The organism is Paraburkholderia sp. NMBU_R16 (genome assembly GCF_013282575.1).
Taxonomy (GTDB): Bacteria; Pseudomonadota; Gammaproteobacteria; order Burkholderiales; family Burkholderiaceae; genus Trinickia.
Genome location: NZ_JAAAYE010000048.1, coordinates 1 through 45,273, shown reverse-complemented (window position 1 = coordinate 45,273; position 45,273 = coordinate 1). Strand labels below are relative to the sequence as shown.

Annotated in this window: 42 protein-coding genes and 2 tRNA genes; 25 read left to right on the top strand and 19 right to left on the bottom strand. The window is 62.7% G+C overall.

Annotation, left to right across the window (positions count from 1 at the left end):
• Positions 1–111 precede the first annotated feature (111 nt).
• The 3 genes from GWC77_RS21410 to GWC77_RS21400 form a co-directional block, all read right to left on the bottom strand.
• Positions 112–603 carry a hypothetical protein gene (locus tag GWC77_RS21410; protein WP_173260164.1) on the bottom strand — a complete coding sequence of 164 codons (492 nt, stop codon included), beginning with the start codon at positions 601–603 and terminating at the stop codon, positions 112–114.
• Between the two features lie 428 nt (positions 604–1,031).
• Entirely contained in the window at positions 1,032–1,412 is a 381-nt protein-coding gene (locus GWC77_RS21405; protein ID WP_173260163.1) for a hypothetical protein, read from the bottom strand.
• Between the two features lie 144 nt (positions 1,413–1,556).
• The gene (locus tag GWC77_RS21400; RefSeq protein WP_173260162.1) at positions 1,557–1,871 is read right to left on the bottom strand and encodes a fucose-binding lectin II; all 315 of its coding nucleotides are present in this window, start codon (positions 1,869–1,871) and stop codon (positions 1,557–1,559) included.
• 25 nt (positions 1,872–1,896) lie between these two features.
• Between GWC77_RS21400 and GWC77_RS21395 the strand changes: the two genes are divergently transcribed.
• Together GWC77_RS21395 and GWC77_RS21390 are read left to right on the top strand one after the other, a co-directional pair.
• A complete protein-coding gene (locus tag GWC77_RS21395) occupies positions 1,897–2,778 on the top strand; it encodes a hypothetical protein (RefSeq protein WP_173260161.1) in 882 nt (293 codons plus the stop codon).
• Positions 2,769–3,227, top strand: a complete 459-nt coding sequence (locus GWC77_RS21390) for a hypothetical protein (RefSeq protein WP_173260160.1) — start codon at positions 2,769–2,771, stop codon at positions 3,225–3,227. The genes GWC77_RS21395 and GWC77_RS21390 overlap by 10 nt, the downstream gene beginning before the upstream one ends.
• A gap of 413 nt (positions 3,228–3,640) precedes the next feature.
• Here the strand turns inward: GWC77_RS21390 and GWC77_RS21385 are convergent, their stop codons facing one another.
• Complete coding sequence (locus GWC77_RS21385) at positions 3,641–4,132, bottom strand: AidA/PixA family protein (protein ID WP_173260159.1); 492 nt, start codon at positions 4,130–4,132, stop codon at positions 3,641–3,643.
• Between the two features lie 286 nt (positions 4,133–4,418).
• On the opposite strand from GWC77_RS21385, the gene GWC77_RS21380 reads away from it, so the two are divergent.
• The gene (locus tag GWC77_RS21380; protein ID WP_173260158.1) at positions 4,419–5,468 is read left to right on the top strand and encodes a glycosyltransferase family 4 protein; all 1,050 of its coding nucleotides are present in this window, start codon (positions 4,419–4,421) and stop codon (positions 5,466–5,468) included.
• Positions 5,469–5,591: 123 nt separating this feature from the next.
• On the opposite strand, the gene GWC77_RS21375 is transcribed toward GWC77_RS21380, so the two are convergent.
• The 4 genes from GWC77_RS21375 to GWC77_RS21360 form a co-directional block, all read right to left on the bottom strand.
• A tRNA-Val gene (locus GWC77_RS21375) sits at positions 5,592–5,666 on the bottom strand.
• A gap of 48 nt (positions 5,667–5,714) precedes the next feature.
• On the bottom strand, positions 5,715–6,467 hold the full coding sequence (gene dnaQ / locus GWC77_RS21370; protein WP_173260157.1) for a DNA polymerase III subunit epsilon: 753 nt from the start codon (positions 6,465–6,467) through the stop codon (positions 5,715–5,717).
• A gap of 61 nt (positions 6,468–6,528) precedes the next feature.
• The gene (gene rnhA, locus GWC77_RS21365) at positions 6,529–6,975 is read right to left on the bottom strand and encodes a ribonuclease HI (RefSeq protein WP_173260156.1); all 447 of its coding nucleotides are present in this window, start codon (positions 6,973–6,975) and stop codon (positions 6,529–6,531) included.
• 1 nt (position 6,976) lies between these two features.
• Positions 6,977–7,846 (bottom strand): class I SAM-dependent methyltransferase, encoded by an 870-nt coding sequence (locus tag GWC77_RS21360; RefSeq protein ID WP_173260155.1) that lies wholly within the window; start codon positions 7,844–7,846, stop codon positions 6,977–6,979.
• Positions 7,847–7,863: 17 nt separating this feature from the next.
• On the opposite strand from GWC77_RS21360, the gene gloB reads away from it, so the two are divergent.
• The 6 genes from gloB (at position 7,864) to GWC77_RS21330 (ending at position 16,511) form a co-directional block, all read left to right on the top strand.
• The gene (gene gloB / locus GWC77_RS21355; RefSeq protein WP_173260154.1) at positions 7,864–8,655 is read left to right on the top strand and encodes a hydroxyacylglutathione hydrolase; all 792 of its coding nucleotides are present in this window, start codon (positions 7,864–7,866) and stop codon (positions 8,653–8,655) included.
• A 182-nt stretch (positions 8,656–8,837) separates the two neighbouring features.
• Complete coding sequence (locus GWC77_RS21350; RefSeq protein WP_173260153.1) at positions 8,838–10,547, top strand: transglycosylase SLT domain-containing protein; 1,710 nt, start codon at positions 8,838–8,840, stop codon at positions 10,545–10,547.
• A gap of 371 nt (positions 10,548–10,918) precedes the next feature.
• Positions 10,919–12,067 carry a glutamine-hydrolyzing carbamoyl-phosphate synthase small subunit gene (carA, locus tag GWC77_RS21345; protein WP_173260152.1) on the top strand — a complete coding sequence of 383 codons (1,149 nt, stop codon included), beginning with the start codon at positions 10,919–10,921 and terminating at the stop codon, positions 12,065–12,067.
• Between the two features lie 70 nt (positions 12,068–12,137).
• A complete protein-coding gene (gene carB / locus GWC77_RS21340; protein WP_173260151.1) occupies positions 12,138–15,392 on the top strand; it encodes a carbamoyl-phosphate synthase large subunit in 3,255 nt (1,084 codons plus the stop codon).
• A 142-nt stretch (positions 15,393–15,534) separates the two neighbouring features.
• The gene (gene greA, locus GWC77_RS21335) at positions 15,535–16,011 is read left to right on the top strand and encodes a transcription elongation factor GreA (RefSeq protein WP_173260150.1); all 477 of its coding nucleotides are present in this window, start codon (positions 15,535–15,537) and stop codon (positions 16,009–16,011) included.
• Between the two features lie 11 nt (positions 16,012–16,022).
• A complete protein-coding gene (locus tag GWC77_RS21330; protein WP_173260149.1) occupies positions 16,023–16,511 on the top strand; it encodes a DUF4149 domain-containing protein in 489 nt (162 codons plus the stop codon).
• Positions 16,512–16,561: 50 nt separating this feature from the next.
• On the opposite strand, the gene GWC77_RS21325 is transcribed toward GWC77_RS21330, so the two are convergent.
• Entirely contained in the window at positions 16,562–17,167 is a 606-nt protein-coding gene (locus GWC77_RS21325; protein ID WP_173260148.1) for a YhbY family RNA-binding protein, read from the bottom strand.
• A 177-nt stretch (positions 17,168–17,344) separates the two neighbouring features.
• Between GWC77_RS21325 and GWC77_RS21320 the strand changes: the two genes are divergently transcribed.
• From GWC77_RS21320 to phoR, 11 genes are all read left to right on the top strand, one after another.
• A complete protein-coding gene (locus GWC77_RS21320; RefSeq protein ID WP_173260147.1) occupies positions 17,345–18,007 on the top strand; it encodes an RlmE family RNA methyltransferase in 663 nt (220 codons plus the stop codon).
• A gap of 219 nt (positions 18,008–18,226) precedes the next feature.
• Entirely contained in the window at positions 18,227–20,119 is a 1,893-nt protein-coding gene (ftsH, locus tag GWC77_RS21315) for an ATP-dependent zinc metalloprotease FtsH (protein WP_173260146.1), read from the top strand.
• 102 nt (positions 20,120–20,221) lie between these two features.
• Positions 20,222–21,133: a dihydropteroate synthase gene (gene folP / locus GWC77_RS21310; protein ID WP_173260145.1), complete on the top strand. Its 912-nt coding sequence runs from the start codon at positions 20,222–20,224 to the stop codon at positions 21,131–21,133.
• A gap of 25 nt (positions 21,134–21,158) precedes the next feature.
• Entirely contained in the window at positions 21,159–22,520 is a 1,362-nt protein-coding gene (gene glmM / locus GWC77_RS21305) for a phosphoglucosamine mutase (protein WP_173260144.1), read from the top strand.
• A 261-nt stretch (positions 22,521–22,781) separates the two neighbouring features.
• Entirely contained in the window at positions 22,782–23,813 is a 1,032-nt protein-coding gene (gene pstS, locus GWC77_RS21300; RefSeq protein ID WP_173260143.1) for a phosphate ABC transporter substrate-binding protein PstS, read from the top strand.
• A gap of 98 nt (positions 23,814–23,911) precedes the next feature.
• The gene (pstC, locus tag GWC77_RS21295; protein WP_173260142.1) at positions 23,912–24,892 is read left to right on the top strand and encodes a phosphate ABC transporter permease PstC; all 981 of its coding nucleotides are present in this window, start codon (positions 23,912–23,914) and stop codon (positions 24,890–24,892) included.
• The gene (gene pstA, locus GWC77_RS21290) at positions 24,889–25,785 is read left to right on the top strand and encodes a phosphate ABC transporter permease PstA (protein ID WP_173260141.1); all 897 of its coding nucleotides are present in this window, start codon (positions 24,889–24,891) and stop codon (positions 25,783–25,785) included. The genes pstC and pstA overlap by 4 nt, the downstream gene beginning before the upstream one ends.
• 15 nt (positions 25,786–25,800) lie before the next feature.
• Complete coding sequence (gene pstB, locus GWC77_RS21285; protein WP_173260140.1) at positions 25,801–26,649, top strand: phosphate ABC transporter ATP-binding protein PstB; 849 nt, start codon at positions 25,801–25,803, stop codon at positions 26,647–26,649.
• A gap of 21 nt (positions 26,650–26,670) precedes the next feature.
• Positions 26,671–27,375, top strand: a complete 705-nt coding sequence (phoU, locus tag GWC77_RS21280) for a phosphate signaling complex protein PhoU (protein WP_173260139.1) — start codon at positions 26,671–26,673, stop codon at positions 27,373–27,375.
• Between the two features lie 17 nt (positions 27,376–27,392).
• On the top strand, positions 27,393–28,094 hold the full coding sequence (phoB, locus tag GWC77_RS21275; protein WP_173260138.1) for a phosphate regulon transcriptional regulator PhoB: 702 nt from the start codon (positions 27,393–27,395) through the stop codon (positions 28,092–28,094).
• A gap of 46 nt (positions 28,095–28,140) precedes the next feature.
• A complete protein-coding gene (gene phoR, locus GWC77_RS21270; RefSeq protein WP_173260137.1) occupies positions 28,141–29,454 on the top strand; it encodes a phosphate regulon sensor histidine kinase PhoR in 1,314 nt (437 codons plus the stop codon).
• Positions 29,455–29,481: 27 nt separating this feature from the next.
• Here the strand turns inward: phoR and ppk1 are convergent, their stop codons facing one another.
• A complete protein-coding gene (gene ppk1, locus GWC77_RS21265) occupies positions 29,482–31,545 on the bottom strand; it encodes a polyphosphate kinase 1 (RefSeq protein WP_173260136.1) in 2,064 nt (687 codons plus the stop codon).
• Between the two features lie 288 nt (positions 31,546–31,833).
• On the opposite strand from ppk1, the gene ppx reads away from it, so the two are divergent.
• Positions 31,834–33,354, top strand: coding sequence for an exopolyphosphatase (gene ppx / locus GWC77_RS21260; protein WP_254367076.1), 1,521 nt, complete (start codon positions 31,834–31,836; stop codon positions 33,352–33,354).
• A gap of 87 nt (positions 33,355–33,441) precedes the next feature.
• Here the strand turns inward: ppx and GWC77_RS21255 are convergent, their stop codons facing one another.
• Together GWC77_RS21255 and GWC77_RS21250 are read right to left on the bottom strand one after the other, a co-directional pair.
• On the bottom strand, positions 33,442–34,263 hold the full coding sequence (locus GWC77_RS21255; protein ID WP_173260134.1) for a GNAT family N-acetyltransferase: 822 nt from the start codon (positions 34,261–34,263) through the stop codon (positions 33,442–33,444).
• Positions 34,264–34,407: 144 nt separating this feature from the next.
• Entirely contained in the window at positions 34,408–34,866 is a 459-nt protein-coding gene (locus GWC77_RS21250; protein ID WP_173260133.1) for a histidine phosphatase family protein, read from the bottom strand.
• 132 nt (positions 34,867–34,998) lie between these two features.
• On the opposite strand from GWC77_RS21250, the gene GWC77_RS21245 reads away from it, so the two are divergent.
• Positions 34,999–35,075: transfer RNA gene (locus GWC77_RS21245), tRNA-Pro, on the top strand.
• A 203-nt stretch (positions 35,076–35,278) separates the two neighbouring features.
• On the top strand, positions 35,279–37,000 hold the full coding sequence (locus GWC77_RS21240) for a sensor histidine kinase (RefSeq protein ID WP_173260132.1): 1,722 nt from the start codon (positions 35,279–35,281) through the stop codon (positions 36,998–37,000).
• Between the two features lie 28 nt (positions 37,001–37,028).
• On the opposite strand, the gene GWC77_RS21235 is transcribed toward GWC77_RS21240, so the two are convergent.
• From GWC77_RS21235 to wrbA, 4 genes are read right to left on the bottom strand one after another with little or no spacing between them, the layout of a single operon-like run.
• Positions 37,029–37,856, bottom strand: coding sequence for a metallophosphoesterase (locus tag GWC77_RS21235; RefSeq protein ID WP_173260131.1), 828 nt, complete (start codon positions 37,854–37,856; stop codon positions 37,029–37,031).
• Positions 37,857–37,878: 22 nt separating this feature from the next.
• Entirely contained in the window at positions 37,879–39,309 is a 1,431-nt protein-coding gene (locus GWC77_RS21230) for an FAD-binding oxidoreductase (RefSeq protein WP_173260130.1), read from the bottom strand.
• Positions 39,306–39,731 carry a DUF2069 domain-containing protein gene (locus GWC77_RS21225; protein WP_173260129.1) on the bottom strand — a complete coding sequence of 142 codons (426 nt, stop codon included), beginning with the start codon at positions 39,729–39,731 and terminating at the stop codon, positions 39,306–39,308. The genes GWC77_RS21230 and GWC77_RS21225 overlap by 4 nt, the downstream gene beginning before the upstream one ends.
• Positions 39,728–40,330, bottom strand: a complete 603-nt coding sequence (gene wrbA / locus GWC77_RS21220) for an NAD(P)H:quinone oxidoreductase (RefSeq protein WP_173260128.1) — start codon at positions 40,328–40,330, stop codon at positions 39,728–39,730. The genes GWC77_RS21225 and wrbA overlap by 4 nt, the downstream gene beginning before the upstream one ends.
• A 114-nt stretch (positions 40,331–40,444) precedes the next feature.
• Here wrbA and GWC77_RS21215 point away from each other — a divergent pair, with 114 nt between their 5' ends.
• A complete protein-coding gene (locus GWC77_RS21215; RefSeq protein ID WP_254367075.1) occupies positions 40,445–41,758 on the top strand; it encodes a YihY family inner membrane protein in 1,314 nt (437 codons plus the stop codon).
• A gap of 14 nt (positions 41,759–41,772) precedes the next feature.
• Here GWC77_RS21215 and GWC77_RS21210 read toward each other — a convergent pair whose 3' ends face one another.
• The 3 genes from GWC77_RS21210 to GWC77_RS21200 are packed head-to-tail and all read right to left on the bottom strand — an operon-like array spanning position 41,773 to position 44,281.
• Positions 41,773–42,093 carry an Mpo1-like protein gene (locus GWC77_RS21210; protein ID WP_173260126.1) on the bottom strand — a complete coding sequence of 107 codons (321 nt, stop codon included), beginning with the start codon at positions 42,091–42,093 and terminating at the stop codon, positions 41,773–41,775.
• Positions 42,094–42,113: 20 nt separating this feature from the next.
• Complete coding sequence (locus tag GWC77_RS21205; RefSeq protein ID WP_173260125.1) at positions 42,114–42,950, bottom strand: alpha/beta fold hydrolase; 837 nt, start codon at positions 42,948–42,950, stop codon at positions 42,114–42,116.
• Positions 42,947–44,281, bottom strand: a complete 1,335-nt coding sequence (locus tag GWC77_RS21200) for an O-acetylhomoserine aminocarboxypropyltransferase (protein WP_173260124.1) — start codon at positions 44,279–44,281, stop codon at positions 42,947–42,949. Before GWC77_RS21200 ends, GWC77_RS21205 begins: the two co-directional genes overlap by 4 nt.
• A 196-nt stretch (positions 44,282–44,477) precedes the next feature.
• Between GWC77_RS21200 and GWC77_RS21195 the strand changes: the two genes are divergently transcribed.
• Entirely contained in the window at positions 44,478–44,936 is a 459-nt protein-coding gene (locus GWC77_RS21195; RefSeq protein WP_173260123.1) for a CBS domain-containing protein, read from the top strand.
• The last annotated feature ends 337 nt before the right edge of the window (positions 44,937–45,273 follow it).

Sequence of the window (45,273 nt, the reverse complement as noted above, 5' to 3'; positions counted from 1 at the left end):
TGAACAACTTCTCGGTGAATGTGTCGCTACCGCGCATGATCTTCAGGAGGCAGACAGGGCTTTCTTATCAACGCTTCGGCCACCTCGTCCGATGACCAGGCGAGTGGTATTTCAGCAAGCTGCTAGGGCGCCCGCATCTGGGTTGTGGGTGCCTAACACGACGCTGCCCCATATCACGTTGCCGTAGTGAAGCTCAGTCCACATCTCATATTCGAGCGCGTTCGGCGCCGGGGAGACGTTGGGCACCATGATCGTCAATGCGCACGGTACGCCGTCCAAGGCGACCAATACTTCTTGACCCGAGGATTGTCCGAGGGTGACCACCTGTCCCACGCACAGGGAAGCAACCGATGTCGAATTTTCACCGAGCGACAAATAGATGGTGTCCCGATTAGCGACCACATTCCCTTCTTTAGGGTCAACGCCGCTCTCTGTGGACCTTATCCGCCACGTCGTATGAGCAGGCGTGTTTGTGGCTTTCAGTGCAACGGCGGATCTAGCTGTCGGCGGTTGACTGCAGTACAAATAAAATTGGCTGCCGGCGCTGTCGTACCTTCTGACGTACACGTACTGTCCGTACCTTACGTAATTATCGGTGTTCATTTATCGACTCATTTGGTTGTCCGGCCGGGTACTCGCTCAGTGCTCTGCTATCACGGAGTTTCTTCCGATACAGGACGACATTTGCACCTGAAACAGGTCGCCTTCGCTGCCGCACGCTGTGACTACCGCGATGTAATTGGTATTGGTTTTTCCAAAGGCAAACTGCTCGGAGATCGTTGAGCAGTTCGCGTCGTGGTTACCCCGAAGGATGTCCCGGCCCGAATCCTGAATGGTATGGAAGCAGGGCTGCGACTGTGATGACTCCGCTGTGGACGTGGACCAAAGGCAGAGACCGTCGATGTACCAGCCGACATGCATGCCCGCAAATCGCGGTCGATGGCGAAACGTGTGACGCGATTCAGCGCGTTCTGTCGGCGGCCACGATGCTGCCGCCATCCCCGCGCAATCAGGCCCGCGTCGCGGCGTAGTCACAACGGGCCGGTGATGATGACAAGAACGTCGTCGAAAAGCACGTTGCTCTCTTGCTGTGACACCACCACTAGCTGGGTGTTGAGGTTTTCCTGCACAGATAACGTTTGAATTGCGGCGAGCGGATTCGCCGCCGAGATACTGACGGTCACCGACTCTGATTCAGTGGAAAACGTTTGAGTTCCGAGGTTTGTTTCGACGGTATTTGGACCGGAAGAGAACGCCGCACCGACGAAGGGACCCAGCGGCATCAATGGATCGTTGGAGTCACCGAGCAACGTGATGGTCCTCGTTTCCTTCGAGTTCACGAGGACGGTTGCAGTATACATTTGCCCTGGTTTCAGCTTGAGCGTGGTGGTCAAAGCGGGCGTATCGGACATTGCAATGCTCCTTCAATGCTTTAAAAGAATCGAATAGTCGACATCGATCGAAATGCTGTTGTCGGATTGCTTCCTCGACCGGTTGGATGCATCGCAGAGCGTTGGAACTCCGCGATGCGCGCAGTGCTTCGGGGCGGATGCGATCTAGCTGGATTGGCCCCAGTTCAGGATGACGTATGCGTCGTTATAGACGCCATCGTTATCAGTGCCGTTGTAGGCGGCAACGACACCGACATACTGCGATTGCTGAGCTGCGATTGCTTGCGTATTCAACTGGCATGCGTTACCTCTTGCAGATACCTTGACGGTGACCTGCCCTGTGTTGTCGCTGGTCAACACCGCGGTTCCGCGATTACTGTTCTCGTTTCCTTGAGCGGTCAGCCTATAGCTTGGCGCCGTATCGCTGCCGAGCCATACCTCGACCGTCTGCTCAGCGGTCGAATTCAGCAGGACCGTCACTCCAAATCGTGTCCCGGATGGGATCGTGAATGGTGTCGGCGACGGCGACGGGCTCGGCGAGGGCGACGGGCTCGGCGAAGGCGACGGGCTCGGCGACGGCGATGGACTCGGCGAAGGCGACGGGCTCGGCGAAGGCGACGGACTCGGCGACGGCGATGGACTCGGCGAAGGCGACGGACTCGGCGACGGCGATGGACTCGGCGAAGGCGACGGGCTCGGCGAAGGCGATGGGCTCGGCGAAGGCGATGGGCTCGGCGACGGCGACGGACTCGGCGACGGCGATGGACTCGGCGAAGGCGACGGGCTCGGCGAAGGCGATGGGCTCGGCGAAGGCGATGGGCTCGGCGACGGCGACGGACTCGGCGAAGGCGATGGGCTCGGCGAAGGCGATGGGCTCGGCGACGGCGACGGACTCGGCGACGGCGATGGGCTCGGCGACGGCGACGGACTCGGCGAAGGCGATGGGCTCGGCGACGGCGACGGACTCGGCGACGGCGACGGACTCGGCGAAGGCGACGGGCTCGGCGACGGCGATGGGCTCGGCGAAGGCGACGGACTCGGCGAAGGCGATGGGCTCGGCGACGGCGACGGACTCGGCGAAGGCGACGGACTCGGGGAAGGCGACGGGCTCGGCGAAGGCGATGGGCTTGGCGAAGGCGACGGGCTTGGCGACGGCGATGGGCTCGGCGACGGCGATGGGCTCGGCGAGGGCGACGGGCTGGGCGAAGGCGACGGGCTCGGCGAAGGCGACGGGCTCGGCGAGGGCGACGGACTCGGCGAAGGCGACGGACTTGGCGAAGGCGAGGGACTCGGCGAAGGCGACGGGCTCGGCGAAGGCGTCGACAATGTGAGCATCCAATCGATGACGCCAGGCGCCTGTCCCGATACTGCGAGCACATGCACGTGAAAGGGCGGGACATCGGGATTGGGCGGGTCGACGACGTACATCGTGCCTTCGACGGTACTGGTAAAGGTTATCTCGTCCCCGCCGGTAACGGGACTCCCGACTGTGCCTCCATCGATGGCGATGGCCCAGTCGATGTTGCCGCCGGTATCGCTGGTGACGATCACATCCGTTTTCGCGGCTGCGAGATAACCGTATCGATCGCTTTTCAGATTGACGATGTCGTCAGAGCAAACAGGGTTTCCGCGGGTCTGCTTGGGAGTCGGATTGTTCAGCGGAGGCTGGATCGTCCATGGCGTGCCAGCATCGACCGCCGCGTAGATGGGCTGCCCGCTTGCGTCGACATCCAGAAAATTCTTCGTCGTGCCGTAACCCCCTGCGGTGGTCTTGACATAAACGATATCGCCATATTTTATGTTGGCCATTTTGATTACCCGAAATTTGAGGCTTGAACGACGTTCTGAGTTTCTGTGACCGAATTGGCGGCAGCGTTCGGTACGACCGCTGCCGAACGGATTGGGCGCACGCGGTCGTTGTTTTCGCTTACCGATCCGTTCGATAACACCACGCGGGACTGCGCTCGTACGAGCAGGCTTTCGCCACTCCAGGCTGGCGGCGATGCACGTTATTTACGCGCGGGGCGGGCTGGGCACCGCCACAGTGGCGATGCTGTAGCGCGTGGTGTCGATGCCCGCTCCCGGAGGCAGAATCAAAAAGGGAAACGCGTGAACGCAGCCGAAAAGCTGCAACAGATCGTCTGTGTGCTACGGATAAGACGCTGCGGCCACCTCGAACGCTCTTGAATATTTTCATCGCATCGCTACCCCACGCATTTCTGATCGAATTCCGACTGCGGGCGTTGCGATTACGACACTGAACCCGCACCGACGAATTGGTAATAGCCGAGGACAGTGGCGTTGTGATCGTAAATCGCGAATTGGACGCCGTATGTCAAGGTGCCCGTGCTCTGCGCATCGGCACCCCAGAAATACAGCCAAGCGGACTGAAATGTTGGGCTGTTGGGGTTGTCATCATTGGTGAGCAACTGTCCTTTCAACTGTTTCAACTGGGGCTTGCTGATGATGCCTTGGGATCCAATCGCTTGGCCGGTCTTGGCGTCGACGATGTTGTAGATCACGCAGGTGTAAAGGCCGGTGCATTGAACCCACCATGCGATCTGATCTCCTTCTTCGACCTCGATATCAGTGACATTCTGGCTCGACTTCTGTCCATTGGACGTCATGACGGAAACGTGCGCTGCGCCGACAGGCTGTGGTTTGCCAGTCGTCGTCTGAGCCGACTTGAACGTGTTGTATATCGTTGCAGCATCGATGCTAACTAGCACATCGGTTGTCATGGCCTCTCCTTTCGAGGGGGGTACGGCATCTGGGCGGGAAGCACAATGACAGCTACGGGTGCTTCGTACGCAGAATAGAACAGCCACGGGGGCCCAAACCTAGCAAAACTGCGAGCGCGTCGGCCGCGACGTTTACTGTACGTTCGGTGGAGCAATACTTTCGATAGCGGGATCGCTGCGGAAGATTGCTATTCCGATCAAGTGCTCAACCCAAAATGCGTCCATGAAGATTTGCTTCGTCAGCTGGTCGTGCACGTTTGACGTTTCGACGCCGTGGACAAACCCTTTGGGAGGCTCGGAATCGTGCGTATGCTACCTCTCTCGCGCGCTTGCGCAGCGCGGACACATCGTCCATCTTCTGAGCCACAACGACGCGCCGGACTTCAAGATGGGGTGCCACTGCCTGCATCTGCCTGCTCATCTGAACGCGATGTATTTCCATGAGCAGCGATTCGACGCGGTGATCATCGTCAATTGGCCGGCACTCGCGCCGACATTCTCGAACGAGCTTCTACCGCGAGGAACGCCGTTGATTTTCTGGTGCCATCACAATCCGGATCAGAAGGGCTTGCTGGAGATAGAACCCGAGGTGGCTCGAAGTCTATCCGCCACGGTCTTCGTCTCCGATTACCAGAAGCAACGTGCACAACGCCGTTTTCCGTTAGCGGATCGATCGGTTTTCGTCATTCATAACGGGCTGACGCCGAGCTTCGTGGAGCTCTTCGAATCGGCCAGTGCACTGCGGGCAGGAAAAGAACACACGGATATCGTGGCCTATACGAGCACGCCATTTCGTGGTCTCGATCAGCTCATCGATGTCATGGAAGGCGTCCCTTCGTCGATCGAATTACGCGCGTTTTCGAGCATGGCGGTCTATCAAGGGGATGATTCGCCGTATCTCTCCTTGTATGCGCGCGCGCGCCGGCTTCCCAATGTAGCGCTCATCGGATCCCTCGCACAGCCGGCGTTGGCGCAAGCGCTGCGCGAGACATCGTTCTTCGTCTATCCGAATACGTTCACGGAAACGTTCTGTATTGCGGCGTTGGAGGCGCTTGCCGCCGGGATGGATGTCATCGTGCCCGATCGGGGCGCGTTGCCGGAGACCTGCGGATCGTTTGCAACCTACGTTCCGCATGAACTGCTGGATAGCGATCCGGTTCAAGCGACGGCGCACTTCCGACGTGCCTTGCTGGATCGGGTCGAAAAAAAGAAGGCCGATATTGCTCGCTGGGCCGACGAAAAACTCCGTCAGGCGTCGGAGGTTTGCACCTACTTTCGCTGGGAGCGGAGAGCGGTTCAATGGGAAACGTTGTTGGCGAGCTGTGTTGCCTCTTGAGCGGGATAAGAGGACAACTGTGCGGCCTTCCGGGCTCGGTCGACATTCGGAGCACCAAGAAAAAGGCCCTCGGCTAACGCCAGAGGGCCTTTGTTCTTCGGGCTTCCTACATACCCATGAATCTGGTGGGTAGTACTGGGATCGAACCAGTGACCCCTGCCGTGTGAAGGCAGTGCTCTACCGCTGAGCTAACCACCCGAAGAGCCTTGAATTATGGCAGACGCCGCGCGGCACGTAAAGCGCTTTTTAAGCGGCTTGCGCAACGGGCGTATTGCCGTCATCGACCGCCGGCTCGCGTCGCCAGACACTTGTCCCCTTGGCCGCCTTTTCGATGTCGTCGAGCACGGCCTGGTGCGCTGCGAGCTCCTCGGCCTGCGCCGCCAACACGGGCAGCACCACCGACTCGAGCACCGCCCCGGCGCGCGGTGCAGCGACATCCGCCTGGGCCGGTGCGTCGCCCAACATGTCGATGACGAGGCTTTCCTGGCCACGCGTCATCGCGAGATAGACCTCGGCCAGCAGTTCCGAGTCGAGCAACGCGCCGTGCAGCGTGCGGTGTGCATTGCTGATACCGAAGCGATCGCACAGGGCATCGAGCGAATTGCGCTTGCCCGGGAACATCGACTTCGCCTGAACGAGCGTATCGATCACGCTCGCATAGTGTTCCGAGAACGGCGGCAATCCGAGCAACGCGAACTCGACCTCGAGAAAGGCCAAGTCGAATGCCGCATTGTGGATGATGAGCTCGGCACCGCGCAGATAGTCACGTAGTTCATCGACGATCTCCGCAAACTTCGGCTTATCGCTCAAAAACTCGGTGGTCAGCCCGTGAACCGCCAACGCGCCGGGATCGCTGTCGCGTTCCGGGTTGATATAAAAATGCAGGTTGTTGCCGGTCAGCCGGCGGTTGATCAGTTCGACGCCGCCGATTTCGATGATGCGGTCGCCTGTGCGTGCATTGAGGCCTGTGGTTTCGGTATCGAGAACGATCTGGCGCATAGTCGACAAGGTAGCTTAAAAACGGTTTTTTCGAGGCACGCGCGGCGCGACGGCCACGCACTCAGCCAACGGCCAGCGCGGCGACGCCGCGGTTCGCCAGCGCATCGGCCCGCTCGTTCTCGGGATGCCCGGCATGGCCCTTCACCCAGCGCCACTCGATTTCATGCATAGCCGCCAGTGCGTCGAGCCGCCTCCAGAGGTCGGCGTTTTTCACGGGCGTCTTCGCGGCCGTCATCCAATTCTTTTTCTTCCAGCCGTGAATCCACTCGCTGATGCCTTTTTGCACATATTGCGAATCGGTATGGATGACGGCCTTGCACGGACGTTTCAGCGCTTCCAGCGCGGCGATGACCGCCATCAGTTCCATGCGGTTATTCGTCGTGCACGCCTCGCCGCCGAAGAGTTCCTTCTCCTGCGTGCCATAGCGCAACAGCGCGCCCCATCCGCCGGGGCCCGGATTGCCTTTGCACGCGCCGTCCGTATAGATTTCGATGAACTCGGGCGTCACGTCATATTCTCGGGTTGTGTGTCTTGTGAGTTGCTGCGGGCGTGAGCCCCGGTGCGAGCACCGGCTTTTTCGTCCTGACGGGGCCAATGAGCCGCATGCCGCGCACGCGCTTGACCGCCGTCACCATGTAGGCGGCACCGAAAATGGGCCACCATCGGTCGCCGGCATCTTCCATGAACGAAAAGCGCGTGAGCCACTTTTCGCCGACGAGGGGCGGACGATAGCAGCCGAAGCGTCCGCGTTCAAGTTCGAAGCCGAGCAACTTGATCCAGTCCTTGATGCGCGTGAATGCGATGAGGTCTTGCGCGGCCGGCACGAAAGGGCGTCCGGTCATTTTGCCCACCGATTGCCGCACGCCCCACAAGCTGAGCGAATTGAAGCCAAGAATGATCAGTTGCCCCTCGGGCATCAGCACGCGTTCGGCCTCGCGCAGCAGGCGGTGGGGGTCGCGCGTGAATTCGAGCGTATGCGGCATCACGATCAGATCGACGCTTTGCGCTTCGAACGGCAAATCCAGCAGATCGCACCAGACCGTGGGGCGACCGTCGGGCGCGAAGCGGTCGCTTGGCGAGAGCGGCGCATCGGGCGGCAGCGGCGGTATGGGCGGTGCAGGCGGCGCAAGCGAGTCGGGCGCGGCCGGCGGAAAACGGTAGGGCGCACTTGCGCCGCTGGCTGCGTCCAGCACGAGCGCGCGGCACGGCATACGGTTTTCCCGCAGCGCGTCGAGCTGAGGCAGGCCCAGTTGCAGCGCGTGGTAACCGAATACATTGGATACGACGCGGTCGAGCTGCGCCTGCTCCCACGCCAGGACATAACGGCCGGGCGGAGAGTCGGTCCAGGCGGGCCAGTCTATAATCGGTCGATCAGACATCGTGTGGTGCGTCGCCTATGAATACGCTCGAATACGTACCGGTGCCGGCCTTTACGGACAACTACATCTGGCTCGTGTCGAACGGGCGCGATGCGGTCGTGGTCGACCCGGGCGAAGCCGCTCCGGTGCGCGCGTTTCTCGCGCAACGACGCTTGCGACTGAGCGCTATTTTACTCACGCACCACCATGCCGACCATGTCGGCGGTGTCGCCGATCTTTGCGGCCACGCATCGATCCCCGTCTATGGGCCGGCGGCGGAAGCCATCGCCGAGGTCACGCACCCGCTGTCGGGCAGAGATCGCGTGCACCTCGAATCGCCCGCGATGGATTTGGCGGTGCTCGACGTGCCCGGCCATACGCGCGGGCATATCGCATACTTCCAGGACGGCAGCGCCGGCGCGGCGCCCCATGTATTCTGCGGCGATACGCTGTTTGCCTGCGGTTGCGGGCGGCTCTTCGAAGGCACGCCGGCGCAGATGCTTGCCTCGCTCGATGCGCTCGCGGCATTGCCCGGCGAAACGCAAGTGCATTGCGCACACGAATATACGCTGGCCAATATTCGCTTCGCGCTGGCCTGCGAGCCCGGCAATGCCGAACTGCGGGCGTGGCAGGAGGAGGCGGCGGCGCGCCGAGCGCGCGACGAGCCGACGCTGCCCACGACGATCGCGCACGAGCGCGCCGTGAACCCGTTCCTGCGCGCGCAGCGCGATGAGATTCGCGCCACGCTCGCCGCACAACTCCACGAGACGGTACCCGACAAGTTGAAGTCGTTCACGCTGATGCGGGAGTGGAAAAACCGCTTCCGCTAGGCGCGGCATGGCGCGACACGAGCAGGCGACTGCGGCAAAAGCGGGTGCCGGGCTCGGAAAATGAATCGAAAACGTGCGCCAAGCCTCGGATTTGTCAGCATTTTTTTAGCTTTTCAGTTGACGCGGGCGGTATGCTTTCGTACTATCGCCTGCAATTTCCAGTTTTGGAAGCCGAGACGTTCATGCGATTCATCCTCAGTGCGCTATTGGTTCTGACGCTCGCCGCCTGCGCGAGCAGTGGACCGACGGCGAACTCCTCCTCCAACGACGCTTCCAATCCGCAAGCCGCTCCTGACTCCCTGCGCACTGCCACCGCGAAACAAACGATCGACGTCGATACCGGCTCCGTCGATCAACTGACGACCGCGGACAGCGACCTGTGGGGCCGTATCCGCCGCGGCTTTCAGCTTCCGGACTTGCAGGGCGACTTGGTCGATATGCAGGTCAATTGGTACGCGCAGCGCCCGGACTACGTCCAGCGCATGACGGAGCGTTCGCAGAAGTACCTCTATTACATCGTCGAAGAGCTCGAGGCGCGGCACATGCCCACGGAGCTCGCGCTGCTGCCGTTCATCGAATCGGCGTACAACCCGCAGGCGCTGTCGGTCGCGAAGGCGGCGGGCATGTGGCAGTTCGTGCCCGGCACCGGGCGCACCTATAACCTCAAGCAGAACATGTGGCAAGACGAGCGGCGCGACGTGCTGGCTTCGACCGGCGCCGCGCTCGACTATCTGTCGCGCCTGCATGACATGTTCGGCGACTGGTACCTCGCGCTGGCCGCCTACAACTGGGGCGAAGGCAACGTGCAGCGTGCGATCGCGCGCAATCAGGCAGCCGGTTTGCCGACGGACTATCAAAGCCTGCGCATGCCGAACGAGACGCGCAACTACGTGCCGAAGCTTCAGGCGGTCAAGAACATCGTGGTCAATCCGCAGATGTATGGGTTGGCGTTGCCGTCGATTCCGAACCACCCGTATTTCGTGACGGTCACGACGTCGCACGATATCGACGTTGCCACGGCCGCGAAGCTCGCCGACATGTCGCTCGACGAGTTCCGTTCGCTGAACCCGTCGTTCAAGCGGCCGGTGATCCTCGGCGCGACGCAGCCGCAAATCCTGCTGCCGTTCGACAACGCAAGCGCTTTCGAACGCAATCTCAAATCGTACGGCGGCCAATTGTCGTCCTGGACCACCTATACGGTGACCGAACGCGCGCGGCCTGCGGCACTTGCCGAAAAGCTCGGGGTCGATGCCGACACGCTGATGGAGGTCAACAAGATTCCGGCCGGCATGCGCCTGAAGCCCGGTTCGACGTTGCTCGTGCCGCGTGACGGCGACGACGAGGATATCAGCGCCGATGTTGCCGAAAGTGCGGTGCTTGCGATGGAGCCCGACGTTCCGGACACCCGCAAGATGCTGATCCGCGTGCGTCGCAAGCAATCGCTCGCGGCGGTTGCGGCGCGCTATCAGGTCTCGATCGCGCAATTGAAGGCATGGAACAAGACCCGGCGCGAAACGCTCATGCCGGGTCAGGTGATCGTGCTGCACGTGCCGGTGGGCAAGACGATGCCGGCGGAGCCGGGACCGCAGAAAATCGCCACGGCAGTGCCGGCCGATGCGCGCGCCGAGAAGATCGAAGCACGCGCGGCCGAAGTGAAACCGAAAGCGCATGCGAGTCGGAGCGCCGCGCGCGGCGGGTCCCGGACCAAGTCCGTGAAGGTTGCGGCCCGTGCCGCAGCCGATGGCAAAGGCGAAAGCAAGGCAGACGCGCCGGCCCGAAAGAGCGTCGAAACGGCCTCGAAGTCGGCCAGGAAGAGCAGCGCGAAGCCGGTGCAAGGCCGGCAGCAGAGCACGACCGTTGCGTCGTCGCGCGGGCAAACCAAGCAGCAGTGAGCGCTTCGATACGTGCTTGATACGCGGTGATACGTCGTCGTCCTTCCGACGGCGAACCCCCGCCCATACCACCGCATCGCCGTCTGTCCATTGTAGGGAATAGGGCTTTCAAGCTATAATTCGAGAGTTTCGCTATTCAACCCGCACCCTAGCGCCTACCTTCCCCATCCCGTTCATCCGCCGCTCAATGCACCGTGGCGTAGTTTGGCAAAAGCCTTCGATTCCGGGCCATCGAGCGCCCGGGCGCGCCAGCCAGGCTTTACGCGCAACGAGGAACGTCGAGCGCCGCGCTTGCCGCCGAGACATCGGCGCCGTGGCAGCCTCCGGGCGGATGACAGGTCGGCAACAGGGTGCTCCCCAAGGAGCTTCCCGTGTTGCCGTCTTTTCCTCCCGCTCTGCTTGCACTCGCTGACGGCACGGTCTTTCGCGGTTACGCGATCGGCGCGGCCGGCCATACGATCGGCGAGGTGGTCTTCAACACGGCCATCACCGGTTATCAGGAAATCCTGACCGACCCGAGCTACGCGCGCCAGATCGTGACGCTCACCTATCCCCATATCGGTAATGTCGGGGTCAACGGCGAGGACGTCGAATCGATGAAGGTTCATGCCGCGGGCCTGATCGTGCGCGATTTGCCGGTGCGGGCGTCGAACTTCCGGATGCAGCGCACGCTCGCCGAGTATCTGCGCGACGAAGGCGTCGTTGCCATCGCCGGAATCGATACGCGCCGGCTCACCCGCATCTTGCGCGACAAGGGTGCGCAAAACGGCTGCATTCTCGCAGGTACCGACGACGAAGCGCGCGCCGTTGAGCTTGCGCGCTCGTTCCCGGGGCTCGCAGGCATGGACCTCGCCAAGGTCGTTTCCACTGCCAAGCCCTACGAGTGGGCGCAGACCGAATGGCGGCTCGGCAGCGGTTTCGGGGCGCAGCGCTCGCCGCGCTACCGTGTGGTCGCCTTCGATTACGGCGTCAAGTACAACATCCTGCGCATGCTTGCCGAGCGCGGCTGCCAGGTCACGGTGCTGCCCGCGCAATCGAGCGCGGCCGATGCGCTCGGGCTGAATCCGGACGGCGTGTTTCTGTCGAACGGCCCCGGCGACCCGGAGCCTTGCGATTACGCGATCGCCGCGACGAAGGAGTTTATCGACCGCGGCGTTCCGACATTCGGCATCTGCCTCGGTCATCAGATCATGGGCCTCGCCGTCGGCGCAAAGACGATGAAGATGAAAACGGGCCACCACGGCGCGAATCATCCGGTGAAAGATCTAGGGGACGGCCGGGTCGTCATCACATCGCAGAACCATGGTTTCGCTGTCGATGCGGCGACGCTGCCGCCCAATGCGCGCGTCACGCACATCTCGCTTTTCGACGGCACCTTGCAGGGTTTCGAATTGACGGACAAGCCCGCGTTCTGCTTCCAGGGTCATCCCGAGGCATCGCCGGGTCCGCACGATATCGGCTATCTGTTCGACCGCTTCACCGCGTTGATGGACGCGAAGCGCGGTAGCGCGGCCGCGTGATTCGTGCCGCGGCGCGAGAGTTCGCGCCGCCTTTCGTCAGAGATACCAGAAATACATTAGCGAGAGCGTTATGCCCAAGCGGACAGACATCAAGAGCATTCTCATCATCGGCGCGGGTCCGATCATCATCGGCCAGGCGTGCGAGTTCGATTACTCGGGCGCACAGGCTTGCAAGGCGCTGCGCGAGGAGGGCTACAAGGTCATTCTCGTCAACAGCAACCCGGCCACGATCATGACCGACCCGAACACGGCGGACGTGACCTACATCGAGCCCATCACCTGGGAGGTGGTCGAGCGCATCATCGCGAAAGAGCGTCCCGATGCGATCCTGCCCACGATGGGCGGCCAAACGGCGCTCAACTGCGCGCTCGATCTTTTCCATCACGGTGTGCTGGCCAAGTACGGCGTCGAACTCATCGGCGCATCGCCGGAAGCGATCGACAAGGCGGAGGACCGTCAGAAGTTCAAGAATGCGATGACGAAGATCGGCCTCGGCTCGGCGAAGTCGGGCGTCGCGCATTCGATGGAAGAAGCGCTGAAGGTGCAGGCCGATATCGCCGTGCAAACGGGCGGCCCGGGCTATCCGGTCGTGATTCGGCCGTCCTTCACGCTCGGCGGCTCGGGCGGCGGTATCGCCTATAACCGCCAGGAATTCGAAGAAATCTGCCGGCGCGGCCTCGACCTTTCGCCGACGCACGAATTGCTCATCGAAGAGTCGCTGCTCGGCTGGAAAGAGTACGAGATGGAAGTGGTGCGCGACCGTGCGGACAACTGCATCATCGTCTGCTCGATCGAAAACCTCGATCCGATGGGCATTCATACCGGCGATTCGATCACCGTCGCGCCGGCACAGACGTTGACCGACAAGGAATATCAGCTACTGCGCAACGCGTCGCTCGCGGTTCTGCGTGAAATCGGCGTCGATACGGGGGGCTCGAACGTTCAGTTCGCCATCAACCCGAATGACGGCCGCGTGATCGTCATCGAAATGAATCCGCGCGTGTCGCGTTCATCGGCGCTCGCTTCGAAGGCCACGGGCTTTCCGATTGCGAAGGTCGCGGCCAAGCTGGCCGTCGGCTATACGCTCGACGAGCTCAAGAACGAAATCACGGGCGGTCAGACACCCGCATCGTTCGAGCCGACGATCGATTACGTCGTCACGAAGATTCCGCGCTTTGCGTTCGAGAAATTCCGCGAGGCCGATTCGCATCTGACGACGCAGATGAAATCCGTGGGCGAGGTCATGGCGATCGGCCGCACGTTCCAGGAATCGTTCCAGAAGGCCTTGCGCGGCCTCGAAGTCGGCGTGGACGGGCTCGACGAGAAATCCACGCACCGCGACGAGATCGTGCGCGAGATCGGCGAGCCCGGTCCGGATCGCATCTGGTACGTGGGCGACGCGTTCCGCCTCGGCATGTCGCTCGACGAGGTGTTCGAAGAGACGTCGATCGATCCGTGGTTCCTCGCGCAAATCGAAGAAATCGTCGCCAAGGAAAAAGCGCTCGCGGGCCGTACGCTCGAGAGCCTCAGCAAGGACGAGCTTCGCTTCCTGAAGCAAAGCGGTTTTTCGGACCGCCGGCTCGCGAAGCTCCTTGCGGCCACACCGGCCGATGTGCGCCGCCGCCGTACCGAGCTGAACGTGCGTCCGGTCTACAAGCGCGTCGATACGTGCGCCGCTGAATTCGCCACGAAGACGGCCTATATGTACTCGACCTACGAGGAAGAGTGCGAGGCCATGCCGACATCGAACAAGAAGATCATGGTGCTCGGCGGCGGGCCCAACCGCATCGGCCAGGGCATCGAATTCGACTACTGCTGCGTTCACGCCGCGCTCGCCATGCGCGAGGATGGCTATGAAACGATCATGGTCAATTGCAACCCGGAGACGGTGTCCACCGATTACGACACGTCCGATCGCCTTTATTTCGAGCCGCTCACGCTCGAAGACGTCCTCGAGATCGTCGATAAGGAAAAGCCGCTCGGCGTGATCGTCCAGTATGGCGGTCAGACGCCGCTGAAGCTGGCGCTCGATCTCGAAGCCAACGGCGTGCCGATCATCGGTACGTCGCCTGACATGATCGATGCCGCGGAAGATCGCGAGCGCTTCCAGAAGCTGCTGCAGGATCTGCAGTTGCGTCAGCCGCCGAATCGCACCGCGCGCACCGAAGCGGACGCGCTCACGCTTGCCGACGAGATCGGTTACCCGCTCGTCGTGCGCCCGTCGTATGTGCTCGGTGGACGCGCGATGGAAATCGTCCATGAGCCGCGCGATCTCGAACGCTATATGCGCGAGGCCGTGAAGGTATCCAACGATTCGCCGGTGTTGCTCGACCGTTTCCTGAACGATGCGATCGAATGCGATGTCGATTGCATCTCGGACGGCCAGGCCGTCTTCATCGGCGGCGTGATGGAGCATATCGAACAGGCCGGTGTGCATTCGGGCGATTCGGCCTGTTCGTTGCCGCCTTATTCGCTTTCGAAGGAAACGGTAGCCGAGCTGAAGCGCCAGACGGGCGCCATGGCGCGCGCCCTGAACGTCGTGGGCCTGATGAACGTCCAATTCGCGATTCAGCAGGTGAAGCAGGACGACGGTACGCTGAAGGACGTCATTTACGTTCTGGAAGTCAATCCGCGCGCTTCGCGTACCGTGCCGTACGTCTCCAAGGCGACAGGCCTCGCGCTCGCCAAGATCGCCGCGCGCGCGATGGTCGGGCAAACGCTCGCCCAGCAGGGCGTCGAAAAGGAGGTCGAGCCGCCTTACTTCAGCGTGAAGGAAGCCGTCTTCCCGTTCGTCAAATTCCCGACCGTCGATCCGGTCCTCGGGCCGGAGATGCGTTCGACGGGCGAAGTGATGGGCGTCGGCCAGACGTTCGGCGAAGCGCTGTTCAAGTCGCAGCTCGCCGCCGGCTCGCGCCTGCCGGAGTCGGGCACCGTGCTGATCACGGTGATGGATGCGGACAAGGCAAAAGCGGTGGAAGTGGCCGGCATGCTGCACGAACTCGGCTACCCGATCGTCGCGACGAAAGGTACGGCCGCGGCGATTGCCGCAGCTGGTGTGCCCGTGAAGGTCGTCAACAAAGTGAAGGACGGGCGCCCCCACATCGTCGACATGATCAAGAACGGCGAGATCGCCCTCGTGTTCACGACGGTCGACGAAACGCGCGCCGCAATCGCCGATTCGCGCTCGATTCGCATGAGCGCCCAGGCGAACAAGGTGACGTACTACACGACGATGTCCGGCGCGCGCGCGGCCGTCGAGGGCCTGCGTTACCTACGCGACTTGGAAGTCTATGATTTACAAGGCCTTCATGCTCGCCTAAACTAGCCTTCTGATTACTAGTCGGGGTCGGCTTCGACCCCAGATGCCGCGGTTAAGCGGCGTCCCCTCCGGTGGCCACAACGCCTGACGGGATGCACTTAACCGCGGTGCTTTTTTATAGCCGTCTTTTTTGCTTACTGATCTGTCTATGAGCACTATTCCATTGACAAAACGGGGCGCCAACAAGCTGCGCGACGAACTGCAGCGATTGAAATCCATCGAGCGTCCCTCTGTCATCAACTCGATCGCCGAGGCGCGTGCGCAAGGGGATCTGTCCGAAAACGCCGAATACGATGCGGCAAAGGAAAAGCAAGGATTCATCGAGGGCCGGATTGGGGAGATCGAATCGAAGCTGGCCGCGGCCCAGGTGATCGACCCGGCCGCGCTGGATGCCGATGGCCGCGTGGTGTTCGCGGCCACCGTCGAACTCGAGGATCTCGATTCGGGCAACATCGTGACCTATCAGATCGTCGGCGACGACGAGGCCGATATCGATCATGGTCTGATCTCCGTCAGCTCGCCGATCGCGCGTGCGCTGATCGGCAAATCGGAAGGCGACGTCGCTGCGGTGCAGGCGCCCGGCGGCGTGCGCGAGTACGAAATCATCGCCGTGAGCTACGTCTGAGGGGCGGCCCCGTGTCCCTGGCTCCGCATCGCATTTTCAGATTGCTCGTCGTCGTTTGGGTCGGCTCTTTGTTGACGATCGGCTACGCTGCCGCGCCCACGCTGTTTGCGACGCTGGACCGTGTCGCGGCAGGCGCTGTCGCGGCGCGGCTTTTTCGGATCGAAGCGATGATCGGCGTGCTGTGCGGGATTCTGGCGCTCGCGCTCGGCAACGTACTCGTGCGGCGCGGCTCGCTCGCGTACCGGCCGCTCAGAGGGTTGTTGGCCGGTATGCTGATTTGCGTGCTGGTCGGATATTTCGCGCTGCAGCCGTTCATGGAAGCGATGCGCACCGCGGCACTCGAAGCCGGCGTGGATCTGGCACATTCGGCGTTTGCCGCCCGATTCGGGATGCTTCATGGCATCTCGAGCCTGATTTATCTGATCGAGAGCCTGCTGGGCGTCGTACTCGTCTGGAAGCTGCCCGTCGATACTCTCGGCGGCGCGAGCAGCCCAACCTGAAGTGCCGCTCGAGAGCGGCTCCCGATATTGGACGGGTCCTGAAGACCCGGCTACTTCACCGTTTGATGCTGGCGCTTGGCGCTGGTCTGACGTTTCTTCGCACGCTTGACCGTGCCGCCCGCGGTGACGCGTTCATTGCCGCGCACGACCACGGTTTGCGGTTTCGGCCTGCGCTTCGGGTTGTCGCTCGGCTTGATGACTTTCACCAGGCGCGGTGCGGCCCCGCGCCCAGCTTTTTCGCCGGCGGCTTGCTGTACGCTCGGCACGGCGCGGCTGCGAGCCGCGCCAGCGCCGCCGGCACGCCCTGCGGTTTTGGGGCTGGCGGGGGTTTTCGCGGTAGCGGTGCGGCCCGCGGGTTTGGTCGCCGCGGGGCGGGCGCTCTCCTGCGGTTTCCAGACCACGAGCAATTTGCCGATGTGCTGGATGGGAGCGGCGCCGAGCGTATCGCAGATCTGTTCGTAGATGGCCGCGCGCGCCTCGCGTTCGTCGCCGAACACGCGAATCTTGATGAGCTCATGCGCGGCGAGGTGCACTTTGATCTCGGCCAGCACGGCATCGGTCAGCCCATCGCCCCCGATCAGCACGACCGGTTTGAGCGCATGAGCCTGGGCGCGCAATTCGGCGCGTTGAGCGGGAGAGACTTTAAGGGCGGGCATGGTGGATCGGCAACTCGACTAGAATGTGGGCGGCTTGCGAATACGCGAGGCAGCTTGCAAATACGTTACGAAGGCGTGAGGAATGTGACAAACCGCGAGCGCGCGGCGGCCGCATCGGCAAAACGCGTATTATCCGCCAAAAGTGCGGCGACGCAGCAACAGTTGTAAAACCTTTCGATGGCAAAAAATCGCTTCAATCAGTCGTGGCTGCACGACCATATCAACGATCCTTATGTCAAGCTGGCGCAGCGCGAAGGTTACCGCGCCCGCGCAGCCTACAAACTCAAGGAAATCGACGAGCAGGACAAGCTGATTCGGCCGGGGCAGGTGATCGTCGACCTCGGCTCGGCGCCGGGCAGCTGGAGCCAGTACGTGCGCAACAAGCTCGCGCACGGCGCGCGACGCGATGAAAGCCGCGAGGGCGGCATCGACGGGACGATCATTGCGCTCGATATCCTGCCGATGGAGCCGATTGCCGATGTTCATTTCATTCAGGGCGACTTTCGCGAAGAAGCGGTTGCGGCGCAGCTCGAAGAGAAAGTCGGCGATCGGCGCGTGGACCTTGTAATTTCCGACATGGCGCCCAATCTGTCCGGTGTGGCCGTGGCGGACGCGGCGCGTATCGAGCATATTTGCGATCTCGCCCTCGAATTCGCGCAGAACCACCTGAAGCCGGAAGGTGCTTTGCTCGTCAAATGTTTCCACGGGAGCGGCTACAGTCAGATCGTCGAGAAGTTCAAGCGCCAATTCAAGACGGTCGCGGCGCGCAAGCCCAAGGCGTCGCGCGACAAATCGTCCGAGACGTTCATTTTGGGCAGGAATTTGAAGCGTCCGGGATAAGGCGCGTGTGAAGGGCGCCGGTGCGAGCGTCGCGCCGCGGATGCCCCCGCACTGTGCGAAAACGGCACGCACTGTGCGAAAACGACACGTTGACGGATCGAAAAACCCTATTTGCGCGGTAACGAAACGTTATGGCAGGGGTCTACGGACTGGATTAGAATGCTTTCGTGGTGCCGCAAGGTAAATGTAGGCGCCCGTCTATCAGGAAGGAGTGGTGCTTTGAACAACAATATGTTTTCGAAGGCAGCAGTGTGGCTGGTGATCGCACTGGTGCTGTTTACTGTGTTCAAGCAGTTCGACAAGCCCCGCGTCCAGGAAGGCGTCTCGTACTCCCAGTTCATGACGGATGCGAAGGACGGCAAGGTCAAGAGTGTCGTCGTTCAAGGGCGTAATCTCACGGTCACTCCTGCCGACGGTCAAAAGTACCAGATCGTATCGCCGGGCGACATCTGGATGGTCGGCGATCTGATGAAGTATGGCGTTCAAGTGAGCGGCAAGGCCGATGAAGAGCCGAGCGCGCTCGTATCGGCGCTTTACTACCTCGGACCGACGATTCTCATCATCGGATTCTGGTTCTACATGATGAGGCAGATGCAGGGCGGCGGCAAAGGCGGAGCGTTCTCGTTCGGCAAATCGCGCGCGCGTCTGATCGACGAGAACAACAACGCAATCAATTTCACGGATGTCGCCGGTTGTGACGAAGCGAAGGAGGAAGTGTCCGAGCTCGTCGATTTCCTGCGCGACCCGCAAAAATTTCAGAAGCTCGGTGGACGCATTCCGCGTGGGGTGCTGCTCGTCGGGCCACCGGGTACCGGCAAGACGCTGCTTGCACGCGCCATCGCCGGCGAAGCCAAGGTGCCGTTTTTTAGTATCTCCGGTTCGGATTTCGTTGAAATGTTCGTCGGCGTGGGCGCGGCGCGCGTTCGCGACATGTTCGAGCAAGCGAAAAAACACGCCCCGTGCATCGTCTTCATCGACGAAATCGATGCCGTCGGCCGTCATCGCGGCGCCGGCATGGGGGGCGGCAACGACGAGCGCGAGCAGACGCTGAATCAGATGCTCGTCGAGATGGACGGCTTCGAAGCCAATTCGGGCGTCATCGTCATCGCCGCGACGAACCGTTCGGACGTGCTCGACAAAGCATTGCTGCGTCCCGGCCGTTTCGACCGTCAGGTCTATGTCGGCTTGCCCGACATTCGCGGCCGCGAGCAGATCTTGAAAGTGCACTTGCGCAAGGTTCCGATCGCCAACGATGTCGACGCTGCCGTCATCGCGCGCGGCACGCCGGGTTTTTCGGGCGCGGATCTCGCGAACCTCGTCAACGAAGCCGCACTTTTCGCGGCGCGCCGAGGCAAGCGCATCGTCGAGATGCAGGACTTCGAGGATGCCAAGGACAAGATCTTCATGGGCCCGGAGCGCAAGTCGGCCGTGATTCGCGAGGAAGCGAAGCGCGCCACGGCGTATCACGAAGCCGGTCACGCCGTAGTGGCGAAGTTGTTGCCGAAGGCCGATCCGGTTCACAAGGTCACGATCATTCCGCGCGGCCGCGCGCTCGGGGTGACCTGGCAATTGCCCGAGCACGATAACGAGACGTACTCCAAGGATTATCTGCTCGATCGGCTCGCGATCCTGTTTGGCGGCCGCGTAGCGGAGGAGCTGTTCCTGAATCTGATCAGCACCGGCGCTTCGGACGATTTCAACAAGGCCACGCAGACTGCTCGCGCGATGGTGACGCGCTTCGGTATGACGGATGCGCTCGGTCCGATGGTGTACGCCGACGACGAAAACGAAAGTTCGCCGTTCGGCCGGGGCTTTACGCGCGCCATTTCGGAGGCGACGCAGCAGAAGGTCGACGCCGAGATTCGCCACGTGCTCGATGAGCAGTACAACCTTGCACGGCGCCTGCTCGAAGCCAACCGCGACAAGGTCGAGGCCATGACTGCCGCGCTGATGGAATGGGAAACCATCGATGCTGACCAGATCAATGACATCATGGCCGGTCGCCCTCCGCGTTCGCCGAAGAGCGCCTCGCCGGCCGATGCCTCGTCCGGCAGTAGTGGGACGCCGCCGGGCGCTGAGGTCAAGCCGGGCAGCGCCACCGCGCCGGCCTGACGAAGGTTGTGATGCGTGACAGGGCCGGTGCGGTTGACGCACCGGCCTTTTTCGTTGCGTCGCGCTCGCGCCCCCTGGTGTTTTTTCCTCGCTCAACGATTCGTGACGCACACTGATCTTTCCCCGGCATCCCTTCCCGAGCCGCTGCAATGCGGCCGGTTCATGTTGACGTTCGAGCGGCCCCGCGTAATGGGAATTCTCAACGTGACCCCCGATTCGTTTTCCGATGGCGGACGTTACGCGGCCCGCGACGACGCGCTGCGCCAAGCGGAACGCATGATTCGCGAGGGCGTCGAGATCATCGATATCGGCGGCGAATCAACGCGCCCCGGCGCGCCGCCGGTACCGCTCGATGAAGAGCTGGCGCGCGTGATGCCGATCGTCGAGGCGCTGGCGGGAGTCGGGGTGCCGCTGTCCGTCGACACCTACAAGCCCGAAGTGATGCGGGCCGCGCTGGCGGCCGGTGCGGACCTGATCAACGACGTCTGGGGTTTCCGTCTTCCGGGCGCCATCGAGGCCGTGCGCGATAGCGCCTGCGGCTTGTGCGCGATGCATATGCACGGAGAACCGCAGACAATGCAGCGCGGAAAGCCCGAGTATGCCGATGTGGTGGCGGATGTTCGTACGTTCCTGACGGAGCGTGTCGATACGCTGATGCGTGAAGGCATCGCGCGCGAACGGTTGAGCGTCGATCCGGGATTCGGCTTTGGCAAATCGACGCTCGAAGATAACTACGCGCTGCTGGCGCACCTACGCGATACCGCACCGCGGGTTGCGCCGGGAGCAAGGCCCTTCCCGATCCTGGCGGGGATGTCGCGCAAATCGATGTTCGGCGTCGTTACAGGTCGCGCGACACCGGCCGAGCGGGTCGCGGCCAGCGTAGCGGGGGCGGTCTGCGCGGCTGAGCGCGGCGCGGCGATCGTGCGAGTGCACGACGTTGCCGAGACCGTCGATGCCATCAAGGTATGGGCCGCGGTGCGGGACGCCACGAGAAGTGCGGCCCAATCTAATTGACTGAACTCGATAAGGAAAAAAGAGAATGGCACGACGCTATTTCGGTACCGATGGAGTGCGGGGCAAAGTCGGTGAGGCGCCCATTACGCCCGATTTCGTATTGCGGCTCGGCTACGCTGCCGGAAAGGTGCTGGCGGGCGCGGACCGCCGCGTGAACAAGCCCGGCTCGCGGCCCACGGTGCTGATCGGCAAGGACACGCGCGTATCGGGCTACATGCTGGAAGCCGCCCTCGAAGCCGGGTTCTCGGCAGCGGGAGTGGACGTGATGCTGGCGGGGCCGATGCCGACGCCGGCCGTCGCCTATCTGACGCGGGCGCTGCGGCTCTCGGCGGGCGTGGTGATCAGCGCATCGCACAACCCTTACTACGATAACGGCATCAAGTTTTTCAGCGCGGACGGCGACAAGCTTCCCGACGAGGTGGAAGCGATGATCGAAAGCGCGCTCGACGAGCCATTGGAATGCGCACCGTCCGAGCGGCTCGGCAAGGCGCGGCGGCTCGACGACGCGGCGGGGCGCTACATCGAATTCTGCAAGAGCACATTCCCGGCCGCCTTCGATCTGCACGGATTGAAGATCGTTCTCGATTGCGCGCACGGTGCGGCCTATCACATCGCGCCGCACGTGTTCCACGAACTCGGTGCCGAGGTCATCTCGATCGGCGTCGCGCCGAATGGCTTCAATATCAACGACGGCGTCGGCGCGACGGCGCCCGATGCACTCGTGCGCGCCGTAGTCGCGAACCGCGCCGATCTCGGTATTGCGCTCGACGGGGATGCGGATCGCTTGCAGATCGTCGACGCCGAGGGGCGGCTCTATAACGGCGACGAATTGCTTTATCTGCTCGTGAAGGATCGGATTGCGACCGAAGGCCGGGTGGCCGGCGCCGTCGGAACGCTGATGACCAACATGGCGGTGGAAGTGGCGCTGGTCCGTGAAGGCGTGCAATTCGTCCGTGCGGCGGTGGGCGACCGCTACGTGCTCGAACAGTTGCGCGAACACGGATGGCAGCTTGGCGCCGAGGGCTCGGGCCATATCCTCTCGCTCGATCGCCACAGCACCGGCGATGGCATCGTATCGGCGCTGCTCGTGCTGGCGGCACTCAAGCGCAGTGGCCGCACATTGGCGGAGAATCTGGCCGATTTGACGCTGTTCCCGCAAAAGCTCATCAACGTGCGAATGCGCGCGGGCGCCAAGTGGAAAGAGAGCGCGGCGCTCGCGCGGGCGGTTGGGGAAGCCGAACGTTTGCTAGCCGGCAACGGTCGCGTGCTGATTCGGGCCTCCGGCACGGAGCCGGTGCTGCGTGTCATGGTCGAAGCGCGCGAACGCGAGGTCGCGGTGCGGTGCGCCGAAAACATTGCCCAAGTGGCGGAGCGGGAGACGGCGTAGGGGCGCCGGAACGGAAAAAACGCCGCGATTCGCGGCGTTTCGTTCATGTAGTTTTTGCTGCCCGACTGTCATATTCCGGCCGCGAAGTTTTGGCGTCTTCGTCGCCAAATTTCGTCATATCGTCGGGCAATTTCCGAAAAATTTGCTTCATCCTGCTGCTGCGACGATGACGGGCGGTCAATTTCCGGTCATATTACTGTCACAATAACTACCTAATCTCCCCTGTGTCGATCCACACGACCACACCACTGGGGGTAATCCATGAAATTGATGCAGACTGCGTTCGCCGGCGTTGCCGCGGCGCTCTTCGCGCTCTCCGCGCAAGCCGCTGACATTACCGGCGCGGGCAGCACGTTCGCCGCACCGATCTATACCAAATGGGCCGACGCCTATCAGAAGAGCGGTGGCGCCAAGGTCAACTACCAAGGCATCGGCTCGTCGGGTGGCATCAAGCAGATCATCGCCAAGACCGTCGATTTCGCGGGCTCTGACGCTCCGCTGAAGGACGAGGACCTGGCCAAGGACGGTCTCTTTCAGTTCCCGACGGTGGTCGGCGGCGTGGTGCCCGTCGTCAACGTGCCGGGCGTGAAGGCCGGTGAGCTCGTTTTGTCGGGCGGAGTACTCGGCGACATCTATCTCGGCAAGATCAAGAAGTGGAACGATCCGGCGATCGTTGCACGCAATCCGAAAGTCAAGCTCCCCGATACGGATATCGCCGTGGTGCGCCGCGCCGACGGCTCGGGCACGTCGTTCATCTGGACGCACTACCTCTCGCAGGTCAACCCCGAGTGGAAGTCGAAGATCGGCGAAGGCACGACGGTCAACTGGCCGACCGGTACGGGCGGCAAGGGCAACGATGGCGTCGCCGCATTCGTGCAACGTCTGCCGGGTGCGATCGGCTATGTCGAGTGGGCCTACGCGAAGCAGAACCACATGACCTACACGTCGCTCAAGAACAGCGCGGGTACGGTCGTCGAGCCGAAGACGGAGACGTTCAAGGCCGCGGCGGCGGGCGCGGACTGGAAGAAGTCGTTCTACCAGATCCTCACGAACGAGCCGGGCAAGGACGCATGGCCGGTCGTCGGCGCGACGTTCGTGCTGCTGCATACGGCGCAGGACAAGCCCGAGCAAGGCAAGGAAACGCTGAAGTTCTTCGACTGGGCCTTCAAGAACGGTACGCCGGCGGCGGACGGCCTCGACTACATCTCGCTGCCGCAGTCGGTCGTTTCGGAAATCCGTACGCAGTGGAAAGCGAAGGTGAAGGACGGTTCGGGCAAGGCGCTGGCTGAGTAAGCCGGTCCAGAGGACACCCGGGGAAGGGCCGTAGCGCCTTCTCCCCGGGTAACGCTACCGGCCGCATGGCGAACAGTGCGGCAAAGGATTACGCATACATGTCCGAGATCAACGTCGCGTCGCCGCCGGCCAGTCAGGCGCAAAAAGAGCCCAGCCGGTTGGGCGATATCGTGTTCAGCAGCATCGCCCGGCTTGCCGCGATCGTCACGCTGCTTTCGCTTGGCGGGATCATTGTCTCCCTTTTCGTCGCCTCGTTGCCGACGATCCACAAGTTCGGTCTGAGCTTTCTGTGGACCGCCGATTGGGATCCGCCCAACGACACGTTCGGTGCGCTGGTCCCGATCTACGGCACGATCGCCACGTCGCTCATCGCACTCGTCATCGCGGTGCCCGTCAGCTTCGGCATCGCTTTGTTCCTGACCGAACTCTCGCCGACGTGGTTGCGCCGGCCGCTCGGCATCGCCATCGAATTGCTGGCCGCCATTCCGTCCATCGTCTACGGTATGTGGGGCTTGCTCGTGTTCGCGCCGATCTTCGCGCGCTTTTTCCAAAAGCCCATCGGCGAGGTACTCGGTTCGATTCCATTCGTCGGCGCGCTCTTCCAGGGGCCGCCGATCGGTATCGGCATTTTGTGCGCGGGGGTGATCCTCGCCATCATGATCATTCCGTACATCGCCTCGGTCATGCGGGACGTCTTCGAAGTGACGCCCGTGCTGCTCAAGGAGTCGGCTTATGGGATCGGTTGCACGACCTGGGAGGTCATGTGGAGGATCGTGCTGCCGTTCACGAAAAACGGCGTGATCGGCGGCGTCATGCTCGGGCTCGGGCGCGCGCTCGGCGAGACGATGGCCGTCACGTTCGTCATCGGTAATACGAATCTCTTGAGCAGCGTGTCGCTTTTTGCGCCGGGCAACAGCATCACTTCCGCGCTCGCGAACGAGTTCGCCGAAGCGTCGCCGGGTTTGCACACGTCCGCATTGATGGAGCTGGGCCTGATCCTGTTCGTGATTACGTTCATCGTGCTCGCGTTTTCCAAATTCATGCTGCTAAGGCTCGAGCAAGGCGAGGGCACCAAATGAACCGTCCCGCTCAACATGTACCCGGTTCGGCGAGCCCCGAAGTCTTCGCGGCAACGCGCGACCGCCTGCAGCGCCACCGCCGCCGCATCAACGCGTTCGCGTTGGCGTTGTCGCTCGCCGCGATGGCGTTCGGCCTGCTTTGGCTCGTCTGGATTCTCTATACGACGCTGAGTCTCGGCGTGGGCGGTCTTTCGGTTCAACTGTTCACGCAGTCCACGCCGCCGCCCAACACGGACGGCGGCGGTCTGGCGAATGCCATCGTCGGCAGTCTGGTTCTCGTCCTCGTTGCGACGGTCATCGGTACGCCGATCGGCGTGCTCGCCGGCGTCTATCTGGCCGAGTACGGGAAAAAAGGCTGGCTTGCGAATACCACGCGCTTCATCAACGACATCCTGTTGTCGGCGCCATCGATCGTCATCGGGCTCTTCGTCTATGCGCTCGTGGTCGCCAAGTTGGGCCATTTCTCCGGCTGGGCCGGCGCTCTCGCGCTTGCTTTGCTACAGGTTCCGATCGTGATCCGTACGACCGAAAACATGCTGCTGCTCGTGCCGAACGCACTGCGCGAAGCGGCATTCGCGCTCGGTGTGCCGAAGTGGCGCATGATCCTGTCGGTGACGCTCAAGGCATCTCTCGCCGGCGTCGTGACCGGCGTGTTGCTCGCGGTGGCGCGTATTGCCGGCGAGACCGCACCGCTGCTCTTTACCGCATTGTCGAACCAGTTTTTCTCGACCGATATGGGGCAACCGATCGCGAACCTGCCGGTGACGATCTACAAGTTTGCAATGAGCCCGTTCCCGCAGTGGCAATCGCTTGCCTGGGCCGGGGTGTTTCTGATTACGCTCGGTGTGCTCGGACTCAATATCCTCGCGCGCGCGATGTTCCACAAGAAGTGACGGCGGAGCGACCCTATGAATATGGCAGAGTCTCATTTGAACCCCATCGAGCGCCCTGCGGCGCCGGCCGGCTTCGATCCCGCGCACGGCGGTTCGGCGCTCGCGCCGGCGGCTCCGAAGATCGAAGTCAAGAACCTGAACTTCTATTACGGCAAGTACCACGCGCTCAAGAACATCAACATGCAGATTCCCGAGGGCAAGGTGACCGCGTTCATCGGACCGTCGGGTTGCGGAAAGTCGACGCTGCTGCGCACGTTCAACAAGATGTTCGCGCTTTATCCGGAGCAGCGCGCCGAGGGCGCAATCATCATGGACGGCGAGGATCTGCTGACGAGCAAGCGCGACATTTCGCTGCTGCGCGCGCGCGTCGGCATGGTGTTCCAGAAGCCGACGCCGTTTCCGATGTCGATCTATGACAACATCGCATTCGGCGTGAAAATGTTCGAGTCGTTGTCGCGCTCGGAAATGGACGATCGCGTCGAATGGGCGCTGACGAAAGCGGCGCTCTGGAACGAGGTCAAGGACAAGCTCAATCAGAGCGGCTACGGCCTGTCGGGCGGACAGCAGCAGCGGCTTTGCATCGCACGCGGCATCGCGATCCGGCCGGAAGTGCTGTTGCTCGACGAGCCCTGCTCGGCGCTGGACCCCATTTCGACAGGGCGCGTGGAGGAACTCATCGCTGAGCTCAAGAACGATTACACGGTTGTCATCGTCACGCATAACATGCAGCAGGCGGCACGCTGTTCCGATTACACCGGGTACATGTATCTCGGCGAACTGATCGAGTTCGGCGATACCGAAAAGATTTTCATCAAGCCGGTCCGCAAGGAAACCGAGGACTACATCACCGGCCGATTCGGCTGATGAATCGAGAGGGAGTTCACCATGTCCGATAAGCACCTGTCCAGCCAGTTCGACGCGGATCTCAATCTTCTTTCGTCGAAAGTGCTCGAAATGGGCGGTCTGATCGAAGCGCAAATCACGCGCGCGATGCAGGCGCTCAATGCCTTCGACGCCGAAATTGCCGACCAAGTGATCGCGGCGGAGGAAACCGTCAATACGATGGAAGTCGCGATCGACGAGGAGTGCAGCAATATCATCGCGCGCCGGCAGCCGGCGGCGCGGGACCTGCGCTTGCTGCTCGCGATCTCGAAGACGATCACGAACCTCGAGCGGGCGGGCGACGAGGCCGAGAAAATTGCCAAGCGTGTGAAGCGGCTCATGGAGGACGGTGCGGCGCGCACCGTCAACATCGCCGAGATCAAGGTCTCGGGCGAGATGGCCGTGACGATCCTGCGCCGCGCATTGGATGCGTTCGCGCGTCTCGATACCGTGGCGGCGGCGCAGATCGTGCGGGACGACAAGGCGATCGACGAAGAGTTTCGCGCATTCGTGCGCAAGCTCGTCACGTACATGATGGAAGACCCGCGCACGATCTCGGCGGGCCTCGAGTACCTGTTCATCGCCAAGGCGATCGAGCGGATCGGCGACCACGCGAAGAACATCGCCGAATTCATCATTTACATCGTGAAGGGCACGGACGTGCGGCACAAGTCGCGCGACGCGCTCGAACGCGAAGCGCTTAGTTAACGTTTCAAGAGGTGACGATGCCGAGCAGCATTCTCATCATCGAAGATGAGCCCGCCATTTCAGAGCTGATCTCGATCAACCTGCAGCATGCGGGCCATTGTCCGATCCGCGCCTACAACGCGGAACAGGCGCAGTCGCTGATCAGCGACGTGCTGCCCGATCTCGTCTTGCTCGACTGGATGTTGCCGGGCAAATCGGGTATCGCGTTTGCGCGCGACCTGCGCAACAACGAGCGCACGAAACACATTCCGATCATCATGCTGACCGCGCGTGGTGACGAGCAGGACAAGGTGCTGGGTCTTGAAATCGGTGCGGACGATTACGTCACGAAGCCGTTCTCACCGAAGGAATTGATGGCCCGCATCAAGGCCGTGTTGCGCCGGCGCGCTCCGCAACTGACGGAAGACATCGTAGCCATCAACGGGCTCAAGCTCGACCCGGCCACGCACCGCGTCGCGGCACATGCCGATGGCAGCGAGATCAAGCTCGATCTCGGTCCGACTGAATTCCGGCTGCTGCATTTTTTCATGACACATCCGGAGCGCGTGCATAGCCGTACGCAACTGCTCGACCAGGTCTGGGGCGATCATGTATTCGTCGAAGAGCGGACGGTCGACGTGCATATCAAGCGTTTGCGCGCCGCGCTCAAGCCGGCCGGCTGCGATGCTATGATCGAAACGGTGCGCGGCAGCGGCTACCGGCTCGCCAAGAGCGCATGATCCGGGCATCTGCGTTCCATTTTTCGGTCTTCGAACACGTGCAGGCATGAATATCATCTGGGCGCGCTCGCTCGTTTCGCTGGTGCTGCTGGCAATCGCGAGTGCCGCCATCGGTGCGTTCGCCGGCGTCAAATGGGCGCTCGCGTTCGCGCTCGCCGTGCTCGTCGTGCAAAGCCTGTTCGGCACCTATCACACGGAAAGGCTCTGGCGCCTGCTCGATGCGCCCGTCTACGGACAGGTCCCGAGCGCACCGGGCGTCTGGGGCGAGATCTACTATCGGCTGCATAAGCTCGCGAAGCGCTGGCACGCGCAGGTGCGTCAGGTCGAGCAGCAGCATTCGCGGTTCATTCAGGCCATCCAGGCGTCGCCGAACGGCGTCGCGATGCTCGACGATCACGATCAGATCGAATGGTGCAATGCCATTGCCGAGGAGCATTTCGGACTCGATGCCAAGCGCGATCTGCGCCAGCACATCACTCACCTCGTGCGGCATCCGGAGTTCGTGCGATACCTTAATTCACACCGGTACGAGCAGATGCTCGTCATGCGCGGCATGGGCGACAAGCGGCAAAACGTCTTGTCGGTGCAGGTGTTTCCCTACGGCGAGAACCGCAAGCTCGTTCTCTCGGCAGACATCACCGAGCTCGAGCGGACCGACTCGATGCGGCGCGATTTCGTCGCCAACGTATCGCACGAATTGAAGACGCCGCTGACGGTCCTGTCGGGCTTTCTGGAGACGATGCGCGAGCTCCCGCTCGACGAAGCCGACCGTGCGCGGTATCTGGAACTGATGGAGCAGCAAGCGTCGCGCATGCGCCATATCGTCGACGATCTGCTCGTGCTGGCGAAGCTCGAAGGCGATGCCAAGCCGCCGAGCGACCATGCCGTCGACATGATCGCCGTGTTGCGTCACCTTCGGGAGGATGCGGCCACCCTATCGGGCGGACGGCATCAGATCGCGTTCGATACCGATGACAGCTTGACCGTCACCGGCGCGGAAACGGAAATCCTCAGTGCGCTCGGCAATCTCGTGACGAATGCAATCCGCTATACGCCCGACGGCGGGTCCATCCGCGTGGAATGGCGTCTCATTGGCGGCGCGGCGGCGTTTTCGGTGACCGATACGGGCTTCGGCATTCCCGCAGCCGACATTCCGCGCCTGACCGAGCGCTTTTACCGCGTCGATCGGAGCCGTTCACGCGATACAGGCGGTACCGGTCTCGGCCTCGCGATCGTCAAGCATGTGCTGCAGCGGCACGATTGCTTGCTCGACGTGAAAAGCGAAGAAGGGCGGGGCAGCGTCTTCACGGTGCGCTTTCCCGCGCAGCGAACGGTACGCCGCCAACCTCAGCCCGCCTGAGCGGTGGGCCCCCACACAGCCAAGGGGCTAACAACCGAACTTCGTCAGCAGGCTCGCTTGCGCGTTACGCGAGGATTTGCCCGGACGTGAACGCCGATAATGGCCATCGCTTTGCATGACCCAGGCGGATTGGTTGTCGCCGAGAAAGCCGGAAAGCCCTTCGGCGATGACGCGCCGCTTCAGGCGCCGGTCCTTGATCGGGAATGCGACTTCGACGCGGCGGAAGAAGTTGCGATCCATCCAGTCGGCGCTCGAGAGGTAGACGCGTTCGTCGCCATTGGAGAAGAAGTAGAAGATGCGATGGTGCTCGAGAAACCGGCCCACGATCGATCGCACGGTGATGTTTTCTGAGAGGCCAGCCACTCCCGGCTGCAACGAACAGACGCCGCGGATGATCAGGTCGATCTTGACGCCCGCTTGGGATGCCTCGTACAACTCCGCGATCACGGTCGGCTCGAGCAGCGCGTTCATCTTTGCGACGATGCGCGCCTTCTTGCCGGCCCGTGCGTTTTCGGCTTCCGCGCGAATGGCTTCCACGAGCCGCGGGTGCAGCGTGAATGGAGACTGCCAAAGCTCGTGCAGCTTCAGTTCGCCGCCGATGCCCGTCAATTGCTGGAAGACATGGTGTACGTCTTCGCAGATCATCTGATCCGACGTCATCAAACCGAAATCGCTGTAGAGCCTTGCCGTGCGCGGATGGTAATTACCCGTGCCGAGGTGCGCGTAGCGCTTGAGCACGGATCGGCCATTTTCGGTCACGCGGCGCACGATCAGCATCATCTTCGCGTGGCATTTATGGCCCACGACGCCATAGACTACGTGCGCGCCCACCGCCTCGAGCTGCGATGCCCAGTTGATATTCGTTTCTTCGTCGAAGCGCGCGAGCAGTTCGACGACGACGGTCACTTCCTTGCCATTGCGCGCCGCCTGCATCAGCGCGTCCATCAATGGCGAGTCGGTGCCGGTGCGATAGATCGTCTGCTTGATCGCCATGACATTCGGATCCTGCGCCGCTTGCACGAGCAATTCGAGCACGGGCTGGAAGCTCTCGTACGGATGGTGCAGCAGGACATCGCCCTGATCGATCGTTTCGAAATGATTCGTCGAATTGGCAAGCCGCTCCGGTGTGGCCGGCACGTGCGGCACGAACTTGAGGTCGGGGCGGTCGACCATCTCCGGCAACTGCATGAGCCGGACGAGGTTCACGGGGCCCTCGACCCGATAACAGTCCTTTTCGCTCAGGACGCTTTCGTCGAGCAGGCGCTGCACGAGATGAGGCGGCGTATCGGCCGAGACTTCGAGCCGTACCGCATTGCCGAGATGGCGCGCCGGCAGCTCGCCTTGCAGGGCGACGCGCAGATTGGTGATTTCGTCCTCGTCGACGAATAGCTCGCTGTTGCGCGTGATCCGGAATTGGTTGCAGCTGCGCACGAGGAGATTCGGAAAAAGCTCGCCCACGAAACGCTGCATGAAAGAACTCAACAACACGAACCCGTGAGTGAACCCCGAGAGCTCCTGCGGCATGCGCACCAGCCGCGGCAATGCACGCGGCGCCTGCACGATGCCCATGACTGCTTGTCGGCCGAATGCGTCCTTGCCCTCGAGTTCGATGACGAAGTTCAGGCTCTTGTTGAGCACGCGGGGAAAAGGGTGAGCGGGGTCGAGCCCGATCGGAGTGAGCACGGGCAGCAGTTCGTCGTTGAAATAGCGGCGCGCCCACTGCGTCTGGGCTTCCGTCCACGCTTCGCTGCCGTGAAAGTAGATGCCTTGCTCCTCGAGCGCCGGCAGTATCGTTTCGTGCAGCATGCGGTATTGGCGATGCACGAGTTTTTGCGCGCGCTCGACGACCAGATCGTAGACATGCTGCAGCGACATGCCGTCCGGCGCGAGCGCCCCCGGATTGTCGCGCATCTGTTCCTGCAACCCGGCCATGCGGATTTCGAAGAATTCGTCGAGGTTGCTGCTCGTGATACAAATGAATCGCAGCCGTTCCAGCAGCGGTATCGCCGGGTCAGCGGCCTGGGCGAGCACGCGCTCGTTGAAGCCGAGGATGCCCAATTCCCGATTGAGCAGGGGGTAACGCACCGACATCGGTAGTAGTGAGTGAGAAGGGTCGGATGAAAAAGCGAACGGTTGCTCGGAAAGTCTCACAGTCCAATGTCTTTTAGATGAACGTCGATGTCATCAATTCTACGGGTAATTGGTCTAATTTGAGATGGCAGTTCGGGCGGGGGCGCACGATGAGGTATAGACGTGCCCCTGCGAATGACCGGAGTGCCCTTCTATGTGCGTAAAATGGCGACTTTGAACCGCGTTGCGCCGTCATTCGCTCGAAATCGCCGAGCGGCGCCTGTCGCACGACTGGAAACGTTTCCGCTCATGCCCACCACCCCGCATTTGCTCGCCTCTGTCGATCTCGGCTCGAACAGCTTCCGCCTCATTGTCGGTCGCGTCGAGGAAACGCCGGCCGGCAGTCAGATCTATCAGGTCGATGCGCTGCGCGAACCCGTGCGGCTCGCGGCTGGACTGTCCGCCGACAAGATGCTCGACAGCGCCTCGCAGGAGCGGGCGTGGAATGCGCTCAAACGTTTCGGCGAGCGCCTGCGGGACTTTCACCCCGATCATGTGCGCGCGGTCGCGACGAACACGCTGCGCGTCGCTAAAAACGCACCCGATTTTCTCGTCGAGGCCGAGAGGGCGCTCGGCTTTCCGATCGAAGTCATCGCCGGGCGGGAGGAAGCGCGGCTCATCTACGCCGGCGCTGCGCATTCCGTCCCCGCGAGCTCCGGTAAGCGGCTCGTGGTCGATATCGGCGGTGGCTCGACCGAGTTCATCATCGGTTCACACTACACGCCGCTCGTCATGGAAAGCCTGTATATCGGCTGCGTGAGCCATAGCCGACAGTTCTTCCCGGCCGGAAACGTCGACGAGTACACGATGAGGCAAGCCGAACTCGCGGCGAAACGCGAGATACAGATCATTTCGCACGAGTACAAAAAGGCGGGCTGGGACCAGGCGATCGGCTCGTCCGGTACGGCGCGTGCGCTCGCCGAACTCGTCGAGGCCAACGGCTTCAACGATGCCGGCATCTCGCACGGCATCTCGCGCGGCGGGCTCGAGCGGCTCAAGCGCGCGCTGATCAAAGCCGAGAACGTGAATCGGCTCAAGCTCATCGCGCTCAAGGCCGATCGCGTGCCGGTGCTGGCAGGCGGGCTGTCGATCATGCTCGCTGTGTTCGAGGAACTCGGCATCGATTACGTCGATACGACCGACGGCGCGCTGCGTCTCGGCGTGCTCTACGATCTGCTGGGGCGGACGCAACACGAGGATATGCGTGCGGTGACGGTCGAAGGCTTCACGCGCCGCTATGGCGTCGACCGCGCGCAGGCGCAGCGTATTCGCGATCTGTCGGTCGGTTTTTACGATCAGCTCGGCGGGGCGGATAGGAACAACGCCGACGATGAAGACGAAGACCGCATGTTCCTCGCATGGGCGGCGGCGCTGCACGAGATCGGACTGTCGATTTCGCACAGCGCTTATCACAAGCATTCCGCCTATATCGCGAGCAATGCCGATATGCCCGGGTTCTCGCGCACGGACCAGGCGCGGCTTGCGGCGCTCGTGCTCGGCCATGCCGGCAAGCTCGGAAAACTGGCGCAGACGCGCGACGTCGAATGGCCGCTGCTGTTTTGTCTGCGGCTTGCGGCGCTGTTATGCCGGCGTCGGGCCGATGTCGGGCTGCCAGGTATCCGCGTCGAGAAGCGGAACAGCGGCTATGAAATCAGATTGCCCAACGACTGGGTCGCCAATAATCCGTTGACCGACTACAGCCTCATTCAAGAGGCTGCGGAATGGGAGAAGGTCGGTATCCGCTATCGCGTCGTCTATACCGACGATTGAGCGTCGCATGCCGCTATAACGAACGCCCGCTCGTGTGTAGTGACGCGCGCGGGAGGTGTTGCTGTCGTGGCTCGCTCGCGGGTGCGCTCAGCGCGCGGACGTTTCGCCGAGGAAATGGCGAGCGTAACGCGCATTGATGTCGGCTAGCCGGAACAGCGTCAGAAAGTCGGCGCAATTGAAATCGGGATCCCAGGCGGGTGCGCCGCAGATCTTCGCGCCGAGCCGCAGATAGCCCTTCACGAGCGGAGGCGGCGCCACCTTCGCACCGGTGCGCAGCTCTTCGACGGGCAGAGGCGTATGCGGGAACGCCCGGTATTCGGGTGCGGTCAAGGCGCTCTCGCGTAGCGATTCGTAGAGGTTCGCGGCGAAATGCCCGCCGTCGGCCATCGGCACGCTCGCGCAGCCCAGCATCGTTTCATAGCCGTTTTGCATCATGTAGGCGCCCAATCCGCCCCACAGCGACATGATGACGGAGCCGCTGCGATAGTCCTGGTGGACGCACGAACGACCGACTTCGACCATCTTCGAGCGCAGGTGCGCGAGGCGGGAAAGATCGAATTCGCCTTCGGCATAAAGACGCCCGACGCGGGCGGCCTGATGCGGGGGCAGCACACGGTAGGTGCCTACGACCTTGAGCGTATCGAGGTCGCGCACGAGCAGGTGATCGCAGTACGGATCGAACGGATCGACATCGAGACCGGCTGGACCGACGACGCGTGCGCCCATCTCTTCGGCGAACACGCGATAGCGCAGCCGTTGTGCTTCGCGCAGTTCCTCGTCCGTACGTGCCCAGGCGACCTGGAGCCGATGCTGCGCGGTGATCGTTTCCTCCGCGCGGGGAAGTCGACGGCGCGAATCTAGCGGAAGGATGAAAGCGAGGGGCAGGGTGGGCGTCGGCAGGTCTCGCATAAAGGTTCCTGATCAAATGTAGGAATGCGGTATGTTTGCCAATGTAGTAACCGCCGATGACGCTTGCATGGCAAACCCGTGTAAATGCGATGACATGTCGCATCAGCGACACGCATGTTTCACGATTTCGACTGCCAGACGATTTTAGGCGAGATCGGGAGAAATGACGGCGCGGATCAGCACGGGCGCCTGGCCGCCGCGCTCGCGGCTTTCCAGCCACCATATGCCGGACTTCTTCACAGCCCACTCACTGGCTTTTCCCGCTACGAGTTGCGAAATCACGAGGCCGAGCGTCGGCTGATGACCGACGATGACGACCGTCTGCGCCACCCCTTCCGGCCAGCCGGCGGCCGTGAGCACTGCGTCGGCGCGCGCGCCGGGCGCAATTTCTTTGGCGATTCGATACTGATCGGTCAGGGCTTCGACGGTCTGGATGGTCCGCGCGGCCGGGCTCGCCAGAATGAGCGCGTCGGGCGGCAGACGGTGTTTGAGCCATTTGGCCGTCGTCTGCGCTTGCTTGCGGCCATGGGAGGTCAGTTGACGGGCGAGGTCTGTCGACGCGACGTCTTCGGCTTCGGCGTGACGCCAAAGGATGAGGTTCATGAGTTCGCCCTCTTTCGATAGATTCTACTGACCCGCAAAGCGGATGCCGGGTTCGACACGGCCGCGGTGCCTCCGTTCCTGCGGCATTTGATTGACCCGCCGCACGGGAACCGGCTAGAATCACGGATTCGTCGGAGCGTAGCGCAGCCTGGTAGCGCATCTGATTTGGGATCAGAGGGTCGAAGGTTCGAATCCTTTCGCTCCGACCAATAGAATCAAGCACCTAGCCTAGTCCTCGGACTGGGCTTTTTGCTTTGTGAGACCGCGTAGTCGCCTGCAACGAGCATTGCAAGCCTCTGAACACCGCGCCACGCTGGCTTTGTCTTTGCGACTCGCCGATCGCGTCCCATAATATGAATACGAATGCGTGCGCGTCGAACTGCCGCCGCGCCATCGAACGCGGGAGACGAGCGTGGGGGAGTCGCCGGACGAAGCACAGGTGTTTCTGTCGACGTTGCGGCCGGAACGGCGCGACAAACAGCTCGCGCTTGCGGTCGTTGCGGTCTCGTTCGCGTTCTTCGTGGTCGCGGTGCCATTCGCAAAAGTACAACTCGCGAAAGTTTGGCCGTTCATCCCGATTTACGAATCGGCGCTGATCATCAGCGATTGGCTGACGGCGGCGCTGTTGATCGGGCAATACAAGATTCTTCGCTCGCGCTCGCTCCTCGTTCTGGCGAGCGGCTACATGCTGACTTCGCTGGCGGCCGTCGCGCACATGCTGACATTCCCCGGCCTTTTCGCGCCTGACGGGCTGCTTGGCGCGGGGCCGCAGACGACCGCATGGCTTTACATGTTCTGGCACACCGGTTTCCCCGTTGCAGTGCTTCTCTACGCGCGGCAAGCGCCGCCCGAGCCGTCGCGGATACGAGACGCGACGGGCGGCTTGTTCGTGCCCGTCGCAACGTGCTGTCTGGTGATCCTGGGTGCGCTCGGTGGAGTGGTCGCCCTGACCACGGCAGGCCATGAGCACTTGCCGCCGATTCTCGATCACGAGTTGTACACGCCCGTCTATGTCGCTGCGATCGCCACGATCGGCATGTTGACGTTTGCCGCGCTCGCCGCCATTGCTCGCCGCCGGCCCCGCTCGGTGCTGGATCTCTGGCTCATGGTCGTCCTATGCGCCTGGCTTTTCGACATCGCGCTGTCGGCGGCACTCAATCATCGCCGCTTCGACCTCGGGTTCTATGCCGGCCGCATCTATGGGTTGCTTGCCGCCAGCTTCGTGCTCGTGGCGCTCACCTTCGAGAACGTCAAGCTTTACGCGCGTGTCGTACGCGCCTTCGACCGCGAACGCGCCGAACGGCGCCTCGTTCAGCAGCGCACGGCGGAACTGAACGAGGCCAAGGCGTTGCTTGAAAAGCGGGTTGCGGCGCGCACGGCGGCACTCGCCGCATCGAATCGCGATCTCACGCGCGAGGTCTCCGACCGCAAGCGTGCCGAGCACGCGCTCAGGCGGTCGCAAGCGGAGTTGCGAGACCTTGCGGCGATCAGCTCATCGGCACGCGAGCAGGAAAAGCGCCGCATCGCGCGCGAGCTTCACGATGAGCTGGCGCAAACGCTTGCCACCCTGCGCCTCGAGATCGATCGATTCGGCGAACAACAAACGACCGCGAGCGGTTTGCCGCCGCCCAAGCTTGAGGACATGCGCTCGCTCGTCGACGAGGCGGTGACTTCGACGCGTCGCATCGCCTCGGATCTCAGACCGGCGATGTTGGACGATCTGGGTTTGGCGGCCGCCGTGCAATGGCTGACCGACGCGTTCGAGCAACGGCACGGTATCGACTGCGAGCTCATTGTCGAGCCTGTCGATTTCGACCTCGACGAACCGTATGCGTCGACAGCGTATCGGATCGTGCAGGAATCGCTGACCAATGTCGCGCGGCACGCACAGGCGACGCGTGCGTGGGTCAGTCTTCTTCGCGAGAACGGGCAGGTCGTGTTGCGGGTACGGGACAACGGAGTCGGCTTCGAGCCGCTCGCGCGGCGCAAGCCCACTTCGTTCGGCCTCGCGGGGTTGCGCGAGCGGGCCTATCTCGTGGATGGCAAGCTCGATATCGAGAGCGCGCCAGGCCAAGGTACGACGATCGAAGTGCGCATTCCGATGCCGACGAGGCATGAGCATGTCGACAGCTGAGCGTCGCGCGCGCCCGCTCGACGGTGGGTCACGCGCGCGTGGGAATCTCGACGATCTTGTCCCACGCGAACTGGGGATTTTCGCGCTCGCGCGTGCGCCGGTTCAGATAGCCGCGTGGATTGCAGACGACTCGCGTGCCGTTGCTCATGTAATCGAAGGCGGTATGCGTGTGGCCGTGAATCCAGAGCGCCACCGGTTCGTGCACGAGCGTGGGCAAATGGCTGATGAAGCCGGCCGATGCCAGATCGTTGGCAAAACGCTCGGCCAGACTCGCGCGATGAGGTGCGTGATGCGTGACGACGATCGTCGTGCCGTCGAATGGCTGAGCGAGCTCACGCTCGAGCCACGCGCGCGATTGCCGATGCAGCGCAAGTGCATCGCCCACCGTGAACATGCGCGAAGGCGCTTCGCTCGTGCGGGTGTCGAGCGACCAAGCTACCTGTATCGGCCCGCGAAAATCGAGCATGGCTTTCTCGGCGGCGGCGCACGAGGCCGCGCGCGCTTCGTCGCTCGCGCCGAAGAGCTCGAAATCGGTCCACAAGGTGGTGCCTAGTACGCGCCAGCGCCCGGCAGGATCGGTCCAGGTCGCGTTGTTCAGGTAATGGAGGTTATCGACGCTCGCGGCCGCGTCGCGCATGGCCGTCTCGAGGGCGCCGAACTCTCCGTCGTAGTACTCATGATTGCCGGGCACGTAGACAACCGGCGTATCCGGATCGAACGTCTGCGCGGCCCAGCGGATGCCTTCCGCGTGATTGTGAATGTCCCCGGCGAGCACCACGAGGTCGGCGTCGGCATGCGCAATCGCTTCCGGCTCGTCGCATTCGAGGTGCAAATCTGACAGTACGCGGATTTTCACGGGATGCCCCTTGCGTTCTGAGCTAGCGTAGCACCTTGCCGGGATTCATCAGGCCGAGCGGATCGAGTGCATGTTTCACCGCCCGCATGAGCGAGAGTTCGACCGGCGACTTGTAGTGCGCGGCTTCGTCCACTTTGAGCTGCCCGAGACCGTGTTCCGCGCTGATGCTGCCATGATGGCGAGCCACGCTATCGTAGACAAGACGGTTGATTGCCGCTTGGTACCGGGAGAGAAAGGCCTTCGCGTCGCCGCCTTCGGGCGCCTGGACGTTGTAGTGCAGATTGCCGTCGCCGAGGTGCCCGAACGTCACCATCCTCGCGCCGGGGATGGCAGCCGCAATCGCAGCGTCGGTTTCGGCGATGAACGTGCCGATGCGCGAAATCGGTACTGCGATATCGTGCTTGATGTTCAGTCCTTCTTCCGCCTGAGCGAGCGGAATATGCTCGCGCAGCGCCCAGAATGCGCGCGACTGTGCAAGGTTTTCGGCGACGACCGCATCTTCGACGAGCCCGGCATCGAGCGCCGTTTCCATCATCTGCTCGAAAAGCCCCCGTGCGTGCGCTTCGCTTTCGCCGTCGGAGAGTTCGAGCAAGACCGTTTGCGGGTGCGACGCGTCGAACGGATAGCGAAGCTGCGCAAAGTGCTTGCCGACGAGCCGCAGGCAAAAGTCGGACATCAGCTCGAAGCCTGTCAGCAATGCACCGGCGGTACGTCGCGCGAGCGAGAGGAATTCCAGCGCGGCATCCGGCGATGCGAGCGCTGCGAGCGCGGTCACTTGTGCGGCCGGCAGCGGATGCAGCTTCATGACGGCCGCAGTGATGATCCCAAGCGTACCCTCCGAGCCGATGTAGAGGTCGCGCAAGTCGTAGCCGGTGTTGTCCTTGCGCAGGCCCCTCAGACCGTTCCAAATCTCGCCTTGGGGCGTGACGACCTCGAGGCCGAGGCAGAGATCCCGGGCGTTGCCGTACCGCAGCACCCCCGTGCCGCCGGCATTGGTCGACAGATTTCCGCCGATCGTGCAACTGCCCTCGGCAGCGAGACTCAGCGAGAAAAGCCGGCCGGCTTCGCGTGCGCGGGCTTGTACGTCGGCCAGAACCACGCCGGCTTCGACCGTGATCGTATCGTTGTGCGTGTCGATGGCGCGCACACGTGCGAGCCGGGTGAGGCTGATGACGGCCTGCTTGCCGCTCGTATCGGGCGTCGCACCGCCCGCGAGTCCCGTATTGCCGCCTTGCGGCACGAGCGCGACGCGGTGCGATGCCGCGAGCCGCACGAGCGCCGCGACTTCCTCGGTCGTGCCCGGGCGCAGCACGGCGCAAGTGGCGCCCGAATAGCGCCGGCGCCAATCGGTCAGGTACGCGGCGGTGTCGTGCGGCTCGGTGAGGACATGCGCCGCGCCGATGGCCTGCCGGCAGGCGGCGACGAATTCGGACGAAGAGGTGGAATCGCTCATGATGATCTTTGCCTCGATTGGCGCGCCGCCCGCTTGAACGGCGCGACGTAAGCGAGCGCGCAAGCGAGAAAAACGACTGATAACGCCGTTTCCAGCCAGCCCAGCATCGCTGAACGTCCCGCATCGCTCATGCCTCGCACGATGCCTTCTGCGAAATAGAGCAGGATCAGCATCGACGCCCACTGCAACGTGTAAAGACGCCGGCGCAGCACGCCGGGCAGCGCGGCAGCGAGCGGCAGCGCCTTGAGTACGAGGGCCGAGCCGCCGGGCCGCAACGGCGCGAGCCAGCGCTCCCAGGCGAGCGTCAGCGCGATCAGCGCGACGAGCGCCACCGCCGCCCCGACGGCGTATGCGCCGTGCGCGCCCGCCGGTCCAGCCGCAGCTCGAGCCGTTTGCTCGTCGGAAGGCCGAGTGCCGCTCATGGACGGCCGCCGAGCAGGGCCGCCGTTCGCGCGACGCGCGCGCCGAGTGCGGTGGCCAGCGTTTTCTCGTGCGGCGAAAGCGACGATTCGCGGGCGCCCGCGCCGGACACGTGCGAGGCGCCATAGGGCGTACCGCCGCTTTGCGTCGCGGACAGCGCGCTTTCGGTATAAGGAATGCCCACGAGCAGCATGCCGTGATGCAAAAGCGGCAGCATCATCGAAAGCAGCGTCGTTTCCTGCCCGCCGTGCAGACTCCCCGTCGACGTGAAGACGCAAGCCGGTTTGCCGGCCAGCGCGCCGCTCAGCCACTGGGGCGTGGTGCCGTCGAGAAAATACTTGAGCGAGGCGGCCATATTGCCGAAGCGGGTCGGGGAGCCGAGTGCGAGACCCGCGCATTCTTCGAGATCGCGCGGCTCGGCGTAAGGCGGGCCATCCGCAGGTATCGGCGGTTCGGTGGCTTCGCTGAGGGGCGAAACGCTCGGCACGGTGCGAATGCGAGCCTGCATGCCCGCGACGCTGTCGACGCCTTGCGCGATCGCGAGCGCCAATTCGCGGGTGGCGCCGTGCCGGCTGTAATAAAGTACGAGGATGTCTTTCATGGGACGCTTTTATGAGCGGCCTATTATAGGGGCATGAGAGCATTCGAGCGGCCGGTGGCGGGCGGAGAGCCCGTGCCGGCGCCCCACGATGCGCCCCCCACGACGGAGAATTTCTTGCCGAAAAAATTGAGTGTCGATCTGAATACCGTCAAACGCCTCGCGCGATTTGCCGCCAAGCGCAGCAGCGAGGACCGCATTGCGCAGGTGGCCGGCAGCTTGACGTTCACGACGATGCTGGCGATCGTTCCGCTCGCCACGGTAGCGTTCGCGCTTTTTACGGCGTTTCCCATTTTTTCGACGTTTCAGGCTTCGCTGCAGACGTTCCTTGCCCAGCACTTGATGCCGGACCAGATCAACAGCCAGATCTTTCGCTACCTGAATCAGTTCGCCTCGAAAGCGAAGGGACTGACGACGGCGGGGATGATCGTGTTGTTCGTCACGTCCGTCATGACGATGATGACCGTCGAATCGGCCTTCAACCTCATATGGCGCGTGCCCAAACCGCGCCCATTCGCACAGCGCGTGCTCGTCTACTGGGCGATCATCACGCTGGGACCGTTGCTGATCGGTGTGAGCTTGTCGATTACCTCGCACCTTTTCACGCAATCGAGCTCGTTGGCGAACGGCTACGTCTCGCCGCTGATCGAATGGGCGCTTTCAGGGGCCGCGCTGCCGCTGACCGGACTGGCCTTCACCATGCTCTACGTGTACCTGCCCAACTGCAGCGTGCAGTGGCGCGATGCCGTGGTGGGCGGATTATGCGCCGCCATCGCGTTCGAACTCGCGAAGCGCGGCTTCGGCTTCTACGTCCGGCGCATCCCGACCTATACGGCGGTCTATGGCGCTTTCGCGACGGTGCCCATGTTCCTGATATGGGTTTATCTGAGCTGGTTCATCACGCTCGCGGGCGCGACGATCGTCTCGACGTTGCCCGCTATTCGCGCCGGCCAGTTCCACCGGCACGACTACGCGGGCGGAGACCTGCTCGATGCGCTCGAGATTCTCGCGCGCCTGAGCGATGCACGCGACCATGGCGCTGCGGGGCTGACCGTGATGGAACTCGCGCGCATGCTGCGGTGCGATCTGGATACGGCCACGCGGATCGTCGGCAAGCTGAGCCGCCATCAATGGATCACGCGGCTGGCCGACGAAGGCGCGGATGGTCAGCCGTGCTACGCGTTGCTCGCCAATCCGGCGCATGTCACGGTGGCGCGGCTATTCGACGTTTTCGTGATCGATCGGGCCGAGCTCGAATATCAATTGCGGCTGGAGTCGACGCGCGTCGACGGCGACGCTTTGCTCGCTGCGCTTGGCAACGACAGACTCGAGATTTCGCTCGCCACGCTGCTTGCGGCGCGCGAGGCCCGCGAGGCATTTCACGCCGGCGCCTCGCGTGTGTTGTCCGGTTCGCCTCACCACGCTACCTGAGGGGCGATTACCGCCTACAGCCGGATCTTGCCTGTGCAAATGTCTTTGAACATCACCCAGTCGCCCATCAGGCTGTAGAGCGGATGACTGAACGTGGCGGGCCGGTTCTTTTCGAAGAAGAAGTGGCCGACCCAGGCGAACCCATATCCGCACACGAGTGCGCCCGGCAGCCAGAACCAGCTTCCCGTCGCGATGGCCATGGCGACGCAGCCGATCACGCCTAGCGAGCCGATGAAATGCAGCCTTCGGCAAGTCGTATTGCGATGCTCGCCGAGATAGAACGGATAGAACTGCGCAAAGCTCGTAAAACGAGGCGCATGCGTGCCGTGAACCATGATAGCTACCTCCGCAACGATCAGGACGGTGGTAATGCCTGGAGCGGCCGCGCAAACGCGAAGAGCGCTTCCAGGGTCGCATCGGGTGCCTCGGACATCAATGCGTGGCCGGCATCGAGCGTGACCACTTCGAACTGCGCACCGGCCGCGGCAAGCGCTTCGACGAGTCCGCGCGCGGCCTTCGGCGGCGTCATCGCGTCCTTCGAACCGAGCACGAGCCGTACCGGGCAGCGCAGTTGCCCAGCGCGCTCGAGCCCTTCCGCGTAGCCGTTGCACGCGGAAAAGTCGGTGTGGAAGAGCCCCGGCTCGCCGGCCGCGGCCACGCGCTCCATCAGACGCTGGTTCACCCCGTGCAGCCAAAAACCTGGGCCTGGACAGGAGGGCTTGGCGGCGATCGTCGAATGCGACCAGCGATTGACGAGCGAGATGGCTTCCGCTTCGCGATGCAGCGCGGCGTCCAGCAACGCGTCGGAAACGGTCATCGGCACGGCCGTGGCGACGAGTGCCACGCGCGCGGCGCGGGTCGGATAACGGCCGGCGAAATCGAGTGCCACGAGCGAGCCCATGCTGTGCCCAGCCACGAACGCCGATGGCACGCCCAGCGTGTCGAGGAACGCCGCGAGCCAATCGGCGAGCGCGCCGATGCTCTTGGCCGCCGGTCCCGCGCTGCGGCAATGGCCCGGCAGATCGACGGCGAGCGCATTGAAGCCATGGTGCGCAAAGTACCGGCTCTGTAGCGCCCAGACGCTGTGGTCGTGCTGGGCGCCATGGACGAAGACGGCGCTCGGCAGCGCTGGATCGAACGATCTGCCGCCGGTATACGCATAGGCCGGTTTGCCCAGGACGTCGACGATCATGCTGACTCCTTTTGTGGCGCGCCACGGCCCGCATCGGGTTTCGAGCCGGGCTTGCCGGCTGCCTTGAGCGCACGCTTGAGATCGTCGATGAGATCGTCCGGATCTTCCAGCCCGATCGACAGGCGAATGGTGCCTTCTCGGATGCCTGCTGCCGCAAGCGCCGCGGCGTCCATGCGAAAGTGCGTCGTCGAAGCCGGATGAATCACGAGCGAGCGGACGTCGCCGACATTCGCGAGGTGGGAGAACAGTGTCAGGGCTTCGATGAAGCGCCGGCCGGCGGCGCGATCGCCGCGCAGATCGAAGCTGACCACGGCGCCCGCGCCGCGCGGCAGCAGGCGCTGCGCGAGCGCGTAGTCCGGATGCGTGGGCAGCTCCGGATAGGCGATCGATGCCACGCCCGCGTGCGAGGCCAGGAATTCGACGACCTTGCGCGTGTTGGCCACGTGCCTGTCCATCCGCAGCGGCAGCGTTTCGATGCCTTGCAGCAGTTGCCACGCGGCTTGCGGGTGCAGCGTGGCGCCGAAGTCGCGCAGGCCTTCGCGGCGCGCGCGCAGCAAAAACGGCGCGACGGTGCTCTCTTCGGCGAAGACCATGCCATGGAAGCCGTCGTACGGCTCCGTGAATTCGGGAAAGCGGCCCGATGCGACGAAGTCGAAGGCGCCGCTGTCGACGAGTACCCCGCCGATCGTCGTGCCGTGTCCGCCCAGGAACTTGGTCGCCGAGTGATAGACGAAATCGGCGCCATGCTCGAACGGTTTGAGCAGGTAGGGCGTCGTGAACGTGGAGTCCACCAGCAGCGGCACCCGATGCTCGTGCGCGAGATGCGCCAGCGTGGCAATGTCGAGCACGTCGAGGCCCGGATTGCCCAGTGTCTCGCCGAACAGGAGGCGGGTGTTGGACCGCAGCGCGGCGCGCCAGGCATCGATATCGCGCGGCTCGACGAACGTCGTTTCGATGCCGAAGCGCGGCAGCGTGTAGTGCAGCAGATTGTGCGAGCCGCCGTAAAGCGCATTCGAGGCGACGATATGGGCGCCGGCGCCCATCAACGTCGCAATGGCCAAATGCAGGGCGGCTTGCCCGCTGGCCGTGCCGATCGCGCCCGCGCCGTTTTCGAGCGCGGCGACACGCTCTTCGAAAACGGCGACGGTCGGGTTGGAGATGCGCGAATAGACATGCCCGGCGCGTTCCATATCGAACAGCGCGGCGGCGTGATCCGTGTCGCGGAATACGAACGCAGCGCTTTGATGGATGGGCGTGACGCGTGCGCCGGTCGTCGCATCGGGCGCGGCGCCGGCATGAACGGCGAGTGTATCGAATCGGTTGGCGGACATCGGCGGCGGCCGGACGCGCGTCCGGCAAAGGTGGCGTGACGGCCATCGTACCATCGCGGCACGCCCGTTCAAGAGGCGGTCAGCGCGGCGGTCCGCACGCGCAGGCGGCTGAAATCGGCGCGCGCGGCTTTCCTTTTAAGGGGCTTTCCGCTAGGATCGACCGATCAAACGAGGCTTTAACCGGAGGGGGCAAACCATGAAGGTCAGCGATATCTTGAAGGTGAAGGGCAATACGCTCTATACCGTTTCGCCCGATACGCCGCTCACAGCCGCGGTGACCACGATGGCGGAGCACGACATCGGTTCGCTCGTGATCATGGAGCATGGCGATCTGGTCGGCATGTTGACGTTTCGCGAAATCATCGTCACGTTGAACACGAATGGTGGCACCGTAGGCTCCGGCATGATCCGCAAGGTGATGGACGACCACCCGCTCACGTGCACCCCCGAAACGGATGTCGACGAGGTGCGCCGGATGATGCTCGAGCATCATGTGCGCTACCTGCCGGTGCTCGAGAACCGCACGTTGATGGGGGTCATTTCGTTTTACGACGTCGCCAAGGCGGTTGTCGAAGAACAGAGCTTCGAGAATCGTATGCTGAAGGCATACATCCGGGATTGGCCGGAAGAGGGCGAGTCGCGCGAATTGCGCTAAGGGCGCTAAGGCGCTTCGGCGCCCATTCGTCCGTTTCCCGCTCCCCTACGCATAGACGGCAACAAGACGCGCCCCGGTCTTGTTGCGTCGCACAACAAGCCGGCTGCGTTCTTTGAGCGCGGCTTTTTTTTCGAATCGACGCGAGCCATCGTCCGATTTTCGTGACAGCGCCTCGCCCTGCCGCCCGATCCATGAGCGAACGCCCGTTAACCCATTTCATTACACACAAGTCCGCGTGAGCGGCTTGTAAACTGTCGCGACTTGCCGTTTACTCTTGCTTTTTGCGCGGCACGCGAATGGCACGATCAACGGAGAGCTGGGCGGCAATGGAATTCAA

Excerpts from the sequence above, each read along its gene's own strand:
- GWC77_RS21410 (WP_173260164.1), bottom strand. The coding sequence starts at position 603 with ATGAACACCGATAATTACGTAAGGTACGGACAGTACGTGTACGTCAGA.
- GWC77_RS21405 (WP_173260163.1), bottom strand. The coding sequence starts at position 1,412 with ATGTCCGATACGCCCGCTTTGACCACCACGCTCAAGCTGAAACCAGGG.
- GWC77_RS21390 (WP_173260160.1), top strand. The coding sequence starts at position 2,769 with ATGCACGTGAAAGGGCGGGACATCGGGATTGGGCGGGTCGACGACGTA.
- GWC77_RS21385 (WP_173260159.1), bottom strand. The coding sequence starts at position 4,132 with ATGACAACCGATGTGCTAGTTAGCATCGATGCTGCAACGATATACAAC.
- dnaQ (WP_173260157.1), bottom strand. The coding sequence starts at position 6,467 with ATGCGCCAGATCGTTCTCGATACCGAAACCACAGGCCTCAATGCACGC.
- GWC77_RS21360 (WP_173260155.1), bottom strand. The coding sequence starts at position 7,846 with ATGTCTGATCGACCGATTATAGACTGGCCCGCCTGGACCGACTCTCCG.
- gloB (WP_173260154.1), top strand. The coding sequence starts at position 7,864 with ATGAATACGCTCGAATACGTACCGGTGCCGGCCTTTACGGACAACTAC.
- GWC77_RS21350 (WP_173260153.1), top strand. The coding sequence starts at position 8,838 with ATGCGATTCATCCTCAGTGCGCTATTGGTTCTGACGCTCGCCGCCTGC.
- carB (WP_173260151.1), top strand. The coding sequence starts at position 12,138 with ATGCCCAAGCGGACAGACATCAAGAGCATTCTCATCATCGGCGCGGGT.
- greA (WP_173260150.1), top strand. The coding sequence starts at position 15,535 with ATGAGCACTATTCCATTGACAAAACGGGGCGCCAACAAGCTGCGCGAC.
- GWC77_RS21325 (WP_173260148.1), bottom strand. The coding sequence starts at position 17,167 with ATGCCCGCCCTTAAAGTCTCTCCCGCTCAACGCGCCGAATTGCGCGCC.
- GWC77_RS21320 (WP_173260147.1), top strand. The coding sequence starts at position 17,345 with ATGGCAAAAAATCGCTTCAATCAGTCGTGGCTGCACGACCATATCAAC.
- glmM (WP_173260144.1), top strand. The coding sequence starts at position 21,159 with ATGGCACGACGCTATTTCGGTACCGATGGAGTGCGGGGCAAAGTCGGT.
- pstS (WP_173260143.1), top strand. The coding sequence starts at position 22,782 with ATGAAATTGATGCAGACTGCGTTCGCCGGCGTTGCCGCGGCGCTCTTC.
- pstC (WP_173260142.1), top strand. The coding sequence starts at position 23,912 with ATGTCCGAGATCAACGTCGCGTCGCCGCCGGCCAGTCAGGCGCAAAAA.
- pstA (WP_173260141.1), top strand. The coding sequence starts at position 24,889 with ATGAACCGTCCCGCTCAACATGTACCCGGTTCGGCGAGCCCCGAAGTC.
- pstB (WP_173260140.1), top strand. The coding sequence starts at position 25,801 with ATGAATATGGCAGAGTCTCATTTGAACCCCATCGAGCGCCCTGCGGCG.
- phoU (WP_173260139.1), top strand. The coding sequence starts at position 26,671 with ATGTCCGATAAGCACCTGTCCAGCCAGTTCGACGCGGATCTCAATCTT.
- phoB (WP_173260138.1), top strand. The coding sequence starts at position 27,393 with ATGCCGAGCAGCATTCTCATCATCGAAGATGAGCCCGCCATTTCAGAG.
- phoR (WP_173260137.1), top strand. The coding sequence starts at position 28,141 with ATGAATATCATCTGGGCGCGCTCGCTCGTTTCGCTGGTGCTGCTGGCA.
- ppk1 (WP_173260136.1), bottom strand. The coding sequence starts at position 31,545 with ATGTCGGTGCGTTACCCCCTGCTCAATCGGGAATTGGGCATCCTCGGC.
- ppx (WP_254367076.1), top strand. The coding sequence starts at position 31,834 with ATGCCCACCACCCCGCATTTGCTCGCCTCTGTCGATCTCGGCTCGAAC.
- GWC77_RS21255 (WP_173260134.1), bottom strand. The coding sequence starts at position 34,263 with ATGCGAGACCTGCCGACGCCCACCCTGCCCCTCGCTTTCATCCTTCCG.
- GWC77_RS21250 (WP_173260133.1), bottom strand. The coding sequence starts at position 34,866 with ATGAACCTCATCCTTTGGCGTCACGCCGAAGCCGAAGACGTCGCGTCG.
- GWC77_RS21230 (WP_173260130.1), bottom strand. The coding sequence starts at position 39,309 with ATGAGCGATTCCACCTCTTCGTCCGAATTCGTCGCCGCCTGCCGGCAG.
- GWC77_RS21225 (WP_173260129.1), bottom strand. The coding sequence starts at position 39,731 with ATGAGCGGCACTCGGCCTTCCGACGAGCAAACGGCTCGAGCTGCGGCT.
- wrbA (WP_173260128.1), bottom strand. The coding sequence starts at position 40,330 with ATGAAAGACATCCTCGTACTTTATTACAGCCGGCACGGCGCCACCCGC.
- GWC77_RS21210 (WP_173260126.1), bottom strand. The coding sequence starts at position 42,093 with ATGGTTCACGGCACGCATGCGCCTCGTTTTACGAGCTTTGCGCAGTTC.
- GWC77_RS21205 (WP_173260125.1), bottom strand. The coding sequence starts at position 42,950 with ATGATCGTCGACGTCCTGGGCAAACCGGCCTATGCGTATACCGGCGGC.
- GWC77_RS21200 (WP_173260124.1), bottom strand. The coding sequence starts at position 44,281 with ATGTCCGCCAACCGATTCGATACACTCGCCGTTCATGCCGGCGCCGCG.
- GWC77_RS21195 (WP_173260123.1), top strand. The coding sequence starts at position 44,478 with ATGAAGGTCAGCGATATCTTGAAGGTGAAGGGCAATACGCTCTATACC.